Below are 57,671 nucleotides of genomic sequence, written 5' to 3' on the forward strand. Positions count from 1 at the left end.
ATGACCGTATCGGATTTTTCGGATAGCACAGCCGAGAAACCGTCGCTATAATCCGCGGCCTACTGAGGGCCCATAGCTCAGTTGGTTAGAGCAGAGGACTCATAATCCTTTGGTCCACGGTTCGAGTCCGTGTGGGCCCACCAAACAAGAAAGCCGCGCATTGCGCGGCTTTCTTCGTTTCCAAGGGTACAGAAATTTAACGGATCACTTGATGCCAAGTGGTCGATCCAGCGACATCGCACCACCGCCACGGGCGACGATGAGCAACAGCAAGCCCGCCCAGGAAAGGTGGGTGGGCCAGGCATCGGGGTAGATAAACACTTCGATTACCAATGTCATGCCCAGTAACGCCAGTGCGGACAGTCGCGAGAACAGGCCCAACACAAGCAGCACTGGAAAAAGATGCTCACTGTAGGTTGCCAGATGGGCGGCCAGTTCCGGTGTGACTAGCGGCAGTGCGTATTCTGTGCGAAACAGCTCGTAGGTGCTGGGCGTGATCGTCAAAAAACCACTGACTTTGGTGCGCCCTGACATCAGAAAGATGGCCGCGATGGATAGCCGCGCCACCAGCACCAACAACGAGTCACCCACCATCGCGCCGAGTCGCTCTGCGATGCGGTTCCACATGCCTCGCAAGGATTTGTCGGCTGTGGACGAAGTATTTCGTATTGCGTCCATGATGTGCTCCGCTGGCTAAGTTGCTGTTATGGGATGCTTACAGAGGCGAACGCGTCGGCTCTGAATAAGCGGGTAATGAGCGTTGTCAAATCCAGGTCAGGCTGAACTTCAAGGGCCTTTTCCGTGGCCTGTTCAAGCGGTAGATGTGCCGCGCAGGCATCCAGGAAGCTGCAATCCGCAGCGCTGGCGGCTTGCCAACAAACCTTGCCTTGCTTGCGTGTGAGAAATGCTCCTTCGCCTCGCCAATCGAGCTCCTCAGGCATGTCCAGCTCTTCGCGATTGAAGCGCCAGAGGGTGTAGGCGGGGTTGTCCGGAAACCACGCCCACCGGCAAGCGGCCTTCGGTGTGAGTCGGCTGCGGGCCAAGTCTTCTGGGGACAGCTTCGCCAGTTCGCTGGGATCGACGTCGGGCTCATCCTCGGCGCAATGGACTTGCGTCCAAAGCAGATCCAGGCGGGCGACGTCACCCAGATAAGGTATTTCGCGCGCGTGCTCGAAAGCGTCGAGAAAATCCGGAAAACCAGCCCCGTAGTGCAACAGTCGGGAATCGCTCGGGGGCGCCTGTCGGGCATGAAGAGTCGCGGCAGCCTTAAGCCACTCTGTACCAACCAAGCGTTCGACAGTGGGGAAATTCGCAAGTAATGCGTCCACCGATCCTTTCAAAACAGTATTGCGGTACACCATAAAACCGGGCTGTTCGATCAGCGCGCTCGTTCCAGTCGAATGTCGCTCATATAAAGCGTCGACGAATGCATCCTGGAAATTTGTCAGCGAGGTGTTCATATCGTCACTTCCGATACACGCCGGTTGCCGATGTTCAATAACATCTGTGCCCTGTCTCGTTCGGCCAGCAACACATCGAACCCGGGGATATTGTCGTCACGCTCGATCAAGGTCGGGCGCATACCGATCCGTTCGATAACGCGTCGATACAACATCCAGACATCTTCAGCGATGGGCGCATCGTGCGTATCTATCAGCAATTGCGTGTCGCCCGGGTCCACTGTGTGGCCCGCCAGATGGATTTCCACAATCGCCTTGGCCGGGAAAGCATCCAGGTACTTCGCTGCATCGAAACCCAGGTTATGCGCGCTGATATGGACGTTATTGATATCCAGCAGCAACCCGCAGCCAGTCCTGATGCTCAGCTCGGTCAAGAATTCTATTTCGCTGAATTCATGGCCCTGCAAACTCAGATAGTGAGTGGGATTTTCAATGGCAATCGAACGCCCAAGGGCTTCTTGTGTTCGCTGGATATTGCTTGCGATGCGCTGCAATGCCTCGACTGTACGAGGGAATGGCAACAGATCAGGATGATATTGGCCACGCCATGCGGACCAGGCCAGATGTTCGGAAATCAATGCAGGCTGTGCGCGATCGACCAGTGCCTTGAAGCGCTTCAGATGACTTTCGTCCGGTGGGCAATCGGCAGCCAGTGAAAGTGAAACACCGTGCAGCGACAGCGGGTGCTTGCTCCCGATTGCCTCCAGCCACGCAAGACGGGGGCCACCTTCTACCATGTAGTTTTCCGGATGAACTTCGAACCAGAGCCCCTCGGCAGTGCAGTCAAGCGCATCGGGGTAATGGTTCGGTTTCAGGCCGAGCCCGGCCCCCATCTGGAATACGGTTTTCATGATCGGTAAGCCCCTTGGCACTGCGATTACATAGGCGTGAGAGAGCCCATGCCTTTTGGTGTCTTGATGGAGGTACACGTACCGACAGGAACGTTTTTCCAGGCATTGGCCTGATAGTCCATTTTGGCGGTGCCCGCACAGGTAGTGCCTGCCCCCGCTTTGCAATCGTTCTTGCCGGCCATGGAAACGCCGTAGCATTTTTCCATGGCACCTGCTGCGGCAGGCGTTTCTGCGGCGATGGCACCGGCGGCGAACGAAGAGAAGGCAACAGCGATGGCGGCAAGTTTGAGGTTGTTCATGATTTGCTCTCCAGAAGATGGGTTGGTCGCTGCATCAATGCTTGGGCACTGTGTTTGCGATCCAACAAGTAGTTCGATGTCGTTCCGGATTCGGTTACAGCGACCACAAAATATTTTTCGGGCCAGCAATAAATGCCTCACGTCGGGAAGCCGCATGTAAGATTCGCTGCCGGCATTAGCAGCAACGAGATAATTTTCCCTTTCGTGTAACCAGAGCGAACGATGGAACGAACTACGGATAACGATGCTTTGCGCAGCCGAGAGCTTCATCTTCAGGCCTTGTTTCTCTCAGGCCTGGATGGAGACGAACGGGCTTATCGCACGTTTCTATCGGAGCTAAGTGGTCATCTTCGCGGCTTTTTACGCTCAAGGCTTCAACAGCGCCCCGGTGAAATCGAGGATTTGCTGCAAGAGGTTTTACTGGCCGTTCACAATGCGCGCCAGACGTATCAAGCAAATCAACCGCTGACGGCTTGGGTCTTTGCCATTGCGCGTTACAAGCTCATCGATTTTTTCCGTGGGCGATCACGCCATGACGTGTTCAACGACTCCCTCGACGATGCGGCAGAGCTGTTTGCCGAGCCACATCTTGAACCTGCGCAGGCCAGCCGGGACCTGGGCAAGTTGCTTGAGCAACTACCTGAACGCCAGCGTCTACCGATCGTACGCGTAAAACTGGAAGGGCTGTCTGTGACTGAGGCCGCTCAAACGACGGGATTATCCGAGTCTGCGGTGAAGATAGGGATACACCGAGGGCTTAAAGCCCTGGCGTTGCGAGTGAGAGGTGCACGATGAAGACTGATGATTTGATTTCCCTGCTTGCCTCGGGCGTGGCCCCGGTCGATCGCAAGGCGCCCGCCAAGCGATTCAGTGTCGCTGTTCTGGCCGGCCTCCTGGGCGCCCTCTTGCTGGTGGTCGCACTGAAAGGCGTGCGCCCAGACTTGGGCCAAGTCATGGCGACACCGATTTTCTGGGCCAAGATCGCGTTTCCGCTCTGCCTGATGATCGGCACGCTGGGCATGGTCATGAGGCTTGCCCGGCCTGGAGCGACCTCGGGCCCCGGCAAAATCCTCATCGTCGCCGCTGTTACTGCGGTTTGGGTTGGCGCGATCTATGTCCTCATGGCGACCGCACCTGATGATCGCGTTGCGATCATTCTGGGCGATACCTGGCGGGTCTGTGCGCTCAACATAACCCTGCTGTCGATTCCGGGATTTATCGCGGTGTTCTGGGCGCTACGCGGCCTCGCGCCCACCAACCTGACACTCACAGGAGCCTGCGGCGGACTGCTGGCAGGCTCAATGGCGACGATTGCCTATTCCCTTCACTGCCCCGAGATGCAGGTCCCATTTTGGGCAGTCTGGTACTTGTTGGGCATGTTGGTGCCGACGATACTGGGCGCGCTGCTCGGTCCACGCTGGCTGCGCTGGTAGCAGGCCCTTCGGTTTTTCCTGGGGCCTACGAATACGACGCCACGCTCATCATTTTTCTAGCGTCGGCTCCATGACGACAAAACATCCCTTCCCACCGAGACCTCCATCATCGCCAGCCCCAGCCTGTCCCGACTGTTCCTCGAACTCTTCTGGCAACTCGGCATCCTGGTGGTGCCAGCCTTCTTTGTCACTATCCTACCGCCGCCGCTGGCCTTGCTGGCGGTGGTATTGCTCGGCTTGCTGATGGGGCTGGCCGCGCGGCTGGGCTTTCAGGCGATGGGCCGAGGCATTGCCCGTCTGACAGTCGGTGCCGTGTTTGGCCTGGGCTTCAGCCTGGGCCGGGCATTGCCCGAGTGGTGGGGCATCCTCGTGGCGATCGTCGGCATCGTTGCCGGACTTGCCTGCGTCAGCAAATGGGAGCGACGCCTTGGGCTCGCCCCGGTTGCGACCAAAGGGCCGAGCGCCTGGGGTGGCAGCGAGCCGCAGTTGACGCCTGAAGGAGAACCGATCCGGCAGTTCAACCACAGCGAAATCGCCATGGGCGGTCCTGTTTACTGCGACTATCTGTTTCCTGACGGCGTACTTCTGCAAGGGCTTGGCTCTTCAGCGGTGTTTTCCAGCGACGGTCGTTATTTCGCCGCGCCCGTGCCGTCCCGGCAGGAATGGGGACTGGTCATCCTTGACCGTCAGCAGCGCAAGGTCTACCGCTGCGCCGAAAGCGAGTTCTGGGAATTGGACGCTTTCAATCCTGACGAATTGATCGGCCGTCACAGCCCGCTGGTGGACAACGGCGCTCGCCAGGCGCGGCTGGAGGATCTGCTGCGAACCGCCGAGGCAGCGGACCTGGTTGCCGTCGCTGATCTATGGCTTGAACCTGGCTGGCACCCGGACAATGTAGCGCCCACCTTCGAGCGACCCAGCGCGGACGGCCAGCATCGCCTGGAGGGCAACCTCTTGCTGCCCGCGACCTTCCGCGATCTGGACCAGCCATTGGCGCCGCTGTATTCCCCACGCTATGCCATCACCGTCGACGGGCAGCCGTCGGGGCTGGTCATGGCAGCCGATGCACCTTTGGTGTGGGGCACCGATCACCATGCGCTGGTGTGTCTGGCCCGGGAGCAGGCCAACGATGCGGACGGCGTCCAGTATTGGTTGTGGCAAGCAGGAAATGGCTGGCGCGCCCTGCCCTCACCCTGGGTGAAAAGCGCCACCGAGCCGTCCTTTTATTGGCACGAGTTGCTGAGCCTCGAGGCGAGCCACGTGCATATCGGCGCGTACCTCGACTATCCGCGACCGAGCTGCGGCCGTTATGGCTATCGCCTGGACAGCATCCACAGTGACACCGAAACCCAGACAGGTCACGACGCCCAGGGTCGCGTGCAGGTCGACGAATTCAAGCTGACCCGGATGTCCATCGTCATGCCGCTGGACAGCACCGGTCGGCGAGGCGACTCGTGCATCGAGACGCAGCCGATGATGGAAGGCAAACGCGCTCGCTTGACCTGGATGTGCGACAACCCCGACGGGCTCGGCGGTTATCGCTGCCAGATTGGCGATTGGTCCTTGCCGGGGAGTTGGTTGCTCGATCATCGAGTGTCCGATTGCGGACGCTACTTGGCGCTGCTGCCCTTCGAGAACGCGACCACGGTGGCAACCCACGCGGCGGTCGCAGACGTGCAGGAACGACGCCTGCTGCAAGGGCCCGCCCTGTGGGTGGAGCGCATACTCGATTTCCGCGATGGCCGTTTAAGCCTGGCGGTCGTCGAAGGTCGTCTTGATAACGATCTGGAAAGCAGCCCATTAATGCGCTTCAACGTCGTCGCGCCACAGGTCGGCTGTGACACTTCCTTCTTCCGTTCCAATGAACACTCCCGGCTGTTCTACAGCACGGTTCAACTGCTGCCGACAGACTCACAGCTCAACGCCGTCAAGCCTTGGCGCCTGGTGGACCGCCCTCAAGCGGCCACCGCCGACGGCGACTTCATCCAACCCGCGCCGAATCACCAGGACGCCGCCTGGCTATTCGGCAGCGAAACGGAATACGCCGACAGTTGGGTGCATGCCGGTACGCTCCGCCTCGGCGGGCACCTGCTGACGGCGTCGGGCTGTGCATTGGTTGACCTGGCACCGTCGATGGTCTGGTCATCCAATAGCCGATATCTGGCGTTGACCTGCATGGCAACCGACGTGACAGAACTCTGTGGAAACTACCGGGGCTGGCAGTTGCTGCTGCTCGATGTCCAAGACCATACGCTGCGGATACACCCGCGGTGGCTGGGTCATCGGCCGTTGTTTGAAAGCTTCGACGAGCAACAACTACAGGTACGCTGTTTCAAGCGCGATTGGGAAATTGAAGGCGATGACGACCGAGGTTCGGTGCAGGGGTTCTCACTGGACGACTTGCTGCAGTTGCGCGCTGAGCCGCTGATCTGCCAGGACGGTCTCTGGCTCAGATCTTCCCAGGCGCACCTCGCCCCAGCCTGGCGCGCGCTGGCTTTGCCAGCCATCAGCTACTTCGAACGCCGGAGCCTGTAACATGCCCGCCACTGATGCCTGCGCCGGAGCTGACCTTGACTGATACCCGCCCTCCCGTCCTCGACGAAATCGATCGCCAACTGATCGCGGCGCTGCAAATCAACGCGCGGGAAAGTGTTGCGATGCTGGCTCGGCAATTGGGCATCGCCCGCACGACCGTGACCTCGCGCCTGGCTCGACTGGAGAAAACCAAGGTCATCACCGGATACGGCGTGCGTCTTGGGCAGCGAGTGATCGATGGCGGTTTGCAGGCTTATGTCGGCATCAAGGTCCAGCCACGCTCCGGCAAGGACGTGTTGCGGCGCCTGAGCGCGATGGCCCAGGTCCAGCAGTTGTGCGCGGTCAGCGGCGAATTCGATTACGTGGCCTGGCTGCGCACGGATTCGCCGGAACAGCTGGATCAGTTGCTGGACCAGATCGGCAGCGTGGACGGGGTGGAGAAAACCACCACGTCGATCATCCTCAGCAGCAAGATCGATCGGGGCCAGCCGGTATAGGTCCTGCCCAATCCCCTGTGGGAGCGAGCTTGCTCGCGATGGCGGTGGATTAGCCGACACTTCCATGACCGATAGTCCGCTATCGCGAGCAAGCTCGCTCCCACAGGATCGGATTTCGTCATTACGACTTGGCGGCGACTATAAATGACGAAAAACAGCGCAAAACGACGACACATTGCGTCTTATTAACGTGTTTCTCCCTCTCTAGAATGGCTGGCATCTTTTCCTATACTCAGACGCGAACGTCGCGTCGAGTCGCCCATCAAGGTCAGCCATGAACAAGAACAATCGCCACCCAGCAGACGGCAAGAAACCCATCACCATTTTTGGGCCGGATTTTCCGTTCGCCTTTGACGACTGGATCGAACACCCGGCCGGCCTGGGCGTCATTCCGGAACATAATCACGGCGCCGAAGTGGCGATTGTCGGGGCCGGGATCGCTGGCCTGGTGGCGGCGTACGAGTTGATGAAGCTGGGCCTGAAGCCGGTGGTCTACGAAGCGTCGAAAATGGGCGGACGCCTGCGCTCCCAGGCGTTCAACGGCGCCGAAGGCATCATTGCCGAGCTCGGTGGCATGCGGTTTCCGGTTTCATCGACGGCGTTCTATCACTACGTCGACAAGCTGGGCCTGGAGACCAAACCCTTCCCCAACCCGTTGACCTCGGCCTCGGGCAGCACGGTCATCGATCTGGAAGGCCAGACCTACTATGCAGAAAGCATGGCCGACCTTCCCGCGCTGTTCCAGGAAGTCGCCGACGCCTGGGCCGACGCATTGGAGGCTGGCTCACGCTTCAGCGAGATCCAGCAAGCGATCCGCGACCGCGACGTGCCGCGTCTCAAGGAACTGTGGAACACCCTGGTGCCACTGTGGGATGACCGCACCTTCTATGATTTCGTCGCCACCTCCAAGGCGTTCGCCAAGCTCTCGTTCCTGCACCGCGAAGTGTTCGGCCAGGTCGGTTTTGGCACGGGCGGCTGGGACTCGGACTTCCCCAACTCGATGCTGGAAATCTTTCGCGTGGTGATGACCAATTGCGATGACCACCAACACTTGGTCGTTGGTGGCGTGGAGCAGGTGCCTCACGGTATCTGGAAACATGTCCCGGAGCGTTGCGCGCACTGGCCGGCAGGCACCAGCCTGAACTCGTTGCACTTTGGCGCGCCTCGCGCTGGCGTGAAACGTATCGCACGCGCTGACAATGATCGGTTCAGCGTTACCGACGTCTGGGGCGACACGCGTGAATATGCCGCCGTGCTGGTTACCTGCCAGACGTGGTTGTTGACCACCCAGATCGAATGCGAAGAGGCGCTGTTCTCGCAGAAACTGTGGATGGCCCTGGACCGCACCCGCTACATGCAGTCATCGAAGACCTTCGTGATGGTCGACCGGCCGTTCTGGAAAGACAAGGACCCGGAAACCGGACGCGACCTGATGAGCATGACCCTCACCGACCGCCTGACCCGTGGCACCTACCTGTTCGACAATGGCGACGACAAGCCGGGCGTGATCTGCCTGTCCTATTCGTGGATGAGCGATGCGCTGAAAATGCTCCCGTATCCGGTGGAAAAACGGGTGAAGCTGGCCCTCGATGCCCTGAAGAAGATTTATCCGAAAGTGGACATCGCCGCGCGGATCATCGGCGAACCGATCACCGTATCCTGGGAAGCGGACCCTTATTTCCTCGGCGCATTCAAGGGCGCCTTGCCGGGTCACTATCGCTATAACCAACGCATGTATGCGCATTTCATGCAGGACGACATGCCGGCCGAACAAAAAGGGATCTTTATCGCCGGCGACGACGTCTCATGGACACCCGCCTGGGTTGAAGGCGCGGTACAGACCTCGCTCAACGCCGTGTGGGGAATCATGAAACATTTCGGCGGTGAAACTCACCCCGAGAACCCGGGTCCAGGTGATGTGTTCCACGAAATCGGTCCGATCGCCCTGCCCGAATAAAAGGAGTTGTCGATGCGCGTAGCCCTTTACCAATGCCCACCGTTGCCCATGGACCCGGCCGGCAACCTGCAGCGCCTGCATCAAATCGCGCTGGAAGCCAGGGGCGCGGATGTGCTGGTGGTGCCGGAGATGTTCCTCACCGGCTACAACATCGGGGTCGACGCAGTGAACGTCCTGGCGGAGGTCTACAACGGCGAATGGGCGCAGCAAATCGGCCGTATCGCCAAGGCGGCCGGCCTGGCGATTCTCTATGGCTACCCTGAACGCAGCGAAGACGGGCAGATCTACAACGCCGCCCAACTGATCGATGCCCACGGTGAACGCTTGGCCAACTATCGCAAGAGCCATCTGTTCGGTGACTTGGACCACACGATGTTCAGCGCCGGCGACGCGGCGTTGCCGATCGTGGAGCTCAACGGCTGGAAGCTCGGTTTCCTGATCTGCTATGACTTGGAGTTCCCGGAAAACGCGCGGCGCCTGGCCTTGGCCGGCGCCGAACTGATCCTGGTTCCGACCGCCAACATGCAACCCTACGAGTACATCGCCGATGTCACCGTGCGCGCACGGGCGATCGAGAACCAGTGCTTCGTCGCCTACGCCAACTATTGCGGCCATGAAGGTGAACTGCGCTATTGCGGCCAAAGCAGCATCGCCGCACCGGACGGCAGCCGGCCGGCGTTGGCGGGGCTGGACGAAGCGTTGATCGTGGGCGATTTAGATCGACAATTGATCGATGATTCCCGCGCGGCCTACAACTACCTGCACGACCGTCGCCCCGCGCTTTATGGCGACTTGCCCAAACACTGATCCGGACTAATCCGCTAGCATGAGCGCATCCCAATCCTGGAAGCGCTCATGCCGGTCCCCGACTCCCTCCGCCCTCACACCGAAACCCTGGCCAACGGCATGCGGATGACATTGCGCCATGTTCCCGGCCTCAAGCGCTGCGCCGCTGTGTTGCGGGTGGCGGCCGGCAGCCATGATGCGCCCGAGGCTTGGCCGGGACTGGCGCATTTTCTCGAGCATCTTTTCTTCCTGGGGACAGAACGCTTTCCTACCGGACAGCACCTGATGGCCTACGTGCAAGGTCACGGCGGGCAAATCAATGCGCGCACCAGCGAACGCACCACCGAATTTGTCCTGGAATTGCCACCGGCGGCCCTGCCCGGCGGACTGGAACGTTTGGCGGATATGCTCGTCCGCCCACGCCTGGATGAAAACGATCAGTTGCGCGAACGGGAAGTCCTGCACGCTGAATTCGTCGCCTGGTCCCAGGACGCAGCGGCCCAGCGACAGATGGCCTTGTACGAAGGGTTGTCGGCGAATCACCCGCTACGGGGCTTTCATGCGGGCAATCGCGACAGCCTTGGCGTATCGCAGCCGGAATTCCAGACGGCACTGCGCGATTTCTACCAGCGTTTCTATCAGAGTGGCCAAATGACCCTGAGCCTGGCCGGCCCGCAAGACGTCGAAGCCTTGCGAACCCAGGCCATCCAATTCAGTGAACATGTGCCCGCCCAGGAAGCAGCGATCCGGCAGGCACCGCCAAGGCTCATGGCATCCTCCGATTCCATTTATCAACAGGTACGCAAAGGCGGCCTCGACCTGCTGTTTGCCTTCGAACACCTGCCCGCAGCCTCACCCCAAGCCATGGACTTCCTGTGCCACTGGCTGAACAACCATAAACCGGGCGGCTTGCTCGCGACACTGCGCCAGCAAGGCCTGGCTGACGGCCTCAAGGCCACCGCGCTGTACGAATTTGCCGGCCAAGCGCTGCTGCATATCGAACTCACGCTCGACAGCGGACAAACACCCGCCGATAGCCGGCCGTTGCTGCGCGACTGGCTGGGCTTTTTTGCCGGCCAGGATGACTGGACATCACTGCGCCAGGCATACACCGCGCTTCGGCAACGTCAGCAGGAAACAGCGACCGCCCTGCAACTGGCCCGTTGGGACTGTGAAGGACGCGAAGGCCCGCTGTCGGAAAACGACTTGATACGCCTCAGGGAAATCCTCAGGCAACTGCACCCTGTGGATAACGTTGCCGGACAATGGCACGTGCCAGCGCCCAACCCATTTCTGCAAACCATCGGTGAACCACCCCGCGCCGGTTTGATCCGCGGCCAGACCAGCGCCCACCGTGGCTTGCGCACATTCGCCCAGGACCGCAGCCGGGGCCGCCGGGAGCGCTCGCCCCTGCAGTTCAGCCAGGCATTGCCGGATACCTCGCCTGAAGGTGCGGTGTACCTGCGCTGGCAATGGCCGGCACAAGTACCGCTCAGTCTGAAATCCAGGCTTGATCGGCAGTTGGCGGACTTGCAGGAAGATGCCCGGCAGGCCGGTGTCGACATCGCCTTTGAACCCAGCGGCCAGCAATGGCTATTGAAACTGGTCGGCTTGCAGGCGCCGATGCCGTTGGTCCTTGAGCACTTCCTGGCGAAGCTGGGACAGCCACTGCCGCCCGGCCCGGCCCGGGACGACGCGCCGCTGATACCGATCCGACAGCTATTGCGCGAATTGCCGAATCATTGTCAGCAAACCCCACGGCCATCCTCGCAACCTTTACCCGACAGCGATCAAGGCGCCTGGGCAAACGCCCACTGGGACGGTTTGGCCGTCGGTCTGTCGGCAGCCACCCAGGCCGCCATCGGTCCCGTATTGGCGCGAGTCCCTGGCATCGCCCGAGAGCAAGCTGCGACAACGAGCGTGCCTGCGCCGATGCGTCGCTGGCATTCGCTCCAGACCCAAGGCGACGAACAGGCCGTGCTGCTGTTCTGTCCCACGCCAACCCAGGATTTGATCGACGAAGCCGCGTGGCGCCTGCTGGCCCATCTGGGCCAAGCCCCGTACTACCAACGCCTGCGGGTCGAGTTGCAGTTGGGCTATGCGGTGTTCAGTGGCTTGAAACAGATCGACGGCCGGACCGGCTTGTTGCTGGGCGCGCAATCTCCCGCGGCGTCGGCGGCGCAGTTGGTCGAGCATATGGAGCAGTTCCTGGGCGGCTTGGTGGCGCTGATCGAGCAGATTGACGATGCGACCCTGGCCAGCCAACGACAAGCCCTGGGCAGCCAGTTGCAAAGTACCGTGCTGCCGGTTGCCCAGGTCGCCGAAGTGCTCTGGCAAGGCAAGCTGGCCGGTCGTCCATCGGACTACCTTCAACAGTTACCCGACGCCATAACAGCTATCACGCGCAGACAATTGATCGACGCGGCCCAGCGCCTGGCCGACGCCCATGGCGGACGGTATTGCCTGAGCAACGCGCCGTGTCCGGGAATGCCCTGGCAAGCGGGGCATTGATCGTTACCGACCGTGCAACGAGCTTTCTCAAAGAATCGCGGCGAACGAATTTGTCAGATTTAGTAACATAGCCGCCTAAGCATCTGAACATCTCCCTGCGGAGGTGGACTATATGTATAGGCTCCACCTGTACCATCTAACCGAAGCATCCCAACCAAAGGAGTATTCCCATGTCCTGGTCCAAACCCGCATATATCGATCTGCGTATCGGCTTCGAAGTCACCATGTACTTCGCCAGCCGTTGATAGCTGCAGGCGGTAGTACGCAACACCACGCCTCGGTCATCCGGGGCGTTTTTATTTTCGGTTTGCAGATGGAGCGGCCATGTTCGTCCAGATTCTAGGTTCCGCCGCCGGCGGGGGTTTCCCCCAGTGGAACTGCAACTGCGCCAATTGCGCAGGTTTTCGCAACGGCAGCCTGCGGGCCCAGGCGCGTACCCAGTCGTCTATCGCGATTTCCGATGACGGCGTGAGCTGGGTGTTGTGCAACGCCTCGCCGGACATCCGCGCCCAGCTCCAGAGTTTCGCCCCGATGCAACCTGGACGAGCCCTGCGGGACACCGGCATTGGCGCGATCATCTTGATGGACAGCCAGATCGACCACACCACTGGCCTGCTCAGCCTGCGCGAAGGCTGCCCGCACCAGGTCTGGTGCACCGACATGGTCCACGAAGACCTGAGCACCGGTTTTCCGCTGTTCAACATGCTCACCCACTGGAACGGTGGCCTGAGCTGGAACCGCATCGAACTCGACCAGAGTTTCACCATCGCCGCCTGCCCGAACTTGCGCTTCACCCCGCTGCCCCTGCGCAGCGCCGCGCCGCCCTATTCACCGCATCGCTTCGATCCACACCCGGGCGACAACATCGGGTTGATCGTCGAAGACCTGCGCACTGGCGGCAAGCTGTTCTATGCGCCGGGCCTGGGCAAGGTCGACGAACCGTTGCTGGGCATCATGGCCAGCAGCGACTGCCTGCTGGTGGACGGCACGATGTGGGACGACGATGAAATGCAGCGCCGTGGCGTCGGCACCCGCACCGGTCGGGAAATGGGTCACCTGGCCCAGAACGGTCCCGGCGGCATGCTCGAAGTGCTGGAGCAACTGCCCGAGCAGCGCAAGGTCCTTATCCATATCAACAACACCAACCCGATCCTCGATGAAGATTCGCCCGAGCGGGCCGAGCTGGTGCGCAGGAACGTCGAAGTGGCTTTCGACGGGATGAGTATCGAGTTGTAGGAAGGGCTGAACGACTGCGGGGGACCAGCGGGCCTCATCGCGAGCAAGCTCGCTCCCACAGTTGTCCGAGTCGTACCGAACATTCGATTCACAGCACAACCAATGTGGGAGCGAGCTTGCTCGCGATAGGGCCAACCCTGACGCCACAGAACCCACGGGTATTTCCCGGAGAACGACATGACCGACACCCCCCTGTCCCCCGCCGAGTTCGAAGCGGCCCTGCGTGCCAAGGGCGCGTATTACCACATCCATCACCCCTATCACGTGGCGATGTATGAAGGCCGCGCCACTCGCGAGCAGATCCAGGGCTGGGTCGCGAACCGCTTTTACTACCAGGTGAATATCCCACTCAAGGACGCCGCGATCCTGGCCAACTGCCCGGACCGGGAAATCCGCCGCGAGTGGATCCAGCGCCTGCTCGACCATGACGGCGCCCCGGGCGAAGACGGTGGCATCGAAGCCTGGCTGCGACTGGGCCAGGCGGTGGGCCTGGATCCCGACCAGTTGCGTTCCCAGGAATTGGTACTGCCGGGCGTGCGCTTCGCGGTGGACGCCTATGTCAACTTCGCCCGCCGGGCCAGTTGGCAGGAAGCCGCCAGCAGTTCGCTGACCGAACTGTTCGCCCCACAGATCCACCAGTCGCGCCTGGACAGTTGGCCGCAGCATTACCCGTGGATCGACCCAACCGGTTACGAATATTTCCGCACCCGCCTGGGCCAGGCCCGGCGCGACGTGGAGCATGGCCTGGCGATCACCTTGCAGCACTACACCACGCGTGCAGGCCAGGACCGCATGCTGGAAATCCTCCAGTTCAAACTCGACATACTCTGGAGCATGCTCGACGCCATGAGCATGGCCTACGAATTGAACCGCCCGCCCTATCACACCGTGACCGACCAACGGGTTTGGCACAAAGGAATCGTCTTATGAGTTTCGATCGCAGCCAAACCCCCAACTGGCGCCCCGGCTATCGCTTCCAGTACGAACCGGCCCAGAAAGGCCACGTGCTGCTCTATCCTGAAGGCATGATCAAGCTGAACGACAGCGCCGCGCTGATCGGTGGACTGATCGATGGCGAACGCGATGTCGCGGCGATCATCGCTGAGCTGGATAAACAATTTCCCGGTGTGCCAGAGCTCGGTGACGACATCGAGCAATTCATGGAGGTCGCCCGTGCACAGCACTGGATCACCCTTGCCTGAGAAGCCCGCCGTTGGCCTGCCGTTGTGGCTGCTGGCCGAGCTGACCTATCGCTGCCCGCTGCAATGCCCGTACTGCTCCAACCCGCTGGACTTTGCCGAGCAAGGCAAGGAACTCAGCACGGAGCAGTGGTTCAAGGTGTTCCGCGAGGCGCGAGAAATGGGCGCCGCGCAATTGGGCTTTTCCGGCGGCGAGCCGCTAGTGCGCCAGGACCTGGCCGAGCTGATCGGCGAGGCGCGCAAGCTGGGTTTCTACACCAACCTGATCACATCAGGCATCGGCCTGACAGAACAGAAGATCAGCGACTTCAAGAAGGCTGGCCTGGACCACATCCAGATCAGTTTCCAGGCCAGCGACGAGCAGGTGAACAACCTGCTGGCCGGCTCGAAGAAAGCCTTCGCGCAAAAACTCGAAATGGCCCGGGCGGTGAAAGCCCATGGTTATCCGATGGTGCTGAACTTCGTGACCCATCGGCACAACATCGACAAGATCGACCGCATCATCGAGCTGTGCATCGCCCTCGAAGCTGACTTCGTCGAACTCGCCACGTGCCAGTTCTACGGCTGGGCGCAGCTCAACCGCGTCGGCCTGCTGCCGACCCGGGAACAGCTGGTGCGGGCCGAGCGCATCACCAACGAATACCGGGCCAAGCTGGAAGCCGAAGGCAACCCGTGCAAGCTGATCTTCGTGACCCCGGACTACTACGAAGAACGCCCCAAGGGCTGCATGAACGGCTGGGGCAGCATTTTTCTCACCGTCACGCCGGACGGCACGGCATTGCCGTGTCACGGCGCCCGGCAGATGCCGGTGCAGTTCCCGAATGTGCGCGACCACAGCATGCAGCACATCTGGTACGACTCGTTCGGCTTCAACCGTTTCCGCGGTTACGACTGGATGCCCGAGCCCTGCCGCTCGTGCGATGAGAAGGAAAAGGACTTTGGCGGCTGCCGTTGCCAGGCGTTCATGCTCACGGGCGATGCCAGCAATGCCGACCCGGTGTGCAGCAAATCCGAACACCATGGGATAATTCTCCAGGCTCGCGAAGACGCCGAGCACGCCACGCAAACCATTGAGCAACTGGCCTTTCGTAATGAACGAAACTCACGCCTCATCGTTAAAGGCTGATCCACTCAGCGCCGCCCAGGCTGTCGCGGCAGGCATCGACTTTGCCGAACTGCAACTCGGGCCCCTGGGCCTGTTCTGGAATGAATACCGCCCCGCGGACGGAGCCTGTCGGATCTGGCATTGGCGCGATGGCAAGGCGCATTGCCTGACCCCGGATGGCTTCAGCGTGCGCAGCCGGGTCTATGAGTATGGCGGCGGGTCGTTCTGCCTGAGCGATGACGGCGTGCTGTTTGTCAACGAGGCCGACCAACAGCTGTATCACCAATCGCTGGGAGACCCGCGCCCCGTGGCGTTGACCTCGGGTGAGCGTCGATATGGCGATCTGCACTTCGCCGCAAGGCACGTGCTAGCGGTGGAAGAACAGGCCAACCAGCATCGTCTGGTGTCGATCGGGCTGACCGATCATCAGCGATGCGTATTGGCCGAAGGCGCGGATTTCTATGCCGCGCCGATCCTGAGTCCGGATCAAAAGCGTCTCGCCTGGATCGAGTGGAGTCGCCCGCACCAGCCCTGGACGGCCACGCGGCTGATGCTGGCCGAGCGCAACGATGCAGGTTGGGGCGAACCGGTCTGCGTGGCGGGTCACGGTGCGGAAGAGTCCATTCAGCAACCGCGCTTCGATGCTTCCAATCGTCTTTATTGCCTGACCGATCGAGGCGGCTACTGGCAGCCCTGGGCTGAGAATGCGGGCGTCCTGAGACCGTTGGCTGCCGCCGAAGCCGATCATGCCCCCGCGCCTTGGCAATTGGGCGGTTGTACCTGGCTGCCCGTCGACGAAAAGACTCATCTGGCGAGCTGGACCGAGGGAGGTTTTGGTCGGCTGGGCATGTGCCGTGGCGACGCAATCGAAGATTTTACCGGGACCTACAGCCGCTTTCGCAGCCTGGCGCAGGATGAGCGTTTCATCTACGCCGTTGCCGCCTCGCCGACCAGCCCGTCGGCGGTCATTGCCATCGAACGACGGAGCCATCACATCACCGTGCTGGCTGGCGGCATTGCGCCGCTGTCCGCCGAACAGATCAGCCGTCCACAGACGCTGCGCTACCCCGTTGCTTCAAGTGAAGCCCATGGGTTCTTCTATCCCGCCATGGACGCCAACCCGAGACCGCCGCTGGTGGTGTTCATCCATGGTGGGCCGACTTCCGCCTGTTATCCGATATTCGACCCGCGCATCCAGTACTGGACCCAGCGCGGCTTTGCCGTGGCCGATCTCAACTACCGCGGCAGCAGTGGCTATGGCCGAGCCTATCGGCAGGCATTGCATCTGAATTGGGGCGTAGTGGATGTCGAGGATGCCTGCGCCGTCGTTGCGTACCTGGAGGAGCAACGCCTGGTCGATGGCCGCTGCGCCTTCATTCGTGGCGGCAGCGCCGGTGGGTATACAACCCTTTGCGCCTTGGCGTTCCGGGACGTGTTCCGTGCTGGAGCCAGCCTCTATGGCGTCAGCGACCCGGTAGCCCTGGGCCGCGCCACACACAAGTTCGAAGGTGACTATCTGGACTGGCTGATCGGCGACCCAAAAGTGGATGCCGAGCGCTACCGGGCGCGCACTCCGTTGCTTCACGCAGACCAGATCCGCGCGCCGATGATTTTTTTCCAAGGCGAGTTGGATGCCGTGGTCGTGCCGCAGCAGACCCGCGATATGGTCAAGGCATTGGAGGAGAACGGTGTTCCAGTGGAGGCGCATTACTATCCGGATGAACGCCACGGTTTTCGCAAGGCTGCGAACCAGGCGCATGCGCTTGAGCAGGAGTGGTTGTTTTATCGAAAGGTGATGAACGCTGGCTTATGAAAGTGGCGAGCTTTTGTGGCGAGGGAGCTTGCTCCCGCTGGGTCGCGGAGCGGCCCCAAGCTTTTGCGATCGCTGCGCAATCGAGCGGGAGCAAGCCCCCTCGCCACAAAGGAGTCCTCAATAAAGGAATCCTCTGACTGCAGGACTTCAGCGCTTGGCGATGATGTACACCGCATGCACGATGCCGGGGATATAGCCCAACAGCGTCAGCAAAATATTCAGCCAGAACGCCCCGCCAAACCCGACTTGCAGGAAAACACCCAGCGGTGGCAGCAGAATGGCGATGATGATGCGAATGAAATCCATGGATGACTCCCTGATGAGCGATGGCCACGTTGCCATAGCCATGGACACCTGCCCGCTCGTCGGGGTTCAGTAATTGCTCGCGAGAGGCCTCGAAAGCGTCCGCCGATAAAAAACGCGGACAAAAGAAAACCCCGCCGAAGCGGGGCTTTGCAGACTGTTTCCCTGACATCCATTTCACTCCGCCTTCCTGGCAGAATCCTACGTGTCCGTGTTGTTACTTTGCGCGTCCTGCGCTACGTCCATGGAAGCTAGATTAGCCGTGGATCCAATCGGACGATAGAGGGAAATCGCCAGCACGTCATGTAAGCATTTGCTTACATGACGACATATTTCAGAATTGGCCCGGCTCCAGCAGGAACAACGACTCACTGCCGGCCCTCACCGAAGCGCTCAGGGAATGGATCCGCGGCAATAGGCGGGCAAAGTAGAATCGCGCCGTGCCCAACTTGCTCGCGTAGAAATCATCTTGGCTTTCCTTACCCAAGGCTGCCCTGGCCATGAGTGCCCACATGTAGGCGTATGCGGTGTAGCCAAATGCCTGGAGGTATTCCACCGACGCTGCGCCGATTTCGTTCGGATTGCTTTTCGCCCGGTCCAGCAACCACTCGGTCAGTTCGTCCAGCGTGCCGACGGCATCGTTCAACGGTTGGGTGAATTCAGACAACTCGCTGCTTGCCGTCGCGGTGAAATGGCGGATCTCATCGGCGAACAACTTGTAGAACGCCCCGCCACTGCCGACGATCTTGCGTCCCACCAGGTCCAGCGCCTGGATACCGTTGGTGCCTTCGTAGATTTGCGTGATGCGCACGTCGCGCACCAACTGCTCCTGGCCCCATTCGCGAATGTAGCCATGACCGCCAAAGATCTGCTGGCCGTGGACCGTGGTTTCCAGGCCCAGGTCGGTGAGGAAGGCCTTGGCGACGGGTGTAAGCAGCGCGACCAGGTCTTCCGCGCGCTTGCGAGTGGCGGGGTCTTCGCTGAACTTCGCGGTATCCAGTTGCATCGCAACATAAGTGGAGAACGCGCGGCCACCTTCGTTCGAGGCTTTCATGGTCAGCAGCATGCGACGCACGTCCGGGTGGACGATGATCGGGTCGGCAATCTTATCCTTGTTCTGCGCGCCGGTGGGCGAACGGCTTTGCAGGCGGTCACGGGCGTATTCGATAGCGTTCTGGTAGGAACGCTCGCCGGTGGCCAAGCCTTGGATGCCGACGCCCAGACGCTCGTAGTTCATCATGGTGAACATCGCCGCCAAGCCTTTGTTTGGCTCGCCGACCAGATAACCCACGGCCTCGTCGAAGTTCATCACGCAAGTGGCGGACGCCTGGATACCCATTTTGTGCTCGATCGACCCGCAGTTCGCCGCGTTGCGCGCGCCCAGGCTGCCGTCGACGTTGACCATGAACTTCGGCACCAGGAACAGCGAGATGCCTTTCGGTCCGGCCGGCGCGTCCGGCAGCTTCGCCAACACCAGATGGATGATGTTCTCGGTGAGGTCGTGTTCGCCGCCGGTGATGAAAATCTTCGTGCCACTGACCTTGTAGGAACCGTCGGCCTGGGGCTCCGCCTTGGTGCGGATGATCCCCAGGTCGGTACCCGCGTGAGGCTCGGTCAAGCACATGGAACCAGCCCAGACACCGGCGTACATGTTCGGCAGGTACGCCGCCTTCAGTTCTTCGCTGGCATGGGCGTTGATCGACAGGCAAGCCCCGGCGGTCAGCATCGGGTACAGGCCGAAGGACAGGCTGGCCGAGTTGACCATCTCTTCAACCTGGGCCGAAACGGCCTTGGGCATGCCCATGCCACCGTACGCCGGATCACCGCCAACGCCGACCCAACCGCCTTCGGCGTAAGTCTTGTATGCCTGTGGGAAACCTGCCGGCGTGCTGACAGCGCCGTCGGCCCAGTGACAACCCTCTTCGTCAGCCGCGCGGCTGAGGGGAGCAACGCTTTTACTGGTGACCTTACCGGCTTCCTCCAGAATCGCTTCGACAGTTTCAGCGTCCACGGTCTCGGCCAGTGCCGGCAATTGGGCCCATAGTTTCGAAACCTCGAACACTTCATTGAGGACGAAGCGCATATCGCGCAGGGGCGCTTTGTAGTCAGCCATGGCAAACCTCGCAGGATCTAAACAATTGGTTCGTAGGAAAGCGGTTTCGCAATGGGCCAGAGTGTACCCCAACAACTTTTGCGACACATAGGGTCAACCCATGACCGTTTTGTTATTTTTAGTCACAGCCAAAAGTTGATGTTTTATCGTGGCGAGGGAGCTTGCTCCCGCTGGGGTGCGCAGCAGCCCTCTTTTGAGCGCTACGCACTGGAGCGCCAGCCCGGTCACGCGGGAGCAAGCTCCCTCGCCACGGAGAATGTCTCAGCCCATCAAAGCGCAAACAACTCCGCCGGCAACTTCATCAGGCAGTCACTCCCGGCCTCTACGGCGGCCCGATGAGCCATCGTACGCGGCAGCAGGCGCTTGAAGTAAAACTCGCAGGTCGCCAGCTTGGCCCGGCAAAAATCCGCGTCGCCCTGGTCGCTGTCGAGTTGCGCCTGGGCCACCAACGCCATCCGCAGCCACAGATAGGCCAGGATGATGTAGCCGCTGTACATCAGGTAATCCACCGAGGCGGCCCCCACCTCATCCGGATTTTTCATGGCCGCCATGCCAACCTGGGTCGTCAGTTCGCCCCACTGCCGGTTGAGGCCGTCGAGCTGCGCAACGTATCCGTCGAGCTGCGGGTGCCCGGCATTGGCGACGCAGAACTTATGGACGATCCTGGTGAAGCCGCGCAGTAACTTGCCTTGACTGCCAAGGACCTTGCGCCCCAGCAGGTCCAGGGCCTGGATGCCGTTGGTGCCCTCATAGATTGGCGCGATCCGACAATCGCGGACCAATTGCTCCATGCCCCATTCGCGGATAAAACCGTGGCCGCCAAACACCTGCATGCCGTGGTTGGTCACCTCCAGTCCGGTGTCTGTCATGAAGGCTTTGCAGATTGGCGTGAGGAAAGCCAACAAATCTTCGGCCTCCTGGCGGGCGGTTTCGTCGCGGCTCAGGTGCTCGGTGTCGAGCAGTTGCGCGGTGAAATAGGTCAGCGCACGGTTGCCTTCGTTGAAGGCTTTCATCGTCAACAGCATTCGACGTACATCGGGGTGGACGATGATCGGATCGGCGGCTTTTTCCGGTGCCTTGGGGCCGGTCAGAGAACGCATCTGCAAGCGGTCGTTAGCGTACTTGATCGCGCCCTGGAAGCTCGCCTCGCCCAGGCACAGGCCCTGCATGCCGGTGCCGAGGCGGGCGTGGTTCATCATGGTGAACATGCAATTGAGGCCCTTGTTCGCCTCGCCGATCAGGAAGCCCTTGGCCCCGTCGAAATTCAGCACGCAGGTGGCCGAGGCCTTGATGCCCATCTTGTGCTCGATCGACCCGCAGGAAACGCCATTGCGCTCCCCGGCCTCGCCCGAGGCGTCCGGCAGGAACTTCGGCACGATGAACAGCGAGATACCCTTGGTCCCGGCCGGTGCATCGGGCAGCTTGGCGAGCACCAAGTGAATGATGTTCTCGCTCATGTCGTGCTCGCCGGCGCTGATGAAAATCTTGCTGCCGGTCACTGCGTAACTACCGTCCGCCTGTGGCACGGCGCGGGTCTTGATGATGCCAAGGTCGGTGCCGCAGTGGGCTTCGGTCAGGCACATGGTGCCGGTCCACTGGCCAGCGGTGAGTTTGCTGAGGTAGGTGTGCTTCTGTTCCTCGGTGCCATGGGCGTGGATGGCCGACATGGCGCCATGGGTCAGGCCGGGGTACATGCCCCAGGAGGTATTGCTCGATCCGATCATTTCGCTGATGACCAGCCCGAGGGAACTGGGCAAGCCCTGGCCACCGTACGCCGGGTCCGCCGCCAGGCCATGCCAGCCGCCTTCCACGTACTGTGCGAAAGCCTGCTTGAACCCTGTAGGCGTAGTTACCACTCCGTTGTCGAAATGGCAGCCCTCTTCGTCACCCGAGCGATTGAGTGGCGCCAATACGTTCTCGCAGAACCGGGCGCCTTCATCGAGGATGGCGCTGACCATGTCCGGGCTGGCATCGCTGGCTCCCAGTTCGGCATAGCGGCCATGGAAATCGAAGACGTGGTCGATCAGAAAGCGCATGTCGCGCAGGGGAGCCTTGTACTCGGGCATGGTGGTTTCCTCCGGTAGCAGATCGTTCCAACCTACTGCCGGCCATCAAGCCTCACAATCACAGTCCAGACGCTGAATGCGCCATCATCACTCAACCCGCGGCGGCTTCCATGCGTACCGCGCCACGACGATTCTGGCCGAAGGCAATCACACAGTTTCGCCCCGCGCCCTTGGCGTTATAGAGCGCCTGGTCCGCCGATTTGAGTACTTCTTCAGGCGTGCGCTGCTCGATGCGCTCGGCCACGCCGATGCTGACAGTCACCGAAACGCTGGAGGCGCCAGCACCGGAACGACGCTGGCGACCTTGCTGGTCATCCTGGGGACGGCTGTCGGGATTGCGCAGTTGAATCGCGTACGTCTCGATGGATTGGCGGATGACCTCCAGATGGGGCATGCATTCGTCGATGGTCTTGCCTGCGAACACCAGTGCGAATTCCTCGCCGCCGTAGCGATACGCCCTACCGCCACCGCCGATTTTCGACAGTTTGCTGGCCACCAGGCGCAGCACCTGGTCGCCGACGTCGTGGCCGTGGGTGTCGTTGAATTTCTTGAAATGGTCCACGTCACTCATCGCCAACACATAGTTGCGCCCCAGGCGCTGCATGCGCTCGTTCAGTGCCCGACGCCCCGGCAGGCCGGTGAGTTCGTCGCGGAAGGCCATTTGGTAGGCCTCGTGGGCGACCGCGGCGGCGATCATCAACATCACTTGGCTGCACATGATGTTCAAGGTGAACGGCAGGATGAAGGTTTTCGGTAGCATCCAGAACAAGCCGAGCAACCCCACCAACTGCGCCGCGTGCAGCGGCCGCGGGTTGCGCCAGTATTGCCAGGCCAGCAGCAGGAAAGCGGCAGCGAACATCGGGTAGGACAACTGGATCAGGCTCATCCAGGCACCGTGTAACGCGGGCCAGCGGATCTCTGAAAGCCATAACAGCAAGGCCTGGGGAAAACTTTGCTCCAACGCCAGCGCCACGCTGCCGAAGACCAGCAACACCGCAAACCGCGCCACCATGTCTTGGAACAGGTGCGTGCGCTCCTGCCACGCCGCGAACAGGCCGAACAGCAGCGGCAGCAACAGGCAGACGAGATGGAACACTACCGCCGCGTCTTGACGCACCTTGCCGTTATCCCGGTAAAAGTCGGTTTGGGTGTCCAGGAGGAAGTAGGCGATGTACACCGTGACCATCAGAAACAGTTCACGCTGGCGTCGGTAAACGGCGCAATACGCGCCTCCCAATAGCAGCACCAATGTAGGAAGCACATTGAACAGGGAGGTGAAGAAGACGTTGAGATCCTTGACGTAGGCAGCCGCAAGCCCCGACAACAACAGCAGCAGTGACGGTAGGAAATGGCTCAGACGTACAGCGGAAGAACGCGGCAAGGGTAAAGCTCCGACCCGGCTGATCAAAGATGGCATTGTGCCTGCGAGGCGTGACCGATGTCACACTGCCATCGCTGTAACGGCAGGCGAGGTAGTTTTCTTAGGGTGGGGTTGGATGAATATTGTTTCAGGATCGCCGCGCCCCTCCTGTGGCGAGGGAGCTTGCTCCCGCTCGGCTGCGAAGCAGTCGTAAACCGGCGGGTGCGGTGTGTCTGATGCTCCGCATTCGGCAGGTTTGGGGCCGCTTCGCAGCCCAGCGGGAGCAAGCTCCCTCGCCACGGGTTTGTCGAAGGCCTTGATTGGGGTTATGGCAGGCATGAAAAAGCCGCTGCTCCCGAAGAAGCAGCGGCTTGTGAAGAACCGCGTAGGGCTTAGTAGCCCAGCGCGAAGTCTTCTTCTTTCATGTCCATCAGGTTGTTGGCGCCCGACAGCATGGTTGCCACGTGGGTACGGGTACGCGGCAGGATGCGTTGGAAGTAGAAGCGCGCGGTCTGCAGCTTGGCGGTGTAAAAGGCTTCTTCAGTGGTGCCGGCTGCGAGTTTTTCCGCCGCCAGGCGCGCCATGTCGGCCCAGAAATAAGCCAGGCAGGCATAACCGGAATACATCAGGTAGTCCACCGAGGCCGCGCCGACTTCTTCGCGATCCTTCATGGCGGCCATGCCGACCTTCATGGTCAACTCGCCCCATTCCTTGTTCAACGCAGCCAGGGGCTCCACGAACTCCTTGACCGCTTCGTTGCCTTCGTTGCCCTGGCAGAATTTGTGGACGATCTTGGTGAAGCCCTTGAGCGCTTCGCCCTGGGTCATCAGCACTTTACGGCCCAGCAGGTCCAATGCCTGGATACCGGTGGTGCCTTCGTACAGCATCGAGATACGGCTGTCGCGCACGTTCTGCTCCATGCCCCACTCGGCGATGAAACCGTGACCGCCGTAGATCTGCACGCCGTGGTTGGCCGATTCGAAGCCGACTTCGGTCATGAAGGCCTTGGCGATCGGCGTCATGAACGCCAGCAGCGCGTCGGCTTTCTTCTTCTCTTCTTCGTCCACGCCGTACTTGACGATATCGACCTGCTTGGCGGTGAAGTAGACCATCGCCCGGTTGCCTTCTGCGAAGGCTTTCATGGTCAGCAGCATGCGACGCACGTCAGGGTGGACAATGATCGGGTCGGCTGCCTTGTCCGGCGCTTTCGGGCCAGTCAGGGAACGCATCTGCAGGCGATCACGAGCGTATTTCAGGCCGCCCTGGAAGCCGATCTCGGCGTGGGCCAGGCCTTGCAGCGCGGTGCCCAGGCGTGCGGTGTTCATGAAGGTGAACATGCAGTTCAGGCCTTTGTTCGCCGGGCCGATCAGGAAACCGGTGGCCGCGTCGAAGTTCATCACGCAGGTGGCGTTGCCATGGATGCCCATCTTGTGTTCCAGGGAACCACAGCTCACGGCATTGCGCTGACCAACAGTGCCATCGGCGTTAGGCAGGAATTTCGGCACGATGAACAGCGAAATGCCCTTGGTGCCGGCCGGTGCGTCCGGCAGGCGTGCCAGCACGATGTGGACGATGTTGTCGGCCATGTCGTGTTCGCCGGCCGAGATGAAGATCTTGGTGCCGGTCACTTTGTAGGAACCATCGGCCTGAGGCTCGGCCTTGGTGCGCAGCATGCCCAGGTCGGTGCCGCAGTGAGGTTCGGTCAGGCACATGGTGCCGGTCCATTCGCCGGACACCAGCTTGGTCAGGTAAGCCTCTTGCTGCTCGGGCGTACCGTGTTCGGAAATGGTGTTCATCGCGCCATGGGACAGGCCCGGGTACATGCCCCACGACCAGTTGGCTTCGCCGACCATCTCGCTGACCGCCAGGCCCAGGGACTCCGGCAAGCCTTGACCGCCATGCTCGACGTCGTGGGCCAGGCTTGGCCAGCCGCCTTCGACGAACTGCTTGTAGGCTTCCTTGAAGCCGGTCGGGGTTTTCACGCCGGACTCGCTCCAGGTGCAACCTTCCAGGTCACCCACGCGATTCAGCGGAGCCAGCACCTGCTCACAAAACTTGGCGCCTTCTTCGAGAATGGCGTCAACCATGTCCGGAGTTGCGTCCTGGCAAGCCGGAAGGCTCTGATAATGCGCTTCGTAGCCGAGCAGTTCGTCACGAACGAAGCGAATATCACGCAAGGGGGCCTTGTAGTCAGGCATAGCGATAACCTCTGCTGATGTAACCGGGGATGAACGACCGTGGTTTTTTATAGCGGTCAAACAGGTGTTTGAAACATACGTTTACGCCTAAATCTTGTCAAGCGTCGATCTTTTGCCATTCGTCATCGTCTTGCAGAAGTCAGGGAAGCGAGAAACTCCGCCCAAGGAACAACCTTGGCGGGGCGGCGCATGGAAAGATTAGTTGAGCGAGAAGGAGTTAGAGACGAAAACGCCGCGAATAATCGCGGCGTTTTCACAGCATCTGAAAAGCAATATCAGGCAAATGTATCGATCAATGTTCCCAGCATTTCGTCGGAAGCCTTGGCAACATTCACACCCAGTTGCACCTGAAACTTGCCTTGGGCCATTTCGACCATGTTGCTAGCCACGTCCGACTGCTGGCTGCGATCCACCGAACGCAGGCGGTCAGCCTGGATCTCGGACGACTGGCTGGTGACCGAACGCTCGATTGTGTTGTTGGCAATCTGGCTGGAGGCCTGATCGACACGGTTCTGCCCTGTCTGAATCGTGCTCAGACCGGCATAGAACGCGGTGTTTCCTGAGATTTCCATGGCAGGGCTCGTCTACTTGAAGGGGTCGACACCGGCATTGAACCAGATGCCTTGGCAAAAGGCCCGACAAAAACACTAATGGCACAGTGCCTTGTCATAGGCAAAACCTTGGCGTGATGTCAGTCCAGCAGATCCAACTGCAGGTGCTCGGCCACCGCTTCAGCCGTTACGCTCTGGATTCGCGCCACCCGGCCCAGGCAGGGCGCCGGCAGGCGTTCGGCCAGGGTTGCCAGGTTTTCTTCAAGGCGCGAGGTGGCCGGGTCGATGATATTTGCCACCCAACCGGCCAGTTGCAAGCCGTCACGGGCAATAGCCTCGGCGGTCAACAATGCATGACTGATACACCCCAGGCGCACGCCCACCACCAGGATCACCGGCAAACCCAGCGCTATCGCCAGGTCGGAAAGATTGTCCTGGCCGGCCAACGGTACACGCCAACCGCCCGCGCCTTCGATCAAGGTGAAGTCGGCGTCCAGCGCCAGCACTTCGCGCATCGGGCCGAGCAGCGACTGTACCGTCAACGCCACGCCGGCTTCCCGCGCGGCCAGATGCGGCGCAATGGCCGGTTCGAACGCCACCGGATTGACCTGTGCATAACTCAACGGCACCGAGCATTCAGCCAGCAACGCCAAGGCGTCGGCATTGCGCAGGCCTTTAGGCGTCACGTTGCAGCCGGAGGCCACCGGCTTGCCGGCAGCCGTGCTCATGCCGGCCTGTCGCGCCGCGTGAAGCAGGCCCGCCGCAACGGTGGTCTTGCCCACATCGGTGTCGGTGCCGGTGATGAAATAAGCCTGGCTCATAGCGGTTTCTCCAACACGGCGTAGACCACCTGGTAGGTCGCGGGAAGGCCCTGGGCCTGGCGGAACTGTTCGTAGGCTTCGACCAACGCGAGGATTCGCGCCCTGCCCGTCAATCCTCCGGGTCGGCCCGGGTTGAGATTATGAGCGCCCAATGCTTTCAATTCGTGGGTCAGGCTACGGACATCCGGGTAGTGCAATACGTGGGGCTGATTTTCCAGACCGAGGACGTTCAATCCACTGTTCGCGCACAACTGTTGATAAGTCTCGAAATCACGGAAACGGTTGACGTGTACCCAGCCATCCACCTGACGCCAACTGTCGCGTAATTCGTACAGTGTGCCGACACAAAGGCTGGTAAAGGCAAACACGCCGCCCGGTTTCAATACGCGATGGGCCTCGCTCAGCACCGAGGCAAAATCGGCGCACCACTGCACCGCAAGACTGGAGAAAACCAAATCACAGCTCGCCGCCTGCAAAGGCAGTCGCTCAGCATCACCGGCGATAAAATGCGCGGCCCCGCCTTGTGGACGAGCATGGTTGAGCATGCCTTCGGCGATATCCAGGGCGAAGCCGGTGTCCTCGCCGAAACGAGCGCCCAAGGCTCGGGTGAAATAACCAGTGCCACAGCCCAGGTCCATCCAGCGCTGCGGATCGAGCGACGAAGGCAGTCGCCCAAGCAATTGCTGACCCACGTCACGCTGCAGTTCAGCGACGCTGTCATAGCTGGCCGCCGCTCGGGAAAACGACGCCGCGACCTGACGTTTATCGGGCAAGGCGCCAGGTAACTTCACAGACAAATCAGTCATCACCGGACTCATGCAAGAAAGCCTGGATCGCCCCCGCCACGCCGTGGGGATCTTCCAGAGGAAATGCGTGGCCGGCCTGTTCAATCAGGCCGATTTCGACGTCCGGCAGCAACGCCAACAACTCGCCCGCTGCTTCGGCTGGGACCAAGGCATCGAGCCCGGCAAACAAATGCAGCTGCGGACCGCGAAACCCCTGCAATGCAGCGCGGGTATCAAGCAGCGCCAACAACTCGAGCCCGGCCATCAGTACTTCGGGCGCTGTGTTCGGTGCGCCGCCGAGCAACAATCGCGACAATCCCCGTGGGTCGCCACAACCTTGGGCGCACAGCAAGCTGAAGCGCTTGAGCGTCTGGCGCGGATCGGCAGCACACCCGGCAAGAAACCCATCGAAGGTCTCACCGGCCATCGCGCTCGGCCATTGCTCATGGGCTACAAAAGACACGTTGCTGGCCAAAGTCAGCACGCCGCAGCAGCGCTCGCCCCGGCGCGCTGCCAGTTCCGCGGCCAACATGCCACCCAGGGACCAGCCTCCGAGCCAGGCATCCTGGGGCAATGTAGCGTCCAACTCATCGACCCAATCCGTCAGATTGCTTGAAGTCAGCGCCGGCAAGGGCTCGATTTCCACCTGCAGATGTTCGTCCAGCCCTTGCAGCGCCGCGGCAAGAGGTTCCAAGGGCGAAACGCCCAAACCCCAACCGGGCAGCAAAATCAGTCGATCACGCATGGCTTGGCTCCGGTCCCAGTTGGGCAAAACACTCTGCCAGTGCCTCTAACAATAGTTGCACCTGGGCTTCGCTGTGAGCGGCGGTCAGGGTCACCCGCAGACGAGCACTGCCGGCGGGCACGGTAGGTGGACGGATCGCGGTCACCATCAGCCCCCGTTCACGCAGCATGCGGGACAGCTGCATCGCCCGCCCGGCATCGCCGATCAGGATGGGCTGGATCGGCGTAAAACTATCCATCAGTTGCAAACCGATCTGCTCGGCGCCTTGGCGGAACTGGCGGATCAGCCGCTGCAAATGCTCTCGCCGCCAATGTTCGCTGCGCAGCAGTTCAAGGCTCTTGAGCGTGGCGCAGGCCAGGGCTGGCGGTTGGCTGGTGGTGTAGATGTAGGGACGCGCGAACTGAACCAGGCTCTCGATCAAATCCTCACTGCCGGCCACAAAGGCACCGGCGGTGCCAAACGCCTTGCCCAGCGTGCCGACCAGCACAGGCACGTCCTCCTGGCTCAGACCGAAGTGTTCGACGACACCACCGCCGCTGGCGCCCAGCGTGCCGAAGCCGTGGGCATCATCCACCATCAGCCAGGCGCCCTTGGCCTTGGCTTCATGGGCGAGGGCCGGCAAGTCGGCGACGTCGCCGTCCATGCTGAATACCCCATCGGTGACCACCAAGGTGTTACCAACCGCTTTTTCCAGGCGCTGGGCCAGGCTCCGGGCATCGTTGTGCAGATAACGGTTGAAACGCGCGCCGGACAACAACCCGCCATCGATCAATGAAGCGTGGTTGAGGCGATCCTCCAGCACGGTGTCGCCCTGCCCGACCAACGCCGTGACCGCGCCGAGATTGGCCATGTAGCCGGTGGTGAACAGCAACGCCCGTGGGCGGCCGGTCAGCTCGGCCAATGCTTCTTCCAAGGCGTGATGCGGCCCGCTGTGGCCGATTACCAGATGAGAGGCACCGCCGCCGACGCCCCAACGCGCGGCACCTTCGCGCCAGGCCTCGATCACTTGCGGGTGATTGGCCAGGCCCAGGTAATCGTTGTTGCAGAACGCCAATAGCGGCTGGCCATCGACCACCACTTCCGGGCCTTGGGGGCTTTCGAGCAGCGGGCGCTGGCGATAAAGATTTTCAGCACGACGGGCAGCCAGGCGTGCGGCGAGATCGAAGGGCATGCAGGCCTCAACTGTTTAAAGACTGGCCAAAGCCCCTTGTGGGAGCGAGCTTGCTCGCGATAGCGGTGAGCCAGTCGACATAAATGTTGAATGTTCCATCGCCATCGCGAGCAAGCTCGCTCCCACAGGGTCTTGCATTCCAATCAGGGAATCGGTGCGTGATCAAACAGCGGCGTTATAGAACTGCTCGCTGCTCTTCTGCTCCACCAATGCCTGCTCGATCGCAGCCTGGTGCACTTCATCGGCATGTTCTTCACGGGCTTCCGGCTGGATGCCCAGGCGCGCAAACAGCTGCATGTCCTTGTCAGCCTGCGGGTTGGCGGTGGTCAGCAGCTTGTCGCCGTAGAAGATCGAGTTCGCGCCGGCGAAAAACGCCAGGGCCTGCATTTGCTCGTTCATCGCTTCGCGGCCGGCGGACAAGCGCACGTGGGATTTCGGCATGAGGATCCGCGCCACGGCCAGCATCCGGATGAAATCGAACGGATCGACGTCCTCGGCATTCTCCAGCGGCGTGCCGGCGACTTTCACCAGCATGTTGATCGGCACCGATTCCGGGTGTTCCGGCAGGTTTGCCAGTTGGATCAGCAGATTGGCGCGATCGTCCAGGGACTCGCCCATGCCGAGGATCCCGCCGGAGCAGATCTTCATGCCCGAATCACGCACATAGGCCAGGGTCTGCAGGCGCTCGCTGTAGGTGCGGGTGGTGATGATGCTGCCGTAGAACTCAGGCGACGTATCGAGGTTGTGGTTGTAGTAATCCAGGCCGGCCTGGGCCAGCGCTTCGGTCTGGTCCTGGTCGAGGCGGCCCAGGGTCATGCAGGTCTCCAGGCCCATGGCCTTCACACCCTTGACCATCTCCAGCACGTAAGGCATGTCCTTGGCCGACGGGTGCTTCCACGCCGCGCCCATGCAGAATCGGGTCGAACCGATGGCCTTGGCCCGAGCCGCCTCTTCGAGGACCTTCTGCACTTCCAGCAATTTCTCTTTTTCCAGCCCGGTGTTGTAGTGGCCGGACTGCGGACAATATTTGCAATCTTCCGGGCAAGCGCCGGTCTTGATCGACAGCAGCGTGGAAACCTGGACGCGGTTCGCGTCGAAGTGCGCGCGGTGCACGGTCTGCGCCTGGAAAAGCAGGTCGTTGAATGGCTGGACGAAGAGTGCTTTGACTTCGGCCAAAGACCAGTCATGACGCAGGTTGGCAGTGGTGCTGGCGCTCATGGGCATTTCCTTGATTATGCTTGGCTGGCGCCTGGGACACTCAATACCCACAGGCGCGACACGGATGTTCGGCATATTTAAGGAAGAGTCATGCGCTGTCAACCTCGATACAAACGGCCGGTTTACATCTGGTTAAAAAACAAACAATTCTGTCTGTTATGCGGCGAATCCACCGACACACCGCAGCCAATCTGCACGCCTTGTGAAAGCGAGTTGCCCTGGCTTGGCGATCAATGCAGCGTCTGTGCGCTTCCGCTGCCCATGGCCGGGCTACGCTGCGAACAATGCGCCAATCGACCGCCGGCTTTCGAACGGGTCGTGGCGCCGTGGATCTATGATTTCCCGGTGGACACGCTGGTCACCCGTTTCAAGCATCAGGCGAAGTGGCCGCTTGGGCGCTTGCTCGGTGAACTGTTGGCGCAGTCGATCCAACATCAGTTCGATGAAGGGCTGGGGCGTCCCGACGCGCTGGTGCCGGTGCCACTGGCGGCTCGACGCCTCCGGCAGCGCGGTTTCAACCAGGCGGCGCTGCTGGCCCGTTGGCTCAGCGGGCCGTTGCAGATTCCTTGCGAGGAGAATCTGCTGCTACGCGTCCAGGACACGCCCGCGCAACAGGCCCTAGATGCCCGGGCGCGGCGTCGCAATCTTCGCCAAGCGTTTGCCTTGGCGCCTGACGCTTTATTGCAAAACCGCCACTTGGCGCTGGTGGATGATGTGCTCACCACGGGCGCCACGGGTCAGACGCTTGCACGCCTGTTGCTCGATGCTGGCGCTGCCCGGGTCGATGTGTATTGCCTGGCTCGCACGCCAAAACCCGGTGACCCCGCTTGACGCGCCGCCGCCGAGGCGCCAACGTCCGGGCATCGAATCCTGCGCAGTTTTTTCGTCATGTCATTGCCTACGCTCCTGACCCAGCACATCGTCCGCCGACCACAACGTATCGCGCTATTGCAGCACATCGCCGAACAGGGCTCGATCACCCGCGCAGCCAAGAGCGCGGGCCTGAGCTACAAGGCCGCATGGGACGCGATTGACGAACTGAACAACCTGGCGGACCAACCGCTGGTCGTACGCAGCGTGGGTGGTAAGGGCGGTGGTGGCACAAAACTGTCGGAGGAAGGCCAGCGTGTCCTGCGCCTCTATCAGCGCTTGCAAACCTTGCAGGCGCAACTGCTGGAAGCAAGCGAGGACGCAGGGGATTTGGGGCTGCTCAGCCGATTGATGCTGCGCACCAGCGCCCGGAACCAGCTGCATGGCAAAGTCCTCGGCATCGAGGCCCAAGGTCACAACGACCGGGTGCGCGTGGAGCTGGCCCGCGGCCTGGTCATCGACACGCAGATCACCCACAACAGCACGCTGCGCCTGGAACTGCAAACCGGTACCGAAGTGGTCGCTTTGATCAAGGCCGGTTGGCTGGAGCTGTACCCCGCTGATCAGCCAGAACATCCGGGGGCCAACACGCTGCGCGGGGTGATCGAACACATCGCCGTCGCCGAAAACGGCCCCAGCGAAGTGCGCATCGGCCTGCCCAATGGCCAGACCCTGTGCGCCCTCGCCGATCCGCCTCAGCTCAGTGAGCGAAACCTCGAGACCGGCTCACCGGTCCAAGTGTGGTTTTCTCCGTCGAATGTGTTGCTGGGCACACCGTTGTAGCGCACTGAAACAAAAGCTTCATCGACCCGCTTTAAGGTGACTGCCAAAACCAGCAGGGAGCCTGATGATGAGCCTATTAGAAGATAATCAATCCACCGACCTGGAAAACATCGTCGGCTTGAGCCGTCGCCGCTTCATCGGTGCCGGTGCCCTATGCGGCGCGGCGATGTTCCTGGGCGGCAACCTGCTGAGCCGCAGCGTCCTCGCCGCCGCCGTGAGCGAAGGCAACAAACGCATGCTCGGCTTCGACGGCATCGCGGCCGCGACGACAGACGCCATTACCCTCCCGCCAGGCTACAAAGCCTCGGTGTTGATCAGTTGGGGCCAGCCACTGCAAAAGAATGCACCGGCGTTCGACCCCAGCGGCAACGGCACCGCCCGCGCCCAGGAAGTGCAGTTTGGCGACAACAACGACGGCATGAGCCTGTTCCCGATGCCAGGGGATGAAAACCGTGCGTTGATGGCAATCAATAACGAGTACACCAACTACCGCTACCTCTTCCCCCATGGCGGCCAGCCGCAGTCGGCCGAAGAAGTGCACAAGGCCCAGGCCTGCGAAGGCGTGTCGGTGATCGAAATCGAGCGTCGTCGCGGTCAATGGCAGTTCGTCCAGGACTCACGCTATAACCGCCGGATTCATGGCAACACGCCAATCCGCCTGAGCGGCCCGGCTGCCGGTCACGACTGGGTGAAAACCAGCGCCGACAAAAGCGGCAAGAAAGTGCTGGGGACTTTCCAGAACTGCGCCAATGGCATGACGCCGTGGGGCACTTACCTGACCTGTGAAGAAAACTTCACCGACTGCTTCGGCAGCAGCAAGGCAGACCTTAAATTCGATGACGCGCAAAAGCGCTACGGCGCCACCGTCACCAGCCGCGAGATCAACTGGCACCCGCATGACCCGCGCTTTGACTTGGCGAAGAACCCCAATGAACTCAATCGCCATGGCTGGGTGGTGGAAATCGATCCGTTCGACCCGAAATCCACTCCGGTGAAACGCACCGCCCTGGGCCGTTTCAAACACGAAAACGCCGCCCTTGCCCAAACCCATGACGGTCGCGCCGTGGTGTACATGGGCGACGATGAACGCGGCGAATTCATCTACAAATTCGTCAGCCGTGATCGCATCGACCACCGCAACGCCAAGGCCAACCGCGACTTGCTGGACCATGGCACCCTGTATGTGGCGCGCTTCGACGCCGGCGATGGCAATCCGGACCATCCGAAAGGCAAGGGCCAGTGGATCGAACTGAGCCATGGCAAAAACGGCCTCGACGCCAGCAAGGGCTTCAATGGCCAGGCCGAGGTGCTGATCCATGCGCGCCTGGCCGGCAGTGCCGTGGGCGCGACTCGCATGGACCGCCCTGAGTGGATCGTGGTCAGCCCGAAAGACGGGCAGGTCTATTGCACCCTGACCAACAACGCCAAGCGCGGCGAAGACGGCCAACCGGTGGACGGGCCTAACCCACGGGCCAAGAACGTCTACGGGCAGATCCTGCGCTGGCGCACCGACCGCGACGACCACGCCTCCAACACCTTCGAGTGGGATCTGTTCGTGGTCGCCGGCAACCCGACGGTACATGCCGGCACCCCGAAAGCCGGCTCGTCCAACGTCACCGCCCAGAACATGTTCAACAGCCCCGATGGCCTGGGCTTCGATAAGGCCGGCCGGCTGTGGATCCTTACCGACGGTGACTCCAGCAACGCCGGAGACTTCGCCGGCATGGGCAACAACCAGATGCTCTGCGCCGACCCAGACACGGGCGAAATCCGCCGTTTCATGGTCGGGCCGGTGGGTTGTGAAGTGACCGGGATCAGTTTTGCACCGGACCAGAAGGCCCTGTTCGTGGGGATCCAGCATCCCGGGGAAAACGGCGGTTCGACCTTCCCCGAGCACCTGCCCAATGGCAAGCCGCGGTCTTCGGTGATGGTGATTACCCGCGAAGACGGCGGCGTCATCGGCGCCTGACACTGATCGTTCCCACGCTCTGCGTGGGAATGCAGCCCGGGGCTCTGTGGCGAGGGAGCTTGCTCCCGCTTGGGTGCGCAGCGCCCACAAAAAAAATGGGGTCGCTGCGCAACCCAGCGGGAGCAAGCTCCCTCGCCACTAGTCTCAACGATCAATCACGACTGCTTTGCGCTACCATGCTGGGCCGGACGCGGCAGCCCTGCCGCTGCGCAGGAGTCAGCATGTCCCATCCGTTCGAAACCCTCACGCCCGACCTGGTGCTCGATGCCGTTGAAAGCATCGGCTTTCTCAGCGACGCCCGCGTGCTGGCCCTCAACAGCTACGAAAACCGCGTGTATCAGGTCGGCATCGAAGACGCCGAGCCGCTGATCGCCAAGTTCTATCGCCCCCAGCGCTGGACCAACGAAGCCATTCTGGAAGAACACCAATTCACCTTCGAACTGGCCGACCGTGAAGTGCCGGTGGTGGCGCCGTTGATCCATAACGGCGCCAGCCTGCACGAGCATGCCGGGTTTCGTTTCACCCTGTTTCCTCGTCGCGGCGGTCGTGCGCCGGAGCCAGGCAATCTCGACCAACTCTATCGCCTGGGCCAGTTGCTCGGCCGCCTGCATGCGATCGGCGCGACCCGTCCGTTCGAGCACCGTGAAGCGCTGGGCGTCCAGAATTTCGGCCACGACTCGCTGGACACCGTGCTGCAAAGCGGCTTCGTTCCTCGCAGCCTGTTGCCGGCCTACGAATCGGTCGCCAGGGACTTGCTCAAGCGCGTCGAGGCAGCCTACGCCGCCACGCCTCACCAGAACATCCGCATGCACGGCGATTGCCATCCCGGCAACATGATGTGCCGCGACGAGGTGTTCCACATCGTCGACCTGGACGATTGCCGCATGGGGCCGGCGGTGCAGGATCTGTGGATGATGCTTGCCGGGGATCGCCAGGAACGCCTGGGGCAGCTGTCGGAGTTGATGGACGGTTATCAGGAATTCCATGATTTCGATCCCCGCGAGTTGGCACTGATCGAACCATTGCGAGCCCTGCGCCTGATGCATTACAGCGCCTGGCTGGCGCGGCGCTGGGATGACCCCGCTTTCCCGCGAAGTTTCCCATGGTTTGGCAGTGAGCGTTACTGGGGCGACCAGATATTGGCGTTGCGCGAGCAATTGGCGGCGCTCAATGAAGAGCCGTTGAAGTTGTTCTGATTGGGCGCGGTCCCAACAGCCACTGAAATCCTTGTGGGAGCGAGCTTGCTCGCGATAGCGATGTATCAGTCAATATAAATGGTGGCTGTTCCACCGCCATCGCGAGCAAGCTCGCTCCCACAGGGGACCTGCGGTGGAACGACTTCCTAACAAGGTTCGCAGCACAACCAGACAAATCTCCTTACAATCACTCTTTTGTTAGCTGCCTAAGCAAGGATTCTGCATGCAAGCCGCCAACCCGCGTCGCGGGTACATCCTGGGCCTGAGTGCCTACATCATCTGGGGTCTGTTCCCGATCTATTTCAAAGCCATCGCCAGCGTGCCGTCGGTGGAAATCATCATCCACCGGGTGCTGTGGTCCGCCCTGTTCGGCGCGGCGCTGCTGATGGTCTGGAAACACCCGGGCTGGTGGCGCGAGTTGCGCGACAATCCGCGTCGCCTGGCAATACTGGCCTTGAGCGGCACATTGATCGCGGCTAACTGGCTGACCTATGTCTGGGCGGTAAACAACGGTCGAATGCTCGAAGCCAGCCTGGGCTACTACATCAATCCGCTGGTCAACGTGTTGCTGGGCATGCTGATCCTCGGCGAGCGCTTGCGACGCATGCAGTGGCTGGCGGTGGGGTTGGCGGCAGTCGGCGTGGCCCAGCAGGTCTGGCAAGTGGGCAGCCTGCCGTGGGTCTCATTGGCGCTGGCGCTGACGTTTGGCTTCTACGGATTGATCCGCAAGCAAGCGCCCGTCAAGGCCTTGCCAGGGCTGGTGGTGGAAACCTGGATGCTGGTGCCGATCGCCATCGCCTGGTTGCTGTTCAATCCATCGGCCACCAGCGCGCAAGCCGCGTTCTGGACCACCTCCGAAGCCTGGTGGCTGGTGGCGGCCGGCCCGGTGACGCTGGTGCCATTGGTCTGCTTCAACGCCGCGGCGCGGCATTTGCCCTACACCACGCTGGGCTTCCTGCAGTACATCGCCCCGACGCTTGTGCTATTGCTCGCGGTGATGCTGTTCGGTGAGCACCTATCGTCCGCCACCTTGATGGCGTTCATCTTTATCTGGGCCGGACTGGCGGTGTACAGCATCGATGCCGTGATCAGCATGCGTCGGCGCAACTGATCAAAAAACACACAAACCTTTACAGGCCACGTCCGGCGTGGCCTGCGCGTTTCCTTCCCAAGGTTATCCACAGCGTGATCCCCGCCGTTTGTGCACAAGCCCTTGAAAATTGGTGATTTTTTGATCATTGGCTGCTGAGCCCCGGCCAGCCTGGGCTGGGGCCGGGTCTCTACAGGTTATCCACAGGCAGGCGCAGTTTTTCCTTGGATAACCCGAATCACGCTTCGTCGCTGAGTTTCAGCTCAACCATCAACTCATCGGCCAAAGTCTCCAAGCGTTCCTGCAGTGTTTCCAGCGACAGGGTCAAGGGCACCCCGAGGATCGCCTCGGCATGAAACAGCAGTTCACTGCTCATGGGCGCCGGCCGGACATGCGTCACCAGACGCTCGACGTTGACACCCTGCTCGCTTAACAGCCGGGTGATATCCCGCACGATGCCAGGACGATCATTACCCACCAGCTCCATGGCAATGGGTTTCCACGTGCAGGATTCTTCAACGGCACTTTCAGCAATCAACACGCGAATACCGTGGATCGACAATCCCTGCAAGGCTTCGATCAATTCTTCATGGGCCTCGGCCGGGGCGCTGAGGCGCAGGATGCCGGCGAATTGCCCCGCCAGGTGCGACATGCGGCTCTCCAGCCAGTTACCGCCATGTGCGGCGATGCAATCGGCGATGCGCTCGACCTGCCCGGGTTTGTCCGGGGCGAAAACGGTGATGACGAGGTGGTCCATGGCGCAGTCCTCTTGTTGATGGAAGGGACAGTATAGGCAAGGCAGAAAATCAACACGGTCGCACTTTCGTGGCGAGGGAGCTTGCTCCCGCTGGACCGCGTAGCGGGCCCAAAATGGTTGGATCAGTGCTGCGCACTGAAGCGGGAGCAAGCTCCCTCGCCACGGTATTTTGTGTACGAACACTAAAATTATCTGGAACAATCTATCTGTTTTTTGAGAACATCCCGTGCCCCGACGTGACCGTAACACTTTAGTCGGTCGCGGAACGACGCAATTAGTCTAATTTTCACAAGCGCAATTGATCATGTAGTATTCCGCAGCGCGCACTACATAATCGTACCGCGTGATGTTCTACCGATGTCTGCCCAGGCCGGTCGCATCCCTGAAAAGCCCCGTCAGCAAGGCTTGATCACCCAGCCGCCAGCGATGGCATGTACTGGTTCAGGGGTTTGTGGTTTAAATGTCCCGAGGCTTCATTGTCAAAATCGAAGAGCTGAAAAGCGCAATAGCTGAGCAGAGTGAGGCAAGCAATGACTGAACACGTTCAAGTCGGTGGCCTGCAGGTCGCCAAAGTCCTGTTCGACTTCGTGAATAACGAAGCCATTCCCGGAACCGGCCTCACCGCCGACGCATTCTGGGCCGGCGCCGACAAGGTCATTCATGACCTGGCTCCGAAGAACAAAGCCCTACTCGCCAAACGCGACGATTTCCAGGCGCGGATCGACGCCTGGCACCAGGCACGTGCCGACCAGGCCCACGATGCCGTGGCTTACAAAGCCTTCCTGCAAGACATTGGATACCTGCTGCCAGAAGCGGCGGACTTCCAGGCCACGACCCAGAACGTCGATGACGAAATCGCCCGCATGGCCGGCCCGCAACTGGTGGTGCCGGTGATGAACGCCCGCTTCGCCCTCAACGCCTCGAACGCCCGCTGGGGTTCGCTGTATGACGCGCTGTACGGCACCGATGCCATCAGCGAGGCCGATGGCGCGGAAAAAGGCAAAGGCTACAACAAGGTCCGTGGCGACAAGGTCATCGCCTTCGCCCGCGCCTTCCTCGACGAAGCGGCCCCGCTGGCGGCCGGCTCCCATGTCGATTCCACTGCCTACAAGATCGTCGACGGCAAACTGGTGATCACCCTCAAGGGCGGCACCAACAGCGGCCTGCGTGACGATGCCCAGTTGATCGGTTTCCAGGGCGATGCCTCGGCGCCGACTGCTGTGCTGCTGAAACACAACGGCCTGCACTTCGAAATTCAGATCGACGCCAGCACCCCGGTCGGCCAGACCGATGCCGCCGGCGTCAAAGACATCCTGATGGAGGCCGCGCTGACCACCATCATGGACTGTGAAGACTCGGTCGCCGCCGTCGATGCCGATGACAAAGTGGTGATCTACCGTAACTGGCTGGGCCTGATGAAGGGCGACCTGGCGGAACAAGTCGCCAAGGGTGGCCAGACGTTTACCCGAACCATGAACCCGGACCGCGTCTACACCGCTGTCGACGGTTCGAGCGTGACCCTGCACGGTCGCTCGCTGCTGTTCGTGCGCAACGTTGGCCACCTGATGACCATCGACGCGATCCTCGACAAGAACGGCAACGAGGTGCCAGAAGGCATTCTTGACGGCCTGGTCACCAGCCTCGCGGCGATCCACAGCCTCAACGGCAATACCTCGCGCCGCAACAGCCGCACCGGCTCGGTGTACATCGTCAAGCCGAAGATGCACGGCCCGGAAGAAGCCGCGTTCACCAACGAACTGTTTGGTCGCGTCGAAGACGTGCTGAAGCTGCCGCGCAACACGCTGAAAGTCGGGATCATGGACGAGGAGCGCCGTACCACGGTCAACCTCAAGGCCTGCATCAAGGCCGCCAGCGAACGCGTGGTGTTCATCAATACCGGTTTCCTCGACCGCACAGGCGATGAAATCCACACCTCCATGGAAGCCGGCCCGATGGTGCGCAAGGCCGACATGAAGGCCGAGAAGTGGATCGCCGCGTATGAAAACTGGAACGTCGACATCGGTTTGAGCACCGGTCTGCAAGGTCGTGCGCAAATCGGCAAGGGCATGTGGGCCATGCCCGACCTGATGGCAGCCATGCTGGAGCAGAAAATCGCTCACCCAATGGCCGGCGCCAACACCGCGTGGGTGCCGTCGCCGACTGCCGCCGCGTTGCACGCGCTGCATTACCACAAGGTCGACGTGTTCGCTCGCCAGGCCGAACTGGCCAAGCGCGCCCGCGCTTCGGTGGACGACATCCTGACCATCCCGCTGGCCGTCAACCCGAGCTGGACGCCGGAGCAGATCAAGAACGAACTGGACAACAACGCCCAAGGCATCCTTGGCTACGTGGTGCGTTGGATCGACCAGGGCGTGGGTTGCTCCAAGGTGCCGGACATCAACGATATCGGCCTAATGGAAGACCGTGCGACGCTGCGTATTTCCAGCCAGCACATCGCCAACTGGCTGCGCCACGGCATCGTCACGCAGGACCAGGTGATGGAAAGCCTCAAGCGCATGGCTCCGGTGGTAGACCGCCAGAACGCCAGCGACCCGCTGTACCGCCCGCTGGCGCCGGACTTCGACAGCAACATCGCCTTCCAGGCGGCGGTCGAGCTGGTGGTCGAAGGCACCAAGCAGCCGAATGGCTACACCGAGCCGGTGCTGCACCGTCGCCGTCGTGAGTTCAAGGCCGCCAATGGGTTGTGATTGAGCGGTAGCAGCGCCCACAAAAAAGCCCTGATCGAAAGATCAGGGCTTTTTCATTTGCAATACCAAACTGCTTTTGTGGCGAGGGAGCTTGCTCCCGCTCGACTGCGCAGCAGTCGCAAGTCCGCTGATGAGGTTTCGAAATAGCTGAAAAGAAGGGCTGCTGCGCACCCCAGCGGGAGCAAGCTCCCTCGCCACGAAAAACCAGACGACGCCAGTACGGGGGTTTAAAGATCCATCCCCAACTCATGCTTGACCAACCCCAGCAATTTGTCGGTATCGATCGGCTTGAGCAGGAAATCCACCACGCTCAGGTGCATGGCTTCGATGGCGTCCTTCACATCGGCATCGCCCGACACGATGATGATCGGCAACGCGGCCCGCTCCGACTCGCGTACCAGGCGCACCAGTTCCAGGCCATCAACGTTGCCCATGCGCAAATCGGTGATAAGCAGGCCAATGGACGGCTTGGTTTCCAGCATCTTGAGTGCCGTTTCACCACTGGCGGCGGTCATGCAGTGAATCCCGTCCAATGCCAGGATTTCCGACAGCAGCTCGCGGGCGTCCTTGTCGTCATCGACGATCAATACACGCTGCGGCGGCAGGTCGGGTTCCAGCATGACGGCACTCAGCGCCTCGCGCTCGGCGTCACTCAAAATATCGTGGTCGGACATGATGCTCTCTACGTTCCTTGAATCGATCCCCTGGCACAGTGGTCAGACATCGTTCTGCGGCGCTTCAATGTGCACTTCGTCGGATTTTTTTCCAAGACTATTCCAGGAAGAATTTTCCGAGGCGAAGCGTAGGATATTTCCGTAGTTCCGGCCTGATGGTGGCGACCTAGACTTACGTCCAATGGGCACTCCCCGTTCAGAGGCCGACCATGGAGAACAGATCCGACCACAACAATTCGAAAAAGATTGCCCATGGTTATGAAAAAAGCGGACGCCTTCATCCAGGCAGGGAAAACCGCGGTGTTGCAGAACATCCAGGGAACCTTGCAGTTCCTGCAACGCTTCCCCCCGTTCAACCAGATGGAAAACGCCCACCTCGCTTACTTGGTAGAGCAATGCCTGCTGCGTTTCTACGCGCCGGGCGAAACGATCATCAAGCCGGCCGATGGTCCGGTAGAACACTTCTATATCGTCAAGCAGGGCCGGGTGGTGGGCGAGCGGCCCCATTCGGCGAAGGGCGGCACCGAGACTACTTTTGAAATCACCACGGGCGAGTGTTTTCCCCTCGCCGCGCTGTTGGGCGAGCGAGCCACCCGCACCGAGCACAGGGCCGGTGAAGACACGTTCTGCCTGCAATTGAACAAGCTGGCCTTCATCAAGCTGTTCGCCCTGTCCGGCCCGTTTCGCGATTTCGCGTTGCGCGGGGTCAGCAGCCTGCTCGACCAGGTCAACCAGCAAGTGCAGCAAAAATCTGCGCAGACCCTGGGCACGCAGTACTCCCTCAACACCCGCCTGGGCGAACTGGCGATGCGTCACCCGGTCAGTTGCAGCCCTGAAACACCGCTTCGCGAAGCCGTGAAATTGATGCACGAACAACAGGTCGGCAGCATCGTCGTGGTCAACGAACAGAAAGCGCCAGTAGGAATTTTTACCCTGCGCGACTTGCGGCAAGTCGTGGCCGACGGGAGCGGGGACTTTTCCGAGTCGATCGCAATGCACATGACCCAGGCACCGTTTTTCCTGTCCCCGGACCACAGCGCCTTCGACGCGGCCATCGCCATGACCGAGCGCCACATTGCCCATGTGTGCCTGGTCAAGGACCAACGCCTGTGTGGCGTGGTGTCGGAGCGGGATTTGTTCTCCCTGCAACGCGTCGACCTGGTGCACTTGGCCCGGACGATTCGCAACGCTCCCCGGGTGGAAAACCTAGTGACGCTACGCGGCGAGATCGGCCAACTGGTGGAGCGCATGCTGGCCCACGGCGCGTCGTCGACGCAGATCACCCATATCATCACCTTGCTCAACGACCACACCGTGTGCCGAGTCATCGAGTTGACGCTGGCCGACAAGGGCGACCCGGGCGTGCCCTTCAGTTGGCTGTGTTTCGGCAGCGAAGGTCGTCGCGAGCAGACCCTGCATACCGATCAGGACAACGGCATTCTGTTCGAGGCGCGGGATGCCGCCCACGCGGCGCAGATCCGCGGCCTGCTGCTGCCCATCGCCCAACAGATCAACCAGAGCCTGGCGCTTTGCGGCTTCACTTTGTGCAAGGGCAACATCATGGCCGGCAACCCCGAGCTGTGCCTGTCCCGCGCTGAATGGGCACGGCGCTTCGCAGCCTTCATTCGCGAAGCAACGCCTGAAAACCTGCTGGGTTCGAGCATCTATTTCGATCTGCGCGTGGTCTGGGGAGACGAACAAGGCTGCGAGCAATTGCGCCAGCAGGTTCTCGATCAGGTGGCGGACAACCGCTTGTTCCAGCGCATGATGGCCGAGAATGCCCTTCGCCATCGTCCGCCCGTTGGGCGCTTCAGAGATTTCGTGCTCAGTCGCAAGAACGGCGAAAAAGCCACCCTCGACCTGAAGGTGCAAGGCCTGACGCCTTTCGTCGACGGCGCTCGATTGCTGGCCTTGGCCAACGGCATCGAGGCCAACAACACCCTGGAACGCTTGCGGCAACTGGTCGTCAAGGAAGTCATCGAACCGCTGGACGGCGCGGCTTATGAAGAGGCCTACCACTTCATCCAGCAGACCCGGATGCAGCAACATCAGTTGCAGACCCGGGAAAACCTGCCCTACTCCAACCGTGTCGATCCGGACAGCCTCAATCATCTGGACCGGCGGATCCTGCGCGAATCCCTGCGCCAGGCTCAACGCCTGCAGAGCAGCCTGACGTTGAGGTATCAACTGTGAGCCTGTTTTCCTGGCTGCGCCCGGTCCAGCCAACGCTTTCAGAGGCCCTGCAGCAGCGCCTGGCCAACCTGCCCGCCCCCGCCCAATTGAGTGGATGCGGCTTGCGGGAACAGCGTTGGGTGGTGGTCGACCTGGAAACCACCGGCCTGAACCTGAACAAGGACCAGGTATTGTCCATCGGCGCCGTGGTGATCGAAGACGGTGCCATCGACTTCAGCCAGCAATTCGAGCGGACCTTGCAATGCGACAAGCAAAAGCTCGGGCCAAGCGTGCTCATCCATGGCCTGGCACCGAGTGCCATCGCCGCCGGCAGCGACCCGGCCGAAGCGTTGTTGGCGTTCATGGAATTCGTCGGTGACAGTCCGCTGCTAGCGTTTCATGCGCCATTCGATTCCCACATGCTGGGGCGCGCCTTGAAAGATTACTTGGGCTACCGACTCCAACATCCATTCCTCGACGTGGCCGACCTGGCGCCGATGCTTTGCCCGCAAGCCAACCTGCGCAAGTCCGGCCTGGACGAATGGATCGACTGGTTCAAGCTGCAAGTCTTCGATCGCCACAACGCCAGCGCCGACGCCCTGGCCACGGCGGAGCTGGCGCTGATCCTGTTCAGCCGCGCTCGCCAGCAGGAAATCCACAGCCCACTGGACTTGCAACAGCGCCTGGGGCAATGGAAACGGCGGCAGCAGGCGCCTTCGCTTTAATCCACGACCCGAGCCCTCGGGGAGCTTTTGTGGGAGCGAGCTTGCTCGCGATGGCGCAATGTCAGTCACGCCCAATGAGAATGACCCACCGTCATCGCGGGCAAGCTCGCTCCCACATGGGTACTGCATAGCCCGACCAGCGCCAATTGCTTTCCCTCCCCCGCCTCTGCCAGAATCGCGAACAATTCTCGTTACTTAATACATCGGTGATGTTCCGTGTCGTCAGTCCCCAGTCGTCATAGTGATTTGGTTGGTGCGTTGTACCGCGACCATCGCGCTTGGCTATTGGCATGGCTGCGACGCAACGTGGCCTGTGCGCAGCGGGCCGAGGATCTGAGCCAGGACACGTTTGTGCGCTTGCTCGGTCGCGAAGAATTGAAGGCGCCCCGGGAACCCAGGGCTTTTCTGGTGGCAATTGCCAAGGGCCTGTTATTCGACTACTTCCGCCGGGCCGCCCTCGAACAGGCCTACCTGACCGAACTGATGCTGGTTCCCGAAGGCGAGCAGCCGTCGGTGGAAGAGCAACAAATGATCCTCGAAGACCTCAAGAACATCGACCGCCTGCTGGGCAAGTTGTCCAGCAAGGCCCGCGCAGCCTTCTTCTATAACCGCCTCGATGGCCTCGGCCACGCTGAAATCGCCGAGCGCCTGGGGGTTTCGGTTCCACGGGTACGGCAATACCTGGCCCAAGGCATGCGGCAATGCTACATCGCGCTCTATGGTGAGCCGACATGACCGCGGCCCACGGCAAACCGGTCTCGGCCCGCGTTCTGGACGCAGCCATTGCCTGGCAGTTGTCCTTGGACTCGAGCAGCCCTCAGGAGCGCGAAGCGTTTGCCCAATGGCATGCCGCCGACGAAGAACACGCCCGGGCCTGGCAACAGCTGGGCATGCTCGACCAGCGTTTCAGCGTCGCCAGCGGCCCGGCGCGCGCCGTGTTGCTGCAATCGCGGACCAGCATCCGTCGACGCTTGCGCAAGGTTGGCAGCGGCCTGGCCAGTCTCGTCGTGGCCGTCGGCCTGGCGTTGTTCGCCGGGGATCGTTACCTGCCGCTGGATTATTGGCTGGCCGACCAGCGTACCGCCACGGGTGAACAGCGCACCTTGCGCCTGGCGGACGGCACGTTGATCAACCTCAACACCCACAGCGCGCTGGACGTGCGCTTCGACGACAAGCAACGGCGTATCGTCCTGCAGGAAGGCGAGATCCTGGTGGAAACCGGCCACAACGATCCGCGTCCTTTCATCGTTGAGACTCGTGAAGGCAGCATGCGTGCCTTGGGCACGCGTTTCCTGGTCAAGCTCGAAGACCAGGGTACGCGCCTGAGCGTGTTGAAATCCGCGGTGGCGGCGCATCCGCAGGCCACCGATGAAGAACAGATCCTGCGTGAAGGCCAGCAGGTGTTAATGCGCCGGGATGGCCTCGGACCAACCTTGGCGTTGAAGCCCGGCGCCGATGCCTGGACCCGCGGCATGCTGGTGGTGGACAACGCGCGCCTCGAAGACCTGGTCCAGGAGCTGGGGCGTTACCGACGTGGTTATCTCGGCGTCGAGCCCCAAGTGGCCGACCTGCGGATCACCGGCAGCTTCCCGCTGCACGACACCGACCTGGCCCTGACTGCCCTGCTGCCGACCTTGCCGGTACAGATCGAGCATCACACGCGCTGGTGGGTGGTGGTGGGACCGCGGGTCGACGCCAAGCGTTGAAAGATGTTGCACCAGTGATGACGCCTTCGCGAGCAGGCTCGCTCCCACATGGGAATGCAAACGCCTGTGGGAGCGAGCCTGCTCGCGAAGGGGCCGTGGATGCCAGCACAAAGCCACCGACAGCAATCTGAATCTAAATTATTTTCATCCAGCCCTATCACTTTTCGGATTTCATCCGGCACACAGGCAATTGAGAAATATTTCCATTCAGGAGCCGCCGTATGTCCCGCCCGCTTGAGACCCTGTTGCGCCCCAGCCTGCTGGCCGTTGCCATTGCCCTTGCCGCCCCGTTGACCAGCGCCACGCTGCTGGCCGCCGAACAGGCCTCCAGCTTGCGCGCCTACAACCTGCCTGCTGCGCCATTGGCGAGCACCCTGACCCAGATCGCCAGCCAGGCCGGCCTCGCCCTGAGCCTGGATCCGTCCCTGGCTTCCGGCAAGACTTCGGCGCCGGTCCAGGGTCAGTTCGATGCTACCGGCGCCTTGCGCGAAGCCTTGCGTGGCACCGGCCTGCAATTGGAACAAAGCAGCGCCGGCACCTTTAGCCTGGTGGCCGCGCCTGAAGGTGTGATGATGCTGCCGGAGACCAGCGTGATCGGCGCAGGCGTCAGCGAAACCGCCTGGGGGCCGACAGATGGTTACGTTGCCACTCGCACCGCCGCTGGCACCAAGACGGATACGCCGATCGTGGAAGCACCACGTTCAATGTCGGTCATCACCCGTCAACAAATGGACGACCGTTCGGTCCTCAACCTCAACGACGCATTACGTTACACCGCGGGTGTCACCAGCAGCGGCTACGGCTCTGACTCTCGTAACGATTGGCTGCGCGTTCGGGGCTTTGACCCAACCCAGTTCCTCGATGGCTTGCCATTACCCAAAGGCTCCTACGCCAACCCAAAAGTCGAACCCTGGAACCTGGAGCGCATCACCGTACTGCGCGGCCCCTCGTCCTCGGTCTATGGCCAGACACCACCCGGCGGCATGCTGGACATGGTCAGCCGCCGCCCGCAATACGAACAGGCGAATGAAATCGAATTTCAAGCCGGCAGCAACGAACACAAGCAGATCAATTTTGACAGCACCGGCAAAATCGACGATCAAGGCCAGTTCCTATACCGCGTCAGCGGCGTCGTGCGCGACAGCAACGCGTCGGTCGATCATATTCCGGACAAGCGCTACAACATCGCACCCAGCCTGACCTGGAACATTGATGACGACACTCACCTGACCTTGATCTCGCAATACACCCGCGACGACACAGGCATCACCGGGCAATTCTTGCCATTGCAAGGTACCAAGATCAATTCAGCCGCCGGAAAGATATCCCACCACAAGAACCTTGGGGATCCGGAATGGGAATACTACGACCGTACCTATTACGCGCTGGGCTACGCCTTTGACCATCGCTTGAACGATGTCTGGCAGTTCCGTCAAAACCTGCGATACACAAAAAGCGATCTTTCATTCCAAGCGTTGACGGTCAATACAGGGCCCACCGCCGTCGCGCCTGATGGAACGGTTGGACGCAGTACGGGCATCGTGGATGAAGACATCAGCCAGTTCGCTGTGGATAACAACTTCCAGGCGGACTTCAAAACAGGCGTGCTGGATCACACTTTGCTGTTGGGCCTGGATCACCAGCGCTCCAATACCAACTACAAATGGCTGTACGGATGGGGCAATGTGCCAAACACCAACGTCAACAACCCAACGTACGGCCAGGACTTTTCCAATGTCGTCTATTCCACCTTGTACGACTACAACCAGAAAACTCGGCAGACGGGTCTTTACGCGCAAGATCAGATTGCTCTGGACAACTGGCGCCTGACACTGGGTGGGCGGGAAGACTGGGTTCATACCGGCACCGACTTCAACCAATCCGATACCAGTAACACCCAGCGCGACAAGCAATTTAGCGGCAATGCCGGCTTGAGCTATGTATTCGAAAATGGCATCACACCGTATCTGTCGTACACCGAGTCGTTCCAACCCAGCGCCGGCGCCAATGCCTCGGCTACCGAATCGTTGAAACCGACCAAAGGCAATCAGTACGAAGTCGGCATCAAGTACCAGCCTCCCGGCACCAAGACGCTGCTGACGGCCGCTGTTTTCGATTTGCGCCAGGAAAACGTGTCGATCACCGAAAACAACATCACCAGTCAGATCGGCGAAATCAAGGTCCGAGGGCTCGAGCTGGAAGCGACTTCGGAGGTGACCGAAAACCTCAAGCTGGTCGGCTCCTATACGTACAACGACACCGAGATTCTCAAAGGTGATGACAAGGGCAACCGAGTCCCACAAATCCCCCGCAATCAAGCCACGGCGTGGGCCGACTACACCTGGCACAACGGCGCGCTCGACGGGTTCGGTATCGGGGCCGGTGCACGGTATGTAGGCGACACATACGGTAATCAGAGCAATACGTACCTGGGACACGTGAGTTCGTACACCGTTTATGACGCCTCCGTGCACTACGATCTTGGACGCTTGAGCAATACCCTCAAGGGCGCAACGCTCGCTGTGGACGCGAAGAACATCTTCAACAAAGACTACTTATCCACTTGCGACGGCTTTTGGTGCTACTACGGCGATCAACGCAACGTCGTCGCCAGCGTGAATTACAAATGGTAAACGGTTAGCATTTGCGTAAACCTTTCAAAGGCTTCCCGTTGGATACGACGCCGTTCATGTGAGGGGAACAAAACCGTGGCGAGGGAGCTTGCTCCCGCTGGGCTGCGTAGCAGCCCAAAAAGCTTGGGACCGCTGCGCGATCCAGCGGGAGCAAGCTCCCTCGCCACAATGGGTTTCAACTTCAAATGAACAGTCGATCACCACAGGTGCCCTTCTGCATTCGGACCGATCATGAAAAGCAAAACCATCCGCCGCTGGTCCTTCGTCCACACCTGGACCAGCCTGATCTGCACGGTGTTCCTGCTGATGCTGGCGATCACCGGGTTGCCGTTGATTTTCCATCACGAAATCGAGCACCTGCTGGGCGACGCCCCGGAACTGCGGGAGATGCCGGCAGGCACACCGCCGCTGGACCTTCAGCAGTTGGTGGAGAAAGCCAAGCTTCATCGCCCGGGCGAGGTGGTCCAGTATTTTGGCTGGGATGAGGATGATCCCAACGGCATCATCACCATCATGGCGCCGACACCGGGCACCGAACCCAACTCATCCCACACCTTCATGCTCGATGCGCGCACCGGCGAAGCCCTGGAAATGCCCTCGGCCAACGGCGGCTTCATGATGGTCATGCTGCGCCTGCACGTGGACATGTTCGCCGGCTTGCCGGGCAAACTTCTGCTGGCCTTCATGGGGTTCCTGTTCGTGATCGCCATCGTTTCCGGCGTCGTGCTGTATTTGCCGTTCATGCGCCGCTTGAAGTTCGCCACGGTGCGCCAGGACAAATCCACCCGCCTGCGCTGGCTCGACCTGCACAACCTGATCGGCGTGGTCACGCTGGTGTGGGCACTGACCGTGGGCGTGACTGGCGTGATCGCCGCCTGCGCCGATTTGATCATCGCCGCCTGGCGCAACGACAGCCTGAGCGCCATGGTCGAACCCTATCGCAACGCCCCGCCATTGACCGAGCTAGCACCAGCAACCCGCTTGCTGGACATCGCCAAGGAGGTCGCGCCAGGCATGGAGCCGAGCTTCATCGCGTTCCCCGGCACGCTGTTTTCCAGCGAGCACCATTACAGCGTGTTCATGAAAGGCAGCACCCACCTGACCTCCCATCTGCTGACGCCGGTCCTGATCGACGCCAGCACACTGAACGTCACCGCCGTGGCCGAACGCCCTTGGTACATGGACGTGATGAGCCTGTCCTTGCCGCTGCATTTCGGTGACTACGGCGGCCGACCGATGCAGATCTTCTGGGCGACCTTGGATGTGCTGACCATCATCGTCCTCGGCAGCGGCGTTTATTTGTGGGTGGTTCGGCGCAAGGCGGCCAAGCGCGCGACCGTCGGTGCGGAGGTCACTTCGTGAGGCCTCGACAGTCGAATTTCTGGAAAGTGTTCGGGATTCCCAGCGCAATCGGCGCGCTTTGCGCCGCCGGACTGTTCAGCGCGTTGCTCGGCGATGGCATGTGGGACGCCGTGAGCTGGGTCGGGTTGGGGATACCCTCCTTACTGGCGGTGTGGGGATTGATCCCGCGTCGCCAATGACTACGGGCGTCAGGAACTTCTCTGACGCCCCGCCCGCCTACGTCATACGATGACACCCCCTCCCGGTGGCGATTTCGGCCTAGCAATCTCTGACATATTTATTGACAAATTAATCCTTGCACTCTTATAAAGGCAGCAGTTGTACGACAACCTACAACGCAACCTAACAACAATATTCGAGTGAAAGGCGAAATGACCCGCAGTCGATCAGCCTCCGAAATCTCCACCTCCCGCCGTTTCCTGACGTACATCGCCCGCGCCGTCGCCGGCTGACGTTCTCCCGCAGCCGTGCTGCACCGAAACACCAAATCCAAAAATAATCGATGGTGAAGTGATGAAAATCAAAGGCATCCGCTGGTGGATGGTCGGCCTGGTCACGGCCGGCCTGATGGTCAACTACCTGGCTCGAAACACCCTGTCCGTGGCCGCTCCGACGCTGATGAGCGAAATGAGCATCTCCACCGAGCAATACTCCCACATCGTCGTGGCCTGGCAGATCTGTTACGCACTGATGCAACCGGTGGCCGGCTACATCATCGATGCCATCGGCACCAAGATGGGCTTCGCCATTTTCGCCTTCGCCTGGTCCATCGCCTGTGCCGCCGCGGCGATGGCTTCTGGCTGGCAAGGCCTGGCGTTTTTCCGAGGATTGCTGGGCCTGACGGAAGCCGCCGGGTTGCCGGCCGCAGTGAAGACCTCCACCGAATGGTTCCCGGCCAAGGAACGCTCGGTGGCAATCGGCTGGTTCAACATCGGTTCCTCGATTGGTGCCGTGCTGGCGCCGCCGCTGGTGGTCTGGGCGATCCTGAACAGTGGCTGGGAATTGGCGTTCCTGATCGTTGGTGGCCTGGGTGTGGCTTGGACTTTCCTCTGGCTGGTCTTCTACAAGCATCCGCGTGACCAGAAGCTTTTGGACGACGCCGAGCGTGAGTACATCCTCAGCGGCCAGGAAGCGCACTTCCAAGACCCAACGCCGAAAAAAGGCAGCTGGAAACGCATCATCGCCAGCCGCAACTTCTACGCCATCGCCAGCGCCCGGATCCTCTCCGAGCCGGCCTGGCAGACGTTCAACGCCTGGATCCCGCTGTACCTGATGACCGAGCGGCACATGAACATCAAGGAGATCGCGATGTTCGCCTGGCTGCCCTTCCTGGCCGCCGACCTTGGCTGCGTATTGGGTGGCTACCTGAGCCCGTTCTTCCATAAATACTGCAAGGTGTCGCTGTTCACTTCCCGCAAGATGGTCTTGCTGTTTGGCGCGTCCTGCATGATCGGCCCGGCCTGCATCGGCCTCGTCGCCAGTCCGTACACGGCCATTGCCTTGCTCTGCGTCGGCGGGTTTGCCCACCAGACACTCTCCGGTGCGCTGTATGCCATCACCTCCGATTCCTTTGGCAAGAACGAAGTCGCCACGGCGACCGGCATGGGTGGGATGTTCGGCTACTTGGGCGCTGCCGCCTTCACGCTGTTGTTCGGCGTCATGGTGACGAAGATCGGCTACAGCCCGCTGTTCGTGCTGCTGGCGATCTTCGACGTGGTTGCCGCGTTCATCGTCTGGACCGTTGCCCGGGAACTCAAGCATCAGCCGACAACGCCGCAGCCCGAGGCGCAAGCGCTGCAACCGGCAGCCTGATGCACAGCGCGACCGGGCCACTTGGGCTCGGTCGCGCTATGCTGCGCAACACGCCCCTGATCGAGACGTCCACCATGTCCACCCCCAGCATGACCCTGTTCCACAACCCTGCTTCGCCCTTCGTCCGCAAAGTCCTGGTGCTGCTGCACGAGACCGGCCAGCAAGACCGCGTCGCGTTGCAACTGAGCCTGCTCACGCCGGTCAAGCCGGACCGCGCGCTGATCGATGACAACCCGTTGAGCAAGATCCCGGCCCTGCGCCTGGCCAACGGGACGGTGATCCATGACAGCCGTGTCATCCTCGATTACCTCGACCACCAGCACGTCGGCAATCCGCTGATCCCTCGGGACGGCGCGGCACGCTGGCGGCGCCTGACCCTGGCCTCCATGGCCGACGGGATCATGGACGCGGCGGTGATGATCCGCTACGAGACCGCGCTGCGCCCTGCGGAAAAACACTGGGACGAATGGCTCGATGCGCAACGGGACAAGATTCGTCGCGCCCTGGCCATGCTCGAAGCCGAGGCGATTGCCGAACTGGCGAGCCATTTCGACATCGCCTCCATCAGCGTCGCCTGTGCCCTGGGTTACCTGGACCTGCGCCACCCGGACCTGGAATGGCGCAAGGCCAATCCACAATTGGCGGCGTGGTTTGCCGAGGTGAGCTTGCGGCCTTCGATGGCCGAGACGGTGCCCAGGGTTTAGATTTGCCTTGACTGGTCCGGCCTCATCGCGAGCAAGCTCGCTCCCACAGGAGATTGCGGCGTTCTTTGTGGGAGCGAGCTTGCTCGCGATGGCAGCGCACCGGATCCAGCGGAAACAACCCAGCAATGCGCATCACCAAGATCTCCCGCAAGCGCTGATCCTCCCGCAACCCCAACGACCGGCTCATTTCACCTCTCCCAGATCAAAGCTCATCGCCGCCGCAGGCTTCGCACCCACTCCGTACCAGTCCAGCTTGCGAGTCAGCACCATGAACACGCCCAGCAGGCCGAACAGCAGCAGCGAGCCCATCAGCAGCGCATAGTCTTCAGCACTCAGCAGGCCATAGAGCAAGCCGTACAAGCCCGCCAACCCCGCCGAAAAGCCCAGGCCATGGCTCACGCTGCGCAGCACATGGCAGACGTAGAATCCGATCAACACCACGCAGGCACTGGCCGACACCAGGTACGCCAAGGTGAAGCCGATGTGTTCCGACAGCGACAACAGCAGCAGGTAGAAGAACGCCAGGGCCACGCCCACCAACGCGTATTGGACCGGGTGCACCGCCAGGCTCTTGAGCACTTCGAAGAGGAAGAAGCCGGCGAAGGTCAGCGCGATGAAAAGCAGCGCATATTTGATCGCCCGATCGCTCTTGAGGTACTGGTCCACCGGATCGATGAAACTCACGCCGAACGCACGACTGCGGAACGCTTCACAGCCATCGGTGGGCACGCAGGCTTGCAGCGTCTCCAGGAGGTTGGTGGAGAAAAACGACGTCTGCCAATCGGCACTGAAGCCCTGCTCATTGATTTCGCGATTGACCGGCAAGTAGTTGCCGATGAAGCTGGGGTGCGGCCAGTCGGCGGACAGGTGCACTTTGGTGGTCTTGCCCACCGGAAGAATCTGCAGCTCGCCAGTGCCTTGCAGGCGCAGGTCGAAACCGAAGGTCAGTTCGGGGCTGCCCTGGGCGGTCACCATCGGCAACGGCACGTGCACGCCCTGCCCCAACCAGCTGAGGCGCGAGCCTGGAAGGAAATCGACGGTCTTCTGGTTCAGCGTCAGGGTCAGCGCATTTTCGATACCGCGAATATCGCTGATGCCAACGCTCAGGTACGGTTCATCGAAGCGGTAGTCGGCATAATCCTTGGGAGCGATGCCATAGCGCTCCGGCACCTTGAAGCGCCCATCGATCCGGTTGTCGGCATGAAACAGACGCGCCTCGTAGATGCCGCGGGCACGGGTTTCGGTGCGGATCTGACCGTCGAGTTCGAATTGCTCCGGCAAAAAGTACAACTCGCCACTTCGCTCGACGGTTTCCAGGAACCGCACGCCGGTCTTTTCGTTGGTATTCCAGACCTTCACGTCCCTGCGAAACGGCACGACGATCATCGGCCCGACCAATTGCTGGCTGTAGCTGGAACTGCGGGCGATGTCCTGCAACACCCCATCGCGTAACTCCTGGCGCTCGTCGATAAGGCCGTTGATCATCAACAGCGGGATCATCAGCAGGAGGATCAAGAGGGCGATCATGCCCAGTTTTATAGCGAGACTGCGGTTCATGTGAGGCTCTCCCTGTTCGAATGGGGAAAGTCTGGCGTGGCTGTGTGGGGGGTTTATGGGGCGAATGTGGAGATTGTGTGGAGAATCGGGACCGGGAACCCTGTGGGAGCGAGCTTGCTCGCGATGGCGGTGGGTCAGTACTGGCCATTCTGACTGACGCACCGCTATCGCGAGCAAGCTCGCTCCCACAAGGGAGGGTGGTGTGAGTCAAATAACAGATGATATTCAAGGCAACCGCAGCACCACTTCCACCCCGCCCTCGACATTGCCGATGCTGAACTCGCCACCATGCAACTGCACCACTTCCTCGACGAAGTTCAGCCCAAGGCCGGTGCTCTTGCGGCCAGTGCCGGGACGAGGCAGTGAATAAAAACGCTCGCTCAGGCGTGGCAAGGCATAGTCGGGAATCGGCTCGGCCTGGTTGAACAGGCGCAATTGGACGCGGTTGCCGGTGCGCTCGGCGCTGATGCGCAGCAGTCCCTCGGTGGGCGTGAAATCCAGGGCGTTTTCCAACAGGTTGCCCAAGGCCTGGCGCAACAGGAACGGCTCTCCGGTCAGCGTCAGATCGGCAGCGATGTGCTGCTCAATCTTTAACTGGCGACTTTCGATCCAGCCACCACGCGCCTCCAACAATTGCTCCATCAACGCCGCAAGCGGCACCGGGACTTCTTCTTCCAGCCCTTGGCGCTGTTCGACCTGGGCCAGATTGAGCAAACGCTCGATCAGTTGCTGCATCCGCACGCTTTCACTGTCGATGTTGCTGACAAACCGCTGGTGCTGGGCGGCGGGCATGTCGCTCTGCAGCAACTCGGCGGCGCCACGGATCGCGGCCAGCGGGCTCTTGAGTTCGTGGGTCAGCGTATGGACGTAGCGCTCGACGTACGCCTTGCCTTCGAGTTGCGTGCGCATGTGCTCGACAGCGCCGGCCAGTTGTTCGAACTCACCACCGCGATAATGCGGTACTTCCACCCGACGGCCCTGGCTGACCGCCTGGGCATACGCCGTCAAGCGACGCAACGCAGCGCTGAGCCACCACGACAACAGGGCGCCGAGCAACAAGCCCAGCACGACCAACCCCGCGCCATAGGCCAGCAAGCGCCGCTCCGTTCGATCAACATAAGGTTGCAGCGAGCTATTGGGCTTGGCGACCGTGACCACGCCGATGATCTGGCCGTTGTCCCGGATCGGCGCCCCGACGTGCATCACCGAAGACGCCGGGTCATCCGGATCGCTGCGGGTCGAGCGGGCACCGTAGTGGCCGCGCAAGGTCAGGTAGACGTCGTTCCAGCGCGAATAATCCTGGCCCACCGCCACGCCGCTCGAGTCGAGCACCACAATCCCCTTGGCGTCGGTGACGTAGATGCGATGGCTGACCTGGTTTTTCGGCAGGCCCCAGATCGTCGCCGCCGGCTGCCGATCTCCGTAGGATTTGAGCAACTGCGGCCAGCGATTCTGGCCGAGGGTCCCCGCCTTGAAATCGTCCCGCAGGATTTCGGCCATCAGGTTGGCCGTGTCCACCAGGGTTTCCTCGGTGGACTGGCGCACGCCAGGGCGGATTTCTTCCATCACCGTGCTGAGCACGAAGTACCCGGTCAAGCCGATAAACAGCACATAGACCAGGAAAATGCGGATTCCCAAGGACATCAACTGTGCCCCGGACTGTAGCTGTAGCCGAGGCCTCGGTGGGTCTGGATCGGCTCGGCCTCGGCCCTGACCAGGCGCAACTTGGCGCGCAGGCTCTTGATGTGGCTGTCGATACTGCGCTCGTAGCCGGCGTCGCTGGCCACGCCGAGTGCATCGAGCAGTTGTTCACGGCTGAACACCCGCTCGGGCTGTTCCAGCAGGCAATCCAACAGGCGAAATTCGTGGCGAGTCAGGTTCAACGGTTTGCCGCGATAGCTGATCTGCACGCGATCATGATCGACCTGGAACAACGCGGCTCCCGTCTCGACGACCGGTCGCGGCGCCACTCGCTTGAGAATTGCGCGGACCCTGGCGGCCACCTCCCGAGGACTGAAAGGCTTGACCACGTAGTCGTCGGCACCGATTTCCAGGCCCACGACCCGATCGATCTCGCCATCCCGAGCGGTAAGAAAGATGACCGGAACGTCGCTGAAACGTCGGAGATTCTTACACGTCTCGAATCCACTGATATCCGGCAGGCCCACATCGAGGATGATCAGGTCCGCCGGGGTGTGCTTCTGGTGCTCGAGGGCGGCGGCGCCAAGGCTCAACCAAGTGGTGTCAAAGCCCTCGCCCTGCAGCGCAAACACCAGCGTATCGGCAATGGCGGCTTCGTCTTCGACAATCAGAATATGCGGCATGGCGTCCGAGCCCGACAGGAAAGTTGCCGGAACGGTGCCCCAAGCCTCGGGGCACGTCAATCGGGGAAATCAACAGTCCGGTTTATCCGCAGTAAACCGCCGCGCCGGGTTGACCGCTGCACCGAACTCGCGAAGGGCCTTGGCGCCAATCAATAATGGGTAATTGAAACTGCTGCGGTCGGTCAGGTTGACCTCGACGGTGCGCTTGACGTTGCCCAGGCACAACTCCAGATCGACCACCGGACGCTTGGTGGGTGCGATCTTTTCATCGTCGTCTTCGTCTTCTTCGGACCGGGTCTTGATTTTGCTGATCCGAGCAATCTTGTGCTCATAGATCTTGTTGCTCGCGCCTTTGGTCGCCAGGCGGAACCGTACCCAATCATCGCCGTCACGGGTAAACGTCTCGATGTCCTTGGCCGACAGCGAGGCGGTCAGCGCACCGGTGTCCATTTTCGCCTTGAGCACTTCGCCGCCCATTTCCGGCAGCGCAATGTATTCATAGCGCCCGTACAACGTGGGTTCGGCGGCCAATACGGGAAGGGCCACCAGGGAAAGCAGGGCTAGAAGGGATTTCATGCAATAGGGCTTCCTGTGTGGGTGGTTTTTTAGACCGTGGCGGATGAATTCGTTCGGTTGACTTCGGTAGCAATGGCTAGGAGAAACTCCAGCCAAGCACTACCTCTGTGGCGAGGGGATTTATCCCCGCTGGGGTGCGAAGCAGCCCCAAAGCAGTCAGCTCAATCAGTCTGGCATACCGAATATCAGGTTTCGGGGGCGCTTCGCACCCCAACGGGGATAAATCCCCTCGCCACAGAGCCACTCAGCATACCGGCCAAAAGATGAAACATTCGTCCACCGCAATTTGGCCTACCACCCGAAGCTTGCTTATCATGGCCCGCCCACCCGCTTTCAAGAGTCATCTATGCGCCGCCTGCTCACCGGCTGTCTCGTCACCCTGTTGCTGTTGCTCAACACCCTGGTGCTGTTCGGGCCGCTCATGGTGTTCGCACTGCTCAAGCTGATCCTGCCCGGGCGCTTTCGCGACTATGCCTCGTGGGCCGTCATGTGGATCGCCGAGACATGGGCCGAAATCGATAAATTGATCTTCGCCCTGTGCATCCCCACTCGCTGGGACATTCGCGGCGGCGAAGGGCTGCGCGGCGACACCTCGTACCTGGTGATCAGCAATCACCAATCCTGGGTCGACATCCCCGCCCTCGTCCAGACCCTCAACCGGCGCACGCCGTTCTTCAAGTTCTTCCTCAAGAAAGAACTGATCTGGGTGCCCTTTCTCGGGCTGGCCTGGTGGGCGCTGGACTACCCCTTCATGAAGCGCTACACCAAGGCCTTCCTGGCGAAGAACCCGGAACTGGCCGGCAGGGACCTGGAAATCACCAAGGCCGCCTGCGAGCTGTTCAAGCGTCAACCGGTTACCGTGGTGAATTACCTCGAAGGTACGCGTTATACGCAGGCCAAAAGCCAGGCGCAGCAATCGCCGTTCACCCACCTGCTCAAGCCCAAGGCCGGCGGCGTGGCGTTCGTGCTCGCGGCAATGGGCGAGCAACTGGACGCGGTGCTCGACGTGACGGTGGTGTATCCGCAGGACCGAATTCCTG

51 protein-coding genes and 1 tRNA gene (2 of these 52 cut by a window edge) are annotated in these 57,671 nt (G+C 61.0%); 31 read left to right on the top strand and 21 right to left on the bottom strand.

The window, feature by feature from the left end; translation table 11 throughout:
• Window positions 1-51: the end of a bifunctional diguanylate cyclase/phosphodiesterase gene (locus FHK92_RS05740; protein WP_181287225.1), read on the top strand. The gene continues 3,693 nt to the left of window position 1, outside the view; only the last 51 of its 3,744 coding nucleotides appear in the window; its start codon lies beyond the left edge, outside the window; its stop codon occupies window positions 49-51.
• 15 nt (window positions 52-66) lie between these two features.
• Window positions 67-143 (top strand) — tRNA-Ile (locus tag FHK92_RS05745).
• Window positions 144-204: 61 nt separating this feature from the next.
• Here the strand turns inward: FHK92_RS05745 and FHK92_RS05750 are convergent.
• The 4 genes from FHK92_RS05750 to FHK92_RS05765 are packed head-to-tail and all read right to left on the bottom strand — an operon-like array spanning window position 205 to window position 2,610.
• Entirely contained in the window at window positions 205-678 is a 474-nt protein-coding gene (locus tag FHK92_RS05750; protein ID WP_181287226.1) for a DoxX family protein, read from the bottom strand.
• A gap of 26 nt (window positions 679-704) precedes the next feature.
• Window positions 705-1,460 carry an HvfC/BufC N-terminal domain-containing protein gene (locus FHK92_RS05755; RefSeq protein WP_181287227.1) on the bottom strand — a complete coding sequence of 252 codons (756 nt, stop codon included), beginning with the start codon at window positions 1,458-1,460 and terminating at the stop codon, window positions 705-707.
• Window positions 1,457-2,311: an MNIO family bufferin maturase gene (gene bufB, locus FHK92_RS05760; RefSeq protein ID WP_181287228.1), complete on the bottom strand. Its 855-nt coding sequence runs from the start codon at window positions 2,309-2,311 to the stop codon at window positions 1,457-1,459. Before bufB ends, FHK92_RS05755 begins: the two co-directional genes overlap by 4 nt.
• 26 nt (window positions 2,312-2,337) lie before the next feature.
• A complete protein-coding gene (locus tag FHK92_RS05765) occupies window positions 2,338-2,610 on the bottom strand; it encodes a BufA1 family periplasmic bufferin-type metallophore (protein ID WP_181287229.1) in 273 nt (90 codons plus the stop codon).
• A 222-nt stretch (window positions 2,611-2,832) separates the two neighbouring features.
• On the opposite strand from FHK92_RS05765, the gene FHK92_RS05770 reads away from it, so the two are divergent.
• The 13 genes from FHK92_RS05770 (at window position 2,833) to FHK92_RS05830 (ending at window position 17,682) form a co-directional block, all read left to right on the top strand.
• Entirely contained in the window at window positions 2,833-3,405 is a 573-nt protein-coding gene (locus FHK92_RS05770; RefSeq protein WP_181287230.1) for a sigma-70 family RNA polymerase sigma factor, read from the top strand.
• Window positions 3,402-4,043: a DUF1109 domain-containing protein gene (locus FHK92_RS05775; protein ID WP_181287231.1), complete on the top strand. Its 642-nt coding sequence runs from the start codon at window positions 3,402-3,404 to the stop codon at window positions 4,041-4,043. Before FHK92_RS05770 ends, FHK92_RS05775 begins: the two co-directional genes overlap by 4 nt.
• A 105-nt stretch (window positions 4,044-4,148) precedes the next feature.
• Window positions 4,149-6,578, top strand: coding sequence for a hypothetical protein (locus FHK92_RS05780; RefSeq protein ID WP_375154599.1), 2,430 nt, complete (start codon window positions 4,149-4,151; stop codon window positions 6,576-6,578).
• Between the two features lie 35 nt (window positions 6,579-6,613).
• Entirely contained in the window at window positions 6,614-7,075 is a 462-nt protein-coding gene (locus FHK92_RS05785; protein ID WP_018607342.1) for an Lrp/AsnC family transcriptional regulator, read from the top strand.
• 274 nt (window positions 7,076-7,349) lie between these two features.
• Window positions 7,350-9,032: a flavin monoamine oxidase family protein gene (locus tag FHK92_RS05790; RefSeq protein ID WP_181287232.1), complete on the top strand. Its 1,683-nt coding sequence runs from the start codon at window positions 7,350-7,352 to the stop codon at window positions 9,030-9,032.
• A 12-nt stretch (window positions 9,033-9,044) separates the two neighbouring features.
• Entirely contained in the window at window positions 9,045-9,839 is a 795-nt protein-coding gene (locus tag FHK92_RS05795) for a carbon-nitrogen hydrolase family protein (protein ID WP_181287233.1), read from the top strand.
• 48 nt (window positions 9,840-9,887) lie between these two features.
• Window positions 9,888-12,329 (top strand): pyrroloquinoline quinone biosynthesis protein PqqF, encoded by a 2,442-nt coding sequence (gene pqqF, locus FHK92_RS05800; protein WP_181287234.1) that lies wholly within the window; start codon window positions 9,888-9,890, stop codon window positions 12,327-12,329.
• Window positions 12,330-12,499: 170 nt separating this feature from the next.
• Window positions 12,500-12,574 carry a pyrroloquinoline quinone precursor peptide PqqA gene (pqqA, locus tag FHK92_RS05805; RefSeq protein ID WP_003177660.1) on the top strand — a complete coding sequence of 25 codons (75 nt, stop codon included), beginning with the start codon at window positions 12,500-12,502 and terminating at the stop codon, window positions 12,572-12,574.
• Between the two features lie 79 nt (window positions 12,575-12,653).
• A complete protein-coding gene (pqqB, locus tag FHK92_RS05810; RefSeq protein WP_181287235.1) occupies window positions 12,654-13,565 on the top strand; it encodes a pyrroloquinoline quinone biosynthesis protein PqqB in 912 nt (303 codons plus the stop codon).
• A gap of 177 nt (window positions 13,566-13,742) precedes the next feature.
• Window positions 13,743-14,495 (top strand): pyrroloquinoline-quinone synthase PqqC, encoded by a 753-nt coding sequence (gene pqqC / locus FHK92_RS05815; RefSeq protein ID WP_181287236.1) that lies wholly within the window; start codon window positions 13,743-13,745, stop codon window positions 14,493-14,495.
• Window positions 14,492-14,767, top strand: a complete 276-nt coding sequence (pqqD, locus tag FHK92_RS05820; RefSeq protein ID WP_030139251.1) for a pyrroloquinoline quinone biosynthesis peptide chaperone PqqD — start codon at window positions 14,492-14,494, stop codon at window positions 14,765-14,767. Before pqqC ends, pqqD begins: the two co-directional genes overlap by 4 nt.
• Window positions 14,760-15,890 carry a pyrroloquinoline quinone biosynthesis protein PqqE gene (gene pqqE, locus FHK92_RS05825; protein ID WP_085987043.1) on the top strand — a complete coding sequence of 377 codons (1,131 nt, stop codon included), beginning with the start codon at window positions 14,760-14,762 and terminating at the stop codon, window positions 15,888-15,890. The genes pqqD and pqqE overlap by 8 nt, the downstream gene beginning before the upstream one ends.
• On the top strand, window positions 15,856-17,682 hold the full coding sequence (locus tag FHK92_RS05830; RefSeq protein ID WP_181287237.1) for an alpha/beta hydrolase family protein: 1,827 nt from the start codon (window positions 15,856-15,858) through the stop codon (window positions 17,680-17,682). Before pqqE ends, FHK92_RS05830 begins: the two co-directional genes overlap by 35 nt.
• Window positions 17,683-17,829: 147 nt before the next feature.
• Here the strand turns inward: FHK92_RS05830 and FHK92_RS05835 are convergent, their stop codons facing one another.
• The 11 genes from FHK92_RS05835 to bioB form a co-directional block, all read right to left on the bottom strand.
• Window positions 17,830-17,988 carry a YqaE/Pmp3 family membrane protein gene (locus tag FHK92_RS05835; protein WP_003177654.1) on the bottom strand — a complete coding sequence of 53 codons (159 nt, stop codon included), beginning with the start codon at window positions 17,986-17,988 and terminating at the stop codon, window positions 17,830-17,832.
• 331 nt (window positions 17,989-18,319) lie between these two features.
• Window positions 18,320-20,098 (bottom strand): acyl-CoA dehydrogenase C-terminal domain-containing protein, encoded by a 1,779-nt coding sequence (locus FHK92_RS05840; RefSeq protein ID WP_181287238.1) that lies wholly within the window; start codon window positions 20,096-20,098, stop codon window positions 18,320-18,322.
• A 269-nt stretch (window positions 20,099-20,367) separates the two neighbouring features.
• Window positions 20,368-22,164, bottom strand: coding sequence for an acyl-CoA dehydrogenase C-terminal domain-containing protein (locus tag FHK92_RS05845; RefSeq protein ID WP_181287239.1), 1,797 nt, complete (start codon window positions 22,162-22,164; stop codon window positions 20,368-20,370).
• A gap of 91 nt (window positions 22,165-22,255) precedes the next feature.
• Complete coding sequence (locus tag FHK92_RS05850) at window positions 22,256-23,545, bottom strand: GGDEF domain-containing protein (protein ID WP_181287240.1); 1,290 nt, start codon at window positions 23,543-23,545, stop codon at window positions 22,256-22,258.
• 371 nt (window positions 23,546-23,916) lie between these two features.
• Entirely contained in the window at window positions 23,917-25,722 is a 1,806-nt protein-coding gene (locus tag FHK92_RS05855; protein ID WP_181287241.1) for a phenylacyl-CoA dehydrogenase, read from the bottom strand.
• A 275-nt stretch (window positions 25,723-25,997) separates the two neighbouring features.
• The gene (locus FHK92_RS05860) at window positions 25,998-26,294 is read right to left on the bottom strand and encodes a pyrroloquinoline quinone biosynthesis protein PqqE (protein WP_181287242.1); all 297 of its coding nucleotides are present in this window, start codon (window positions 26,292-26,294) and stop codon (window positions 25,998-26,000) included.
• A gap of 119 nt (window positions 26,295-26,413) precedes the next feature.
• Window positions 26,414-27,094 carry a dethiobiotin synthase gene (gene bioD, locus FHK92_RS05865; protein WP_181287243.1) on the bottom strand — a complete coding sequence of 227 codons (681 nt, stop codon included), beginning with the start codon at window positions 27,092-27,094 and terminating at the stop codon, window positions 26,414-26,416.
• Window positions 27,091-27,900 (bottom strand): malonyl-ACP O-methyltransferase BioC, encoded by an 810-nt coding sequence (bioC, locus tag FHK92_RS05870; RefSeq protein ID WP_181287244.1) that lies wholly within the window; start codon window positions 27,898-27,900, stop codon window positions 27,091-27,093. Before bioC ends, bioD begins: the two co-directional genes overlap by 4 nt.
• Window positions 27,893-28,624 (bottom strand): alpha/beta fold hydrolase, encoded by a 732-nt coding sequence (locus FHK92_RS05875; protein WP_181287245.1) that lies wholly within the window; start codon window positions 28,622-28,624, stop codon window positions 27,893-27,895. The genes bioC and FHK92_RS05875 overlap by 8 nt, the downstream gene beginning before the upstream one ends.
• Window positions 28,617-29,795 carry an 8-amino-7-oxononanoate synthase gene (bioF, locus tag FHK92_RS05880; protein WP_181287246.1) on the bottom strand — a complete coding sequence of 393 codons (1,179 nt, stop codon included), beginning with the start codon at window positions 29,793-29,795 and terminating at the stop codon, window positions 28,617-28,619. Before bioF ends, FHK92_RS05875 begins: the two co-directional genes overlap by 8 nt.
• Before the next feature lie 162 nt (window positions 29,796-29,957).
• Window positions 29,958-31,013 carry a biotin synthase BioB gene (gene bioB / locus FHK92_RS05885; RefSeq protein WP_181287247.1) on the bottom strand — a complete coding sequence of 352 codons (1,056 nt, stop codon included), beginning with the start codon at window positions 31,011-31,013 and terminating at the stop codon, window positions 29,958-29,960.
• Between the two features lie 90 nt (window positions 31,014-31,103).
• Between bioB and FHK92_RS05890 the strand changes: the two genes are divergently transcribed.
• The 5 genes from FHK92_RS05890 (at window position 31,104) to rarD (ending at window position 36,942) form a co-directional block, all read left to right on the top strand.
• Window positions 31,104-31,844 carry a ComF family protein gene (locus tag FHK92_RS05890; RefSeq protein ID WP_181287248.1) on the top strand — a complete coding sequence of 247 codons (741 nt, stop codon included), beginning with the start codon at window positions 31,104-31,106 and terminating at the stop codon, window positions 31,842-31,844.
• A 57-nt stretch (window positions 31,845-31,901) separates the two neighbouring features.
• Window positions 31,902-32,666 (top strand): TOBE domain-containing protein, encoded by a 765-nt coding sequence (locus tag FHK92_RS05895; RefSeq protein ID WP_181287249.1) that lies wholly within the window; start codon window positions 31,902-31,904, stop codon window positions 32,664-32,666.
• A 67-nt stretch (window positions 32,667-32,733) separates the two neighbouring features.
• Window positions 32,734-34,635, top strand: coding sequence for a PhoX family protein (locus FHK92_RS05900; RefSeq protein WP_181287250.1), 1,902 nt, complete (start codon window positions 32,734-32,736; stop codon window positions 34,633-34,635).
• Window positions 34,636-34,856: 221 nt separating this feature from the next.
• Window positions 34,857-35,831 (top strand): serine/threonine protein kinase, encoded by a 975-nt coding sequence (locus tag FHK92_RS05905; RefSeq protein ID WP_181287251.1) that lies wholly within the window; start codon window positions 34,857-34,859, stop codon window positions 35,829-35,831.
• A gap of 223 nt (window positions 35,832-36,054) precedes the next feature.
• The gene (rarD, locus tag FHK92_RS05910; protein WP_181287252.1) at window positions 36,055-36,942 is read left to right on the top strand and encodes an EamA family transporter RarD; all 888 of its coding nucleotides are present in this window, start codon (window positions 36,055-36,057) and stop codon (window positions 36,940-36,942) included.
• Window positions 36,943-37,159: 217 nt separating this feature from the next.
• Here the strand turns inward: rarD and FHK92_RS05915 are convergent, their stop codons facing one another.
• A complete protein-coding gene (locus tag FHK92_RS05915; RefSeq protein ID WP_181287253.1) occupies window positions 37,160-37,678 on the bottom strand; it encodes a glycine cleavage system protein R in 519 nt (172 codons plus the stop codon).
• A 530-nt stretch (window positions 37,679-38,208) separates the two neighbouring features.
• Here FHK92_RS05915 and FHK92_RS05920 point away from each other — a divergent pair.
• Window positions 38,209-40,386, top strand: coding sequence for a malate synthase G (locus tag FHK92_RS05920; protein WP_181287254.1), 2,178 nt, complete (start codon window positions 38,209-38,211; stop codon window positions 40,384-40,386).
• A 227-nt stretch (window positions 40,387-40,613) separates the two neighbouring features.
• Here the strand turns inward: FHK92_RS05920 and FHK92_RS05925 are convergent, their stop codons facing one another.
• Complete coding sequence (locus tag FHK92_RS05925) at window positions 40,614-41,060, bottom strand: response regulator (RefSeq protein WP_060740319.1); 447 nt, start codon at window positions 41,058-41,060, stop codon at window positions 40,614-40,616.
• A 258-nt stretch (window positions 41,061-41,318) separates the two neighbouring features.
• Between FHK92_RS05925 and FHK92_RS05930 the strand changes: the two genes are divergently transcribed.
• The 9 genes from FHK92_RS05930 to FHK92_RS05970 all read left to right on the top strand — a co-directional run bounded on the left by FHK92_RS05930 (window position 41,319) and on the right by FHK92_RS05970 (window position 52,174).
• Window positions 41,319-43,253 carry a putative nucleotidyltransferase substrate binding domain-containing protein gene (locus FHK92_RS05930; protein WP_309109596.1) on the top strand — a complete coding sequence of 645 codons (1,935 nt, stop codon included), beginning with the start codon at window positions 41,319-41,321 and terminating at the stop codon, window positions 43,251-43,253.
• Window positions 43,250-43,957, top strand: coding sequence for a 3'-5' exonuclease (locus tag FHK92_RS05935; RefSeq protein WP_181287256.1), 708 nt, complete (start codon window positions 43,250-43,252; stop codon window positions 43,955-43,957). Before FHK92_RS05930 ends, FHK92_RS05935 begins: the two co-directional genes overlap by 4 nt.
• A 216-nt stretch (window positions 43,958-44,173) precedes the next feature.
• Entirely contained in the window at window positions 44,174-44,692 is a 519-nt protein-coding gene (locus tag FHK92_RS05940; protein WP_181287257.1) for an RNA polymerase sigma factor, read from the top strand.
• Window positions 44,689-45,663, top strand: a complete 975-nt coding sequence (locus FHK92_RS05945) for a FecR domain-containing protein (protein WP_181287258.1) — start codon at window positions 44,689-44,691, stop codon at window positions 45,661-45,663. Before FHK92_RS05940 ends, FHK92_RS05945 begins: the two co-directional genes overlap by 4 nt.
• 221 nt (window positions 45,664-45,884) lie before the next feature.
• Complete coding sequence (locus tag FHK92_RS05950) at window positions 45,885-48,296, top strand: TonB-dependent siderophore receptor (protein ID WP_181287259.1); 2,412 nt, start codon at window positions 45,885-45,887, stop codon at window positions 48,294-48,296.
• A 231-nt stretch (window positions 48,297-48,527) separates the two neighbouring features.
• On the top strand, window positions 48,528-49,658 hold the full coding sequence (locus FHK92_RS05955) for a PepSY-associated TM helix domain-containing protein (RefSeq protein WP_181287260.1): 1,131 nt from the start codon (window positions 48,528-48,530) through the stop codon (window positions 49,656-49,658).
• Window positions 49,655-49,837: a hypothetical protein gene (locus tag FHK92_RS05960; protein ID WP_181287261.1), complete on the top strand. Its 183-nt coding sequence runs from the start codon at window positions 49,655-49,657 to the stop codon at window positions 49,835-49,837. The genes FHK92_RS05955 and FHK92_RS05960 overlap by 4 nt, the downstream gene beginning before the upstream one ends.
• A gap of 334 nt (window positions 49,838-50,171) precedes the next feature.
• Complete coding sequence (locus FHK92_RS05965; RefSeq protein WP_181287262.1) at window positions 50,172-51,470, top strand: MFS transporter; 1,299 nt, start codon at window positions 50,172-50,174, stop codon at window positions 51,468-51,470.
• A 74-nt stretch (window positions 51,471-51,544) separates the two neighbouring features.
• Window positions 51,545-52,174 carry a glutathione S-transferase gene (locus FHK92_RS05970; protein ID WP_181287263.1) on the top strand — a complete coding sequence of 210 codons (630 nt, stop codon included), beginning with the start codon at window positions 51,545-51,547 and terminating at the stop codon, window positions 52,172-52,174.
• Between the two features lie 183 nt (window positions 52,175-52,357).
• Here FHK92_RS05970 and creD read toward each other — a convergent pair whose 3' ends face one another.
• From creD to rloA2, 4 genes are all read right to left on the bottom strand, one after another.
• Window positions 52,358-53,731: a cell envelope integrity protein CreD gene (gene creD / locus FHK92_RS05975; RefSeq protein ID WP_181287264.1), complete on the bottom strand. Its 1,374-nt coding sequence runs from the start codon at window positions 53,729-53,731 to the stop codon at window positions 52,358-52,360.
• A gap of 225 nt (window positions 53,732-53,956) precedes the next feature.
• Window positions 53,957-55,375 carry a two-component system sensor histidine kinase CreC gene (creC, locus tag FHK92_RS05980; protein WP_181287265.1) on the bottom strand — a complete coding sequence of 473 codons (1,419 nt, stop codon included), beginning with the start codon at window positions 55,373-55,375 and terminating at the stop codon, window positions 53,957-53,959.
• Complete coding sequence (gene creB, locus FHK92_RS05985) at window positions 55,375-56,055, bottom strand: two-component system response regulator CreB (protein WP_181287266.1); 681 nt, start codon at window positions 56,053-56,055, stop codon at window positions 55,375-55,377. The genes creC and creB overlap by 1 nt, the downstream gene beginning before the upstream one ends.
• A gap of 69 nt (window positions 56,056-56,124) precedes the next feature.
• Entirely contained in the window at window positions 56,125-56,631 is a 507-nt protein-coding gene (gene rloA2 / locus FHK92_RS05990; protein ID WP_181287267.1) for a retropepsin-like aspartic peptidase RloA2, read from the bottom strand.
• Window positions 56,632-56,977: 346 nt separating this feature from the next.
• Between rloA2 and FHK92_RS05995 the strand changes: the two genes are divergently transcribed.
• Window positions 56,978-57,671, top strand: partial view of an acyltransferase gene (locus FHK92_RS05995; RefSeq protein ID WP_181287268.1) — the 5' portion only. Its footprint extends 194 nt past the window's final position; only the first 694 of its 888 coding nucleotides appear in the window; the start codon lies at window positions 56,978-56,980; the stop codon falls past the right edge of the window.

Source organism: Pseudomonas brassicacearum subsp. neoaurantiaca (assembly GCF_013608025.1).
Lineage (GTDB): Bacteria > Pseudomonadota > Gammaproteobacteria > Pseudomonadales > Pseudomonadaceae > Aquipseudomonas.

What these genes read in the sequence shown, in the direction of transcription:
- FHK92_RS05750 (WP_181287226.1), bottom strand. Translation starts at nt 678, where the DNA reads ATGGACGCAATACGAAATACTTCGTCCACAGCCGACAAATCCTTGCGA.
- FHK92_RS05755 (WP_181287227.1), bottom strand. Translation starts at nt 1,460, where the DNA reads ATGAACACCTCGCTGACAAATTTCCAGGATGCATTCGTCGACGCTTTA.
- bufB (WP_181287228.1), bottom strand. Translation starts at nt 2,311, where the DNA reads ATGAAAACCGTATTCCAGATGGGGGCCGGGCTCGGCCTGAAACCGAAC.
- FHK92_RS05765 (WP_181287229.1), bottom strand. Translation starts at nt 2,610, where the DNA reads ATGAACAACCTCAAACTTGCCGCCATCGCTGTTGCCTTCTCTTCGTTC.
- FHK92_RS05770 (WP_181287230.1), top strand. Translation starts at nt 2,833, where the DNA reads ATGGAACGAACTACGGATAACGATGCTTTGCGCAGCCGAGAGCTTCAT.
- FHK92_RS05775 (WP_181287231.1), top strand. Translation starts at nt 3,402, where the DNA reads ATGAAGACTGATGATTTGATTTCCCTGCTTGCCTCGGGCGTGGCCCCG.
- FHK92_RS05790 (WP_181287232.1), top strand. Translation starts at nt 7,350, where the DNA reads ATGAACAAGAACAATCGCCACCCAGCAGACGGCAAGAAACCCATCACC.
- FHK92_RS05795 (WP_181287233.1), top strand. Translation starts at nt 9,045, where the DNA reads ATGCGCGTAGCCCTTTACCAATGCCCACCGTTGCCCATGGACCCGGCC.
- pqqF (WP_181287234.1), top strand. Translation starts at nt 9,888, where the DNA reads ATGCCGGTCCCCGACTCCCTCCGCCCTCACACCGAAACCCTGGCCAAC.
- pqqB (WP_181287235.1), top strand. Translation starts at nt 12,654, where the DNA reads ATGTTCGTCCAGATTCTAGGTTCCGCCGCCGGCGGGGGTTTCCCCCAG.
- pqqC (WP_181287236.1), top strand. Translation starts at nt 13,743, where the DNA reads ATGACCGACACCCCCCTGTCCCCCGCCGAGTTCGAAGCGGCCCTGCGT.
- pqqD (WP_030139251.1), top strand. Translation starts at nt 14,492, where the DNA reads ATGAGTTTCGATCGCAGCCAAACCCCCAACTGGCGCCCCGGCTATCGC.
- FHK92_RS05830 (WP_181287237.1), top strand. Translation starts at nt 15,856, where the DNA reads ATGAACGAAACTCACGCCTCATCGTTAAAGGCTGATCCACTCAGCGCC.
- FHK92_RS05835 (WP_003177654.1), bottom strand. Translation starts at nt 17,988, where the DNA reads ATGGATTTCATTCGCATCATCATCGCCATTCTGCTGCCACCGCTGGGT.
- FHK92_RS05840 (WP_181287238.1), bottom strand. Translation starts at nt 20,098, where the DNA reads ATGGCTGACTACAAAGCGCCCCTGCGCGATATGCGCTTCGTCCTCAAT.
- FHK92_RS05845 (WP_181287239.1), bottom strand. Translation starts at nt 22,164, where the DNA reads ATGCCCGAGTACAAGGCTCCCCTGCGCGACATGCGCTTTCTGATCGAC.
- FHK92_RS05855 (WP_181287241.1), bottom strand. Translation starts at nt 25,722, where the DNA reads ATGCCTGACTACAAGGCCCCCTTGCGTGATATTCGCTTCGTTCGTGAC.
- FHK92_RS05860 (WP_181287242.1), bottom strand. Translation starts at nt 26,294, where the DNA reads ATGGAAATCTCAGGAAACACCGCGTTCTATGCCGGTCTGAGCACGATT.
- bioD (WP_181287243.1), bottom strand. Translation starts at nt 27,094, where the DNA reads ATGAGCCAGGCTTATTTCATCACCGGCACCGACACCGATGTGGGCAAG.
- bioC (WP_181287244.1), bottom strand. Translation starts at nt 27,900, where the DNA reads ATGACTGATTTGTCTGTGAAGTTACCTGGCGCCTTGCCCGATAAACGT.
- FHK92_RS05875 (WP_181287245.1), bottom strand. Translation starts at nt 28,624, where the DNA reads ATGCGTGATCGACTGATTTTGCTGCCCGGTTGGGGTTTGGGCGTTTCG.
- bioF (WP_181287246.1), bottom strand. Translation starts at nt 29,795, where the DNA reads ATGCCCTTCGATCTCGCCGCACGCCTGGCTGCCCGTCGTGCTGAAAAT.
- bioB (WP_181287247.1), bottom strand. Translation starts at nt 31,013, where the DNA reads ATGAGCGCCAGCACCACTGCCAACCTGCGTCATGACTGGTCTTTGGCC.
- FHK92_RS05890 (WP_181287248.1), top strand. Translation starts at nt 31,104, where the DNA reads ATGCGCTGTCAACCTCGATACAAACGGCCGGTTTACATCTGGTTAAAA.
- FHK92_RS05895 (WP_181287249.1), top strand. Translation starts at nt 31,902, where the DNA reads ATGTCATTGCCTACGCTCCTGACCCAGCACATCGTCCGCCGACCACAA.
- FHK92_RS05900 (WP_181287250.1), top strand. Translation starts at nt 32,734, where the DNA reads ATGAGCCTATTAGAAGATAATCAATCCACCGACCTGGAAAACATCGTC.
- FHK92_RS05905 (WP_181287251.1), top strand. Translation starts at nt 34,857, where the DNA reads ATGTCCCATCCGTTCGAAACCCTCACGCCCGACCTGGTGCTCGATGCC.
- rarD (WP_181287252.1), top strand. Translation starts at nt 36,055, where the DNA reads ATGCAAGCCGCCAACCCGCGTCGCGGGTACATCCTGGGCCTGAGTGCC.
- FHK92_RS05915 (WP_181287253.1), bottom strand. Translation starts at nt 37,678, where the DNA reads ATGGACCACCTCGTCATCACCGTTTTCGCCCCGGACAAACCCGGGCAG.
- FHK92_RS05920 (WP_181287254.1), top strand. Translation starts at nt 38,209, where the DNA reads ATGACTGAACACGTTCAAGTCGGTGGCCTGCAGGTCGCCAAAGTCCTG.
- FHK92_RS05925 (WP_060740319.1), bottom strand. Translation starts at nt 41,060, where the DNA reads ATGTCCGACCACGATATTTTGAGTGACGCCGAGCGCGAGGCGCTGAGT.
- FHK92_RS05930 (WP_309109596.1), top strand. Translation starts at nt 41,319, where the DNA reads ATGAAAAAAGCGGACGCCTTCATCCAGGCAGGGAAAACCGCGGTGTTG.
- FHK92_RS05945 (WP_181287258.1), top strand. Translation starts at nt 44,689, where the DNA reads ATGACCGCGGCCCACGGCAAACCGGTCTCGGCCCGCGTTCTGGACGCA.
- FHK92_RS05950 (WP_181287259.1), top strand. Translation starts at nt 45,885, where the DNA reads ATGTCCCGCCCGCTTGAGACCCTGTTGCGCCCCAGCCTGCTGGCCGTT.
- FHK92_RS05955 (WP_181287260.1), top strand. Translation starts at nt 48,528, where the DNA reads ATGAAAAGCAAAACCATCCGCCGCTGGTCCTTCGTCCACACCTGGACC.
- FHK92_RS05965 (WP_181287262.1), top strand. Translation starts at nt 50,172, where the DNA reads ATGAAAATCAAAGGCATCCGCTGGTGGATGGTCGGCCTGGTCACGGCC.
- FHK92_RS05970 (WP_181287263.1), top strand. Translation starts at nt 51,545, where the DNA reads ATGTCCACCCCCAGCATGACCCTGTTCCACAACCCTGCTTCGCCCTTC.
- creD (WP_181287264.1), bottom strand. Translation starts at nt 53,731, where the DNA reads ATGAACCGCAGTCTCGCTATAAAACTGGGCATGATCGCCCTCTTGATC.
- creC (WP_181287265.1), bottom strand. Translation starts at nt 55,375, where the DNA reads ATGTCCTTGGGAATCCGCATTTTCCTGGTCTATGTGCTGTTTATCGGC.
- creB (WP_181287266.1), bottom strand. Translation starts at nt 56,055, where the DNA reads ATGCCGCATATTCTGATTGTCGAAGACGAAGCCGCCATTGCCGATACG.
- rloA2 (WP_181287267.1), bottom strand. Translation starts at nt 56,631, where the DNA reads ATGAAATCCCTTCTAGCCCTGCTTTCCCTGGTGGCCCTTCCCGTATTG.